Annotated in this window: 47 protein-coding genes and 1 pseudogene; 34 read left to right on the forward strand and 14 right to left on the reverse strand. The window is 74.1% G+C overall.

Annotated features, from left to right (window positions below; all coding sequences use genetic code 11):
* Nucleotides 1-77: 77 nt before the first annotated feature.
* The 11 genes and pseudogenes from JOE68_RS32495 to bioB all read left to right on the forward strand — a co-directional run.
* A pseudogene (locus JOE68_RS32495) lies at nucleotides 78-248 on the forward strand (helix-turn-helix domain-containing protein); the annotation flags it as partial.
* 129 nt (nucleotides 249-377) lie between these two features.
* The gene (locus JOE68_RS27625) at nucleotides 378-1,304 is read left to right on the forward strand and encodes a hypothetical protein (protein ID WP_204845305.1); all 927 of its coding nucleotides are present in this window, start codon (nucleotides 378-380) and stop codon (nucleotides 1,302-1,304) included.
* Between the two features lie 87 nt (nucleotides 1,305-1,391).
* On the forward strand, nucleotides 1,392-2,603 hold the full coding sequence (locus JOE68_RS32000; RefSeq protein ID WP_204845306.1) for a sensor histidine kinase: 1,212 nt from the start codon (nucleotides 1,392-1,394) through the stop codon (nucleotides 2,601-2,603).
* Nucleotides 2,604-2,606: 3 nt separating this feature from the next.
* Nucleotides 2,607-3,272 carry a response regulator gene (locus JOE68_RS27635; RefSeq protein WP_204845307.1) on the forward strand — a complete coding sequence of 222 codons (666 nt, stop codon included), beginning with the start codon at nucleotides 2,607-2,609 and terminating at the stop codon, nucleotides 3,270-3,272.
* 539 nt (nucleotides 3,273-3,811) lie between these two features.
* The gene (locus JOE68_RS32005) at nucleotides 3,812-4,060 is read left to right on the forward strand and encodes a hypothetical protein (protein ID WP_307819935.1); all 249 of its coding nucleotides are present in this window, start codon (nucleotides 3,812-3,814) and stop codon (nucleotides 4,058-4,060) included.
* Entirely contained in the window at nucleotides 4,057-5,523 is a 1,467-nt protein-coding gene (locus JOE68_RS27645; RefSeq protein ID WP_204845309.1) for a hypothetical protein, read from the forward strand. The genes JOE68_RS32005 and JOE68_RS27645 overlap by 4 nt, the downstream gene beginning before the upstream one ends.
* On the forward strand, nucleotides 5,520-5,762 hold the full coding sequence (gene adfB / locus JOE68_RS27650; protein WP_275584749.1) for an actinodefensin-associated protein B: 243 nt from the start codon (nucleotides 5,520-5,522) through the stop codon (nucleotides 5,760-5,762). The genes JOE68_RS27645 and adfB overlap by 4 nt, the downstream gene beginning before the upstream one ends.
* Nucleotides 5,763-5,806: 44 nt before the next feature.
* Nucleotides 5,807-6,574: a hypothetical protein gene (locus tag JOE68_RS27655; RefSeq protein ID WP_204845311.1), complete on the forward strand. Its 768-nt coding sequence runs from the start codon at nucleotides 5,807-5,809 to the stop codon at nucleotides 6,572-6,574.
* Between the two features lie 40 nt (nucleotides 6,575-6,614).
* Nucleotides 6,615-8,573, forward strand: coding sequence for an alpha/beta hydrolase family protein (locus tag JOE68_RS32320; protein ID WP_204845312.1), 1,959 nt, complete (start codon nucleotides 6,615-6,617; stop codon nucleotides 8,571-8,573).
* 1 nt (nucleotide 8,574) lies between these two features.
* Nucleotides 8,575-10,386 carry an ABC transporter ATP-binding protein gene (locus JOE68_RS32325; protein WP_204845313.1) on the forward strand — a complete coding sequence of 604 codons (1,812 nt, stop codon included), beginning with the start codon at nucleotides 8,575-8,577 and terminating at the stop codon, nucleotides 10,384-10,386.
* A gap of 464 nt (nucleotides 10,387-10,850) precedes the next feature.
* Complete coding sequence (gene bioB / locus JOE68_RS27670; RefSeq protein ID WP_204845314.1) at nucleotides 10,851-11,930, forward strand: biotin synthase BioB; 1,080 nt, start codon at nucleotides 10,851-10,853, stop codon at nucleotides 11,928-11,930.
* Between the two features lie 173 nt (nucleotides 11,931-12,103).
* Here the strand turns inward: bioB and JOE68_RS27675 are convergent, their stop codons facing one another.
* The 4 genes from JOE68_RS27675 to JOE68_RS27690 form a co-directional block, all read right to left on the reverse strand.
* Complete coding sequence (locus JOE68_RS27675; protein ID WP_307819936.1) at nucleotides 12,104-12,781, reverse strand: energy-coupling factor ABC transporter ATP-binding protein; 678 nt, start codon at nucleotides 12,779-12,781, stop codon at nucleotides 12,104-12,106.
* The gene (locus JOE68_RS27680; RefSeq protein WP_204845315.1) at nucleotides 12,778-13,338 is read right to left on the reverse strand and encodes a biotin transporter BioY; all 561 of its coding nucleotides are present in this window, start codon (nucleotides 13,336-13,338) and stop codon (nucleotides 12,778-12,780) included. Before JOE68_RS27680 ends, JOE68_RS27675 begins: the two co-directional genes overlap by 4 nt.
* A gap of 126 nt (nucleotides 13,339-13,464) precedes the next feature.
* Nucleotides 13,465-14,076, reverse strand: a complete 612-nt coding sequence (locus JOE68_RS27685; RefSeq protein ID WP_204845316.1) for an energy-coupling factor transporter transmembrane component T family protein — start codon at nucleotides 14,074-14,076, stop codon at nucleotides 13,465-13,467.
* Nucleotides 14,077-14,205: 129 nt separating this feature from the next.
* Nucleotides 14,206-14,730 (reverse strand): hypothetical protein, encoded by a 525-nt coding sequence (locus JOE68_RS27690; RefSeq protein WP_204845317.1) that lies wholly within the window; start codon nucleotides 14,728-14,730, stop codon nucleotides 14,206-14,208.
* 692 nt (nucleotides 14,731-15,422) lie between these two features.
* Here JOE68_RS27690 and JOE68_RS27695 point away from each other — a divergent pair.
* From JOE68_RS27695 to JOE68_RS27730, 8 genes are all read left to right on the forward strand, one after another.
* The gene (locus JOE68_RS27695; protein ID WP_204845318.1) at nucleotides 15,423-18,953 is read left to right on the forward strand and encodes a penicillin-binding transpeptidase domain-containing protein; all 3,531 of its coding nucleotides are present in this window, start codon (nucleotides 15,423-15,425) and stop codon (nucleotides 18,951-18,953) included.
* Nucleotides 18,950-21,007: a hypothetical protein gene (locus tag JOE68_RS27700; RefSeq protein ID WP_204845319.1), complete on the forward strand. Its 2,058-nt coding sequence runs from the start codon at nucleotides 18,950-18,952 to the stop codon at nucleotides 21,005-21,007. Before JOE68_RS27695 ends, JOE68_RS27700 begins: the two co-directional genes overlap by 4 nt.
* The gene (locus JOE68_RS27705; protein WP_204845320.1) at nucleotides 21,004-21,285 is read left to right on the forward strand and encodes a hypothetical protein; all 282 of its coding nucleotides are present in this window, start codon (nucleotides 21,004-21,006) and stop codon (nucleotides 21,283-21,285) included. The genes JOE68_RS27700 and JOE68_RS27705 overlap by 4 nt, the downstream gene beginning before the upstream one ends.
* A gap of 91 nt (nucleotides 21,286-21,376) precedes the next feature.
* Nucleotides 21,377-23,119 (forward strand): hypothetical protein, encoded by a 1,743-nt coding sequence (locus tag JOE68_RS27710; RefSeq protein ID WP_204845321.1) that lies wholly within the window; start codon nucleotides 21,377-21,379, stop codon nucleotides 23,117-23,119.
* The gene (locus JOE68_RS27715) at nucleotides 23,116-25,521 is read left to right on the forward strand and encodes a hypothetical protein (RefSeq protein ID WP_204845322.1); all 2,406 of its coding nucleotides are present in this window, start codon (nucleotides 23,116-23,118) and stop codon (nucleotides 25,519-25,521) included. Before JOE68_RS27710 ends, JOE68_RS27715 begins: the two co-directional genes overlap by 4 nt.
* Nucleotides 25,518-26,720 carry a coiled-coil domain-containing protein gene (locus tag JOE68_RS27720; protein WP_204845323.1) on the forward strand — a complete coding sequence of 401 codons (1,203 nt, stop codon included), beginning with the start codon at nucleotides 25,518-25,520 and terminating at the stop codon, nucleotides 26,718-26,720. The genes JOE68_RS27715 and JOE68_RS27720 overlap by 4 nt, the downstream gene beginning before the upstream one ends.
* Nucleotides 26,720-27,214 carry a hypothetical protein gene (locus JOE68_RS27725; protein ID WP_204845324.1) on the forward strand — a complete coding sequence of 165 codons (495 nt, stop codon included), beginning with the start codon at nucleotides 26,720-26,722 and terminating at the stop codon, nucleotides 27,212-27,214. Before JOE68_RS27720 ends, JOE68_RS27725 begins: the two co-directional genes overlap by 1 nt.
* On the forward strand, nucleotides 27,211-27,906 hold the full coding sequence (locus tag JOE68_RS27730) for a hypothetical protein (protein WP_204845325.1): 696 nt from the start codon (nucleotides 27,211-27,213) through the stop codon (nucleotides 27,904-27,906). The genes JOE68_RS27725 and JOE68_RS27730 overlap by 4 nt, the downstream gene beginning before the upstream one ends.
* Before the next feature lie 55 nt (nucleotides 27,907-27,961).
* On the opposite strand, the gene JOE68_RS27735 is transcribed toward JOE68_RS27730, so the two are convergent.
* The gene (locus JOE68_RS27735) at nucleotides 27,962-28,591 is read right to left on the reverse strand and encodes a hypothetical protein (protein WP_204845326.1); all 630 of its coding nucleotides are present in this window, start codon (nucleotides 28,589-28,591) and stop codon (nucleotides 27,962-27,964) included.
* 538 nt (nucleotides 28,592-29,129) lie between these two features.
* On the opposite strand from JOE68_RS27735, the gene JOE68_RS27740 reads away from it, so the two are divergent.
* Both JOE68_RS27740 and JOE68_RS27745 read left to right on the forward strand, forming a co-directional pair.
* Nucleotides 29,130-30,323, forward strand: coding sequence for a S1 family peptidase (locus JOE68_RS27740; RefSeq protein WP_204845327.1), 1,194 nt, complete (start codon nucleotides 29,130-29,132; stop codon nucleotides 30,321-30,323).
* 79 nt (nucleotides 30,324-30,402) lie between these two features.
* Nucleotides 30,403-31,329, forward strand: a complete 927-nt coding sequence (locus JOE68_RS27745; RefSeq protein WP_204845328.1) for a hypothetical protein — start codon at nucleotides 30,403-30,405, stop codon at nucleotides 31,327-31,329.
* 43 nt (nucleotides 31,330-31,372) lie between these two features.
* Here the strand turns inward: JOE68_RS27745 and JOE68_RS27750 are convergent, their stop codons facing one another.
* Complete coding sequence (locus tag JOE68_RS27750; RefSeq protein ID WP_204845329.1) at nucleotides 31,373-32,308, reverse strand: hypothetical protein; 936 nt, start codon at nucleotides 32,306-32,308, stop codon at nucleotides 31,373-31,375.
* Between the two features lie 505 nt (nucleotides 32,309-32,813).
* Between JOE68_RS27750 and JOE68_RS27755 the strand changes: the two genes are divergently transcribed.
* The 5 genes from JOE68_RS27755 (at nucleotide 32,814) to JOE68_RS27775 (ending at nucleotide 36,302) form a co-directional block, all read left to right on the forward strand.
* Nucleotides 32,814-33,266, forward strand: a complete 453-nt coding sequence (locus JOE68_RS27755) for an anti-sigma factor antagonist (RefSeq protein WP_204845330.1) — start codon at nucleotides 32,814-32,816, stop codon at nucleotides 33,264-33,266.
* Nucleotides 33,267-33,377: 111 nt separating this feature from the next.
* Complete coding sequence (locus tag JOE68_RS27760; protein WP_204845331.1) at nucleotides 33,378-33,614, forward strand: hypothetical protein; 237 nt, start codon at nucleotides 33,378-33,380, stop codon at nucleotides 33,612-33,614.
* Between the two features lie 706 nt (nucleotides 33,615-34,320).
* A complete protein-coding gene (locus JOE68_RS32330) occupies nucleotides 34,321-35,199 on the forward strand; it encodes a GNAT family N-acetyltransferase (RefSeq protein ID WP_307819937.1) in 879 nt (292 codons plus the stop codon).
* A 153-nt stretch (nucleotides 35,200-35,352) separates the two neighbouring features.
* Nucleotides 35,353-35,814, forward strand: a complete 462-nt coding sequence (locus JOE68_RS27770) for a hypothetical protein (RefSeq protein ID WP_204845332.1) — start codon at nucleotides 35,353-35,355, stop codon at nucleotides 35,812-35,814.
* 299 nt (nucleotides 35,815-36,113) lie between these two features.
* Nucleotides 36,114-36,302, forward strand: coding sequence for a hypothetical protein (locus JOE68_RS27775; protein ID WP_204845333.1), 189 nt, complete (start codon nucleotides 36,114-36,116; stop codon nucleotides 36,300-36,302).
* Nucleotides 36,303-36,424: 122 nt separating this feature from the next.
* On the opposite strand, the gene JOE68_RS27780 is transcribed toward JOE68_RS27775, so the two are convergent.
* Nucleotides 36,425-37,948 carry an NAD(P)/FAD-dependent oxidoreductase gene (locus tag JOE68_RS27780; RefSeq protein WP_204845334.1) on the reverse strand — a complete coding sequence of 508 codons (1,524 nt, stop codon included), beginning with the start codon at nucleotides 37,946-37,948 and terminating at the stop codon, nucleotides 36,425-36,427.
* 1,171 nt (nucleotides 37,949-39,119) lie between these two features.
* Between JOE68_RS27780 and JOE68_RS27785 the strand changes: the two genes are divergently transcribed.
* Nucleotides 39,120-40,019: a cytochrome P450 gene (locus JOE68_RS27785; RefSeq protein WP_204845335.1), complete on the forward strand. Its 900-nt coding sequence runs from the start codon at nucleotides 39,120-39,122 to the stop codon at nucleotides 40,017-40,019.
* A 248-nt stretch (nucleotides 40,020-40,267) separates the two neighbouring features.
* On the opposite strand, the gene JOE68_RS27790 is transcribed toward JOE68_RS27785, so the two are convergent.
* Nucleotides 40,268-40,582 carry a hypothetical protein gene (locus tag JOE68_RS27790; protein ID WP_204845336.1) on the reverse strand — a complete coding sequence of 105 codons (315 nt, stop codon included), beginning with the start codon at nucleotides 40,580-40,582 and terminating at the stop codon, nucleotides 40,268-40,270.
* 631 nt (nucleotides 40,583-41,213) lie between these two features.
* On the opposite strand from JOE68_RS27790, the gene JOE68_RS27795 reads away from it, so the two are divergent.
* Nucleotides 41,214-42,965 carry a Xaa-Pro dipeptidyl-peptidase gene (locus JOE68_RS27795; RefSeq protein ID WP_204845337.1) on the forward strand — a complete coding sequence of 584 codons (1,752 nt, stop codon included), beginning with the start codon at nucleotides 41,214-41,216 and terminating at the stop codon, nucleotides 42,963-42,965.
* A gap of 54 nt (nucleotides 42,966-43,019) precedes the next feature.
* Here JOE68_RS27795 and JOE68_RS27800 read toward each other — a convergent pair whose 3' ends face one another.
* Nucleotides 43,020-45,410, reverse strand: a complete 2,391-nt coding sequence (locus JOE68_RS27800) for a polysaccharide lyase 8 family protein (protein ID WP_204845338.1) — start codon at nucleotides 45,408-45,410, stop codon at nucleotides 43,020-43,022.
* A gap of 376 nt (nucleotides 45,411-45,786) precedes the next feature.
* Here JOE68_RS27800 and JOE68_RS27805 point away from each other — a divergent pair, with 376 nt between their 5' ends.
* The 3 genes from JOE68_RS27805 (at nucleotide 45,787) to JOE68_RS27815 (ending at nucleotide 49,375) form a co-directional block, all read left to right on the forward strand.
* The gene (locus JOE68_RS27805; protein ID WP_204845339.1) at nucleotides 45,787-47,751 is read left to right on the forward strand and encodes an NIDO-like domain-containing protein; all 1,965 of its coding nucleotides are present in this window, start codon (nucleotides 45,787-45,789) and stop codon (nucleotides 47,749-47,751) included.
* A 186-nt stretch (nucleotides 47,752-47,937) separates the two neighbouring features.
* Nucleotides 47,938-48,492 (forward strand): cysteine hydrolase family protein, encoded by a 555-nt coding sequence (locus tag JOE68_RS27810; RefSeq protein WP_204845340.1) that lies wholly within the window; start codon nucleotides 47,938-47,940, stop codon nucleotides 48,490-48,492.
* A gap of 313 nt (nucleotides 48,493-48,805) precedes the next feature.
* Complete coding sequence (locus JOE68_RS27815) at nucleotides 48,806-49,375, forward strand: dienelactone hydrolase family protein (RefSeq protein WP_204845341.1); 570 nt, start codon at nucleotides 48,806-48,808, stop codon at nucleotides 49,373-49,375.
* 119 nt (nucleotides 49,376-49,494) lie between these two features.
* On the opposite strand, the gene JOE68_RS27820 is transcribed toward JOE68_RS27815, so the two are convergent.
* Nucleotides 49,495-50,418: an alpha/beta hydrolase family protein gene (locus JOE68_RS27820; protein WP_204845342.1), complete on the reverse strand. Its 924-nt coding sequence runs from the start codon at nucleotides 50,416-50,418 to the stop codon at nucleotides 49,495-49,497.
* A 704-nt stretch (nucleotides 50,419-51,122) separates the two neighbouring features.
* Here JOE68_RS27820 and JOE68_RS27825 point away from each other — a divergent pair.
* Together JOE68_RS27825 and JOE68_RS27830 are read left to right on the forward strand one after the other, a co-directional pair.
* Complete coding sequence (locus tag JOE68_RS27825) at nucleotides 51,123-51,992, forward strand: AraC family transcriptional regulator (RefSeq protein ID WP_204845343.1); 870 nt, start codon at nucleotides 51,123-51,125, stop codon at nucleotides 51,990-51,992.
* A gap of 224 nt (nucleotides 51,993-52,216) precedes the next feature.
* Complete coding sequence (locus tag JOE68_RS27830) at nucleotides 52,217-52,969, forward strand: metal-dependent hydrolase (RefSeq protein WP_204845344.1); 753 nt, start codon at nucleotides 52,217-52,219, stop codon at nucleotides 52,967-52,969.
* Between the two features lie 17 nt (nucleotides 52,970-52,986).
* On the opposite strand, the gene JOE68_RS27835 is transcribed toward JOE68_RS27830, so the two are convergent.
* The 4 genes from JOE68_RS27835 to JOE68_RS27850 form a co-directional block, all read right to left on the reverse strand.
* Complete coding sequence (locus JOE68_RS27835; RefSeq protein ID WP_204845345.1) at nucleotides 52,987-53,835, reverse strand: hypothetical protein; 849 nt, start codon at nucleotides 53,833-53,835, stop codon at nucleotides 52,987-52,989.
* 10 nt (nucleotides 53,836-53,845) lie between these two features.
* Nucleotides 53,846-54,409 carry a papain-like cysteine protease family protein gene (locus tag JOE68_RS27840; protein WP_204845346.1) on the reverse strand — a complete coding sequence of 188 codons (564 nt, stop codon included), beginning with the start codon at nucleotides 54,407-54,409 and terminating at the stop codon, nucleotides 53,846-53,848.
* A gap of 166 nt (nucleotides 54,410-54,575) precedes the next feature.
* Complete coding sequence (locus tag JOE68_RS27845) at nucleotides 54,576-55,076, reverse strand: hypothetical protein (RefSeq protein ID WP_204845347.1); 501 nt, start codon at nucleotides 55,074-55,076, stop codon at nucleotides 54,576-54,578.
* Between the two features lie 207 nt (nucleotides 55,077-55,283).
* On the reverse strand, nucleotides 55,284-57,224 hold the full coding sequence (locus tag JOE68_RS27850) for an AfsR/SARP family transcriptional regulator (protein ID WP_204845348.1): 1,941 nt from the start codon (nucleotides 57,222-57,224) through the stop codon (nucleotides 55,284-55,286).
* Nucleotides 57,225-57,515: 291 nt separating this feature from the next.
* Here JOE68_RS27850 and JOE68_RS27855 point away from each other — a divergent pair, with 291 nt between their 5' ends.
* Nucleotides 57,516-57,644: a lasso RiPP family leader peptide-containing protein gene (locus tag JOE68_RS27855; RefSeq protein WP_204845349.1), complete on the forward strand. Its 129-nt coding sequence runs from the start codon at nucleotides 57,516-57,518 to the stop codon at nucleotides 57,642-57,644.
* The last annotated feature ends 27 nt before the right edge of the window (nucleotides 57,645-57,671 follow it).

The following is a 57,671-nucleotide window of genomic DNA, read 5'->3' on the forward strand; positions in this document are numbered from 1 at the left end:
TGTGACCGGTGTGGGGGTGCGAAATCAACGTGCAAGGAGCTCCATCACCAAGTGGCGCGCAGTCGACGCATGAATTCGTGCTTAGGTTGAAGCAGCTCAAGGATTGGACGGGACTGACCTTACGCCAGATCGAGAAGAACGCCCGGGACCACGGGAACGACGTCCCCCGGAGCACGCTCGCGGCCGTGCTCAACCGCACGGGGCTCCCCAAGGAGGAGTTGGTCGCCGCGGTCGTCAGGGCGTGCGGCGCCGACCCGGAGCCCTGGCTGCGAGCGCGAAGACGGCTCGCCGCATCGGGCTCAGGTGCCGGCGTGGCGGTCCCCGCCCGGGAGGGAGGTCCTTTCCGGATCGGCTCGCCTCCCCCGGCCGGCAGGCTCGTGGGGAGGGCTGCAGAGCTGTCGCGGCTGCGCCGCTCGCTCGCGGAGGACCGGAGCGATTTGCTGATCGTCCTCGAGGGGCAGGCGGGTGCCGGGAAGTCGGCGTTGGCGGTGCGCGCCGCGCGAGACGCGGCACGGCACTTCCCCGGCGGCTTGGTGTACGTCGACCTCCGCCACACGACCCCGGTGGTCGCGTCGCCGCCCGCGGGGAAGGGGCAGCTCTGGGTGCTGGACAACGCGACGTCCGCTGAACAGGTCGAACAGCGGCTGCCGTTCCTCGGCGGGAACGCCGCGCTCGTGACCTCGACGGGACCGCTCGGGTTGCCGGGCGACGTCCGCACCGTTCACGTGGGGCCGCTGTCGGAGGAGGACTCGGTCGCGCTGCTGGCCGAGCTGGCAGGTGAGAACCGGGTGCGGGCGGAGTCGGAACAGGTACGTCGGCTGGTCGAGCTGTGCGACCGGCTGCCGCTCGCCTTGCGGATCGCGGCTGCGAGGTTGGCCGCTCGCCCGGCGTGGCGAGTCGGCGCGCTGGTCGACCTGCTGGCGGACGAGCGGCGCTGCCTGGACGAACTGCGGGCGGACGCGCTGAACGTGCGGACGAGCCTCGCGGCGAGCTACGACGCCCTCCGGGACGACGGCGGTGAGGAGGCAGACGGCGCGATGCAGGCGTTCCACCGGCTGGGGGCGCTGGAGTCAGCGGGGTTGGACCGGCACGCCGCTGCCGACCTCCTGGGCATGACCCCCGAGAGGGCGGAACGCGTCCTGGAACGACTGGTGGACAGCCGTTTGGTCGAGAGCCAGGAGCCCGGTTCGTACCGCGTGCCGAACCTGGTGCGGTTGTTCGCCCGTGAGCGGGCGTCGGACTCGGAGCACGCGGAACGGCACCGGGGCGGGCGCGGTCGGCCCGGCGCGGTGCGCGTGTCCTGACGGAAGCGGGTCGAGATGTCGCGGGTGCCACGTGTGCCGGCTCCGACCGGTGCGGCTGTGATACGGCTCTTCTCATTCCTGCGGGTTGTGCGCGACTTCCTCGCCGTCGCCGGTTTCACCCTCGTGTCGTCGGGTCGATTGGAGCGGCCTCCGGTGTCGCTCGCCTGGCAACGGGTCCGGCTGGCGGTCATCGCCGGCATGGCGGCCTGGGTCGTCTTCCTCAACGTCGTCCCACCGAAGATGACACCCGGCGCCACCGTGCCGGCCACGTGGTTGCTCACCGCGGTCACGGTGCTGCCGGTCCTGCTGTGCCTCACCCGCCCGCTGTGGGCGTGGCGCGTGGCCGCGGTCCTGATCGCGGGCATGCCGCTCGTGCACGAGGGGCTCGCGGACCTGTGGGGGTGGCCCTGGACGGCCGGGCTGTTCCTGTCCACCGCCACCGTTCTCTACGTCGTGGCGGAGAACCACTGCCAGGCCGTCCTGGTGTGGGTGTTCCTGTTCACGGTGGCCTGCGCTTGGGCGCACCTCGAGGACTGGCGTGACCTCTTCCTGCTCGGCGCGATCACCGCAGGACTGCTGCTGCTCGGGAGCACGCGGAGGTTGCGGCGCATCGCCGAGGCCGATCGCGAGGAACAGCAACGTCGACGCGTGGTGGAGGAGGTCCGCGCCGCCACGCTGGAGGAGCGTGCCCTCATCGCGCGGGAGCTCCACGACGTCGTGGCGCACCACATGTCGGTGCTCGCGTTGCGGGCGGATTCCGCGCGCTACCGGTTCCCCCACCTGTCGGAGGAGCTGCGGGAGGAGTTCGCGGCGATGCAGGACACCGCGCGGGCGGGCATGACGGAGATGCGGCGCCTCCTGGGTGTGCTGCGCAACGCGGACGGGCGGGCGGAAACCGCCCCGCAACCCGGTGTCGGGCAGATAGCCGAACTGGTGGAACGGTTGCGGCACGCGGGTGTCGCGGTGTCGTTGCACGTGGACGTGGGCGCGGTGCCCGACGGTGTGGCGCTGTCCGCTTACCGGATCGTGCAGGAAGCCCTGAGCAACGCCGTCCGGCACGCGGCGGGAGCCGAGGTGGACGTGCGCTTGGACGCGGACGCGGAGAGCCTGCGGCTGATCGTGGCCAACACCGCGGGCACGGGCGCCGCGCCCGGGGTGAAGACCGAACGCGCCAGGCACGGCCTGCTCGGCATGCGCGAGCGGGTCGCCGCGCTGGGCGGCGCCTTCCGCGCCGGCACTTCCGAGCGAGGGGGGTTCACCGTGGAAGTCACTTTGCCGCTGGACGGCGTAGGAGGTTAGCCGGTGCGCACGACGGTGCTGATCGTCGACGACCAGACGATGGTGCGGCAGAGCTTCCGCGCCGTCCTGGCCGCTCAGCCCGACATCGAGGTGGTCGGTGAAGCGGGCAACGGCGCGGACGCGATGCGCGCGTGCGCCCAGCACCGCCCGGAGGTCGTGCTGATGGACGTCCGGATGCCCGTGATGGACGGCCTGGAGGCCACCAGGCGGATCCTGGGCGATCCGGAGGCGGTCGGCGCGACCCGGGTGCTGATGCTCACCACCTTCGACGTGGACGAGTACGTCTACGGCGCGTTGCGGGCCGGTGCGAGCGGCTTCCTGCTGAAGGACGCGCCGCTGGACGACCTGGTCAACGCGGTGCGCGTGGTGGCGGCGGGCAACGCCCTGTTCGCGCCGGCGGTCACCCGGCGGCTGGTCGCGGAGTTCGCGGCCCGGCGGCCGGACAGGGTCGCGCCCGATCGGGCGCACCGACTCACCCAGCAGGAGCGGAAGGTGTTGCGGCTCGTCGCGCGGGGCATGTCGAACACCGAGATCGCGGCAGCGCTGGTGATCGTCGAGCAGACGGCGAAGACGCACGTCAGCCGGGTCTTCGCCAAACTCGGCGTGCGCAGCCGGGCCCAAGCCGTCGTCGCCGCGTACGAAATGGGTCTCGTGGTGCCCGGGGAATGACTTCCGTCCCGGTCCGCGCCGACGCCCGGGACGGTCCGGGACGGTCCGGGACTTCCCGCCGGCATTGCTCGGCGCACTTTCCGGCCAATAGATTTCACCTCGTACCGGAGTCGGGCGGGTTTCCGTCCCGAGAGAAAGGTGAATCGAATGACCAGCACCCTCGTTGCCTCGCGGTTGGCCGGTGGCCACCTCCTGCAGCACCTGAACGACGAGCCCACCGCCGTGGCGGAGGGCTGCGTCCCCGCCGGTGGACCATGCCTTTCCGACAACCACTGCTGCGGTGGCTTGGTGTGTGACTGGTGGACCTGCGCCTGGGCGTGACGCTTGTGGGGCCCTGTCGGACGGTCGTCCGACAGGGCCCGGTGCCGGCCACTGTCAGAAGGCGTGATTGGAGAGCGGTGACAAGTCTGTTAAAGGCCGCGCGAAAAGCCCAGGAATTTCTTTCCTCGGTATCGCGCGAGAACGGTCGTCATTACTTTGAAAAATGGCCTGCCGTGCCCTCGGCGCGGACTTGCGGAGAGCGCCAGTTGGGTGCCGCGGTGGCGCGCCTGCGGATCGTCCAGCGGTTGACGGTGGGGTTCCTTAGTCCCGTCGAGGACGCGCTCTTCCTCGCCACGGGCCTGCGCCACCTCGGGTTCGACGCCTCCTTCCACCTCGGCAGGGAACTGGTCCCGGGCACCGGCGCCGCGGGCTACTACGCCTGGGTGTCGTGCGGTGAGCAGGTCGTCAGCACCTCGCTGCCCGTGGCCGACGAGTACGTCGAGGTGTTCCGGACGGCGGGACGATGAGCACCACGTTGGGCGTCGTTGACGTCATCGGGGACCGCGTGCGATCCGAAGGGCGAGACAGCGCCGCGGAGCTGCTCGGGGCCAGGATCGAGCGCTCGGCGTCGTCGTTCCGGTTGAGCTGGAAGCGCCCGGCGTCCCGCGCCCTGTACTACCGCGTGGGTCCAGGACGCTTGGAGTGGGACGGCGACCTGTCGGCGTTCCTTGTCGGCGCCCTGAGCCCTGAACCTGACCCAGGCATGATGCTGGCGCTCATGCAGGGTCACCCCAGGCCACCGGACGCCAGCGCGCTTCCTGGCGTGCACAGGCTGTGCGCCGGGACGGAGGTGCGGGTGGACCTCTCCGGAGTGACGGTCTCGAAGAAGCGGCCCGACCTGCCGCACCGATCCCCCGACCTCGAGCGGGCGGTGGGCGACGCGCTCGTCGCCCACGACTCGGATGCCGCGATCGCGTACAGCGGCGGCGTCGCGTCCGCCTTCGTCGCCGTGAGCGCCGTCTCGGCCGGTCTGCGCCCGCTGCTGGTGCACGCGGACCTTGACCTGCCGCTGCGACGGCCGCCCGCCCGGATCCCAGGGTTGACGGTGCGGCGGGTGGATGTGGACGTGGCGAGCCTGCTGGAGTGGGATTCCATCTCCGGCGAGGAGGTGTGCCCACCCCTCCCGGACACCGCCGTGCCGGCGCGCTTGGCCGACCACCTGTCGGTCGAGGTGGGCCAGCACCTCGTCGGGGGCAACCTGCTCGAAGACCTCGTGTCGGCGAAGCTGCCCGATGCCGACACCGGGTTCAAGGACTGGCGACTGCTGACCTGCGAGCCGTTCCACGTCACGGGCACCCTGCCCGGTCTGGCCAGGGCCAGGGAACTGCTCGGCAAGCGGATCGCGCACGCCCATCCGCAGGGTGGTGAGCCGCTCGCTGCGCCACCGGCCGCGCGGCCCGGCGCCGCTGTTCTCCCATGGTTGACCGCTCGCGGTCGCTCGGAATTGGAGACGGCAAGCGGCGGCGTGCTCGCGGTGTGGCGGGAACATGTCGAGTTCCTGCCCCCGGTGCTTGCGCGGTTGACGGCGGGCATGGAGGAGCGCGGTGGCATGGCGTTCCGGACACCCGCGGTCGACCCAGGGGTTCTCGCCGCCGCGTCCGCACTGTCCCCCGATCGTTCCGGTCGCATCAGGAAGGGGTTGTTCCGCAACCACCTCCCGCTGCGGCGCGCGCTGACCGCGGCGGGTGTGGGAGGCGTCCTCACGGCTGCCTCCGGGCACTGGCTGCGGACCGCGGCAGCCATCCACCTACACCGTGCGCGCAAGGGGGTCGTCGAGGAGCTGAAGCGCGGGTTCGCGTTGGCCGACTCGGGGTTGGTGGACCCGCAGGCCGTCGTGCAGGTGCTCGGTGACGGGCGTGCCATCGCCGAGCACGCGATGCCCCTGCTGCGCCTGTTGTGGCTCGACCGGTGGTTGCGGGGGCGAGGATGACCGCCCTCCGCATCGCACCCCACGTCACTGTGACCCAGTTGCCCTACGGCGGAGCCGTGCTGGTCGACGGGGTGACGCTCGCCGTCGCCGAGTGCGAGGACCGGGAAGCCGAATTCCTGGACCTGCTGCTGTCGCGGGGCGCTCTGCCCGAGGGAGCCAGCCCCGCGACCCGGCGGTTCGCCGAGCAGCTGGTGGGCGCCGGGTGGTTCCTCGCCGTCGACGACGAACGGAGTTCGTGATCATGTCCAGCTGGCTCACGTCTGTCGTCGACTCGTGGCCGGACGTGCTGGCGGGCGTGCTCGCCGGACCGCTCCTCCTCGCCGGGGTCGCCAAGCTGTCGACCCCGGCGGCGAAACTGCCCTGGCCGGTGCGGACCGGCCCGCTCCGCGCGCCGCACGGACCTCGGTCGGTAGGTGCGGCGGAGGTGGTCGCCGCCGCCTTGGTCGTCCTCCTGCCCGGTGTGCTGGCGGCTGCTGTCGCCGCAGTCGGCTACGGCCTCCTGACCGGGGTCGCCTGGGCGTTCAAGGGCAGTCAGTGCGGTTGCTTCGGCTTCGCCGCGCTCGCGGACGTAGGCAACGGGCACGTCGGTGCGAACGCCTCCGCCGTCGCCTTCGCCACGGTGCTCGTCTTCGTTCCCCCTGGGAGTGGCAGCGCCGTCCGCGCCGGCGCGGCGGTCGTGGCCGCCCTCGTCACTGCTGCGGTGCTGCTAGCCGCCCGACGAGCGCGCGACGAGCAGACAACCACGTCCACCTGCGATGAGCAAGTGAGCGGTGTGGTGCTCTACGTGTCCGATGGTTGTCCGTCGTGCCGGTCGCTCAAGCACCTGCTGGAGACCACCGTGGAGCAGGTCCGCCGTGACGCGGTGACCATGGTGGCGATCACCGACCAAGGGGAGGTGCCCGAGGACATGCGCAGGCTTGGGGTGCCCAGCGCGGTCGGCACGGACGCCGACGGACGCCCGGTGTGCCCGCCCGTCAGCGGTGTCGGCCCGGTGAAAGCCCTGGTGGACAGAATCACCGTCGGTGCCGGGGCGGTTCCCCGTGAGTGCTGAGGACATCCACTTGCAAAGATTGCGCCGCCTGCGGAGCTGGGTGGACCGGTCACCTGACCCGCACGTGTGGGCGGTCGTCAGCGCGCCGGTCCACCCGTCGATCGCCGACAACAACGCGGCTGCGGTGTCGTGGCGCGGGGTGCGCCTCGACCCGGACCTGGCGGGTGTGCCGCCGTCGCCGCTCCGCATCGCGCGGGTCGAGATCACTCACCCCGGCGGCGACACACCCTGGGCGGTGCAGGTCGAGTCGATCCTCGGCACCGGTTTGGCCTGGCACCCTGAATTGCCGCTGGTGGCGGGGTTGGCCGTTCGCGACCGACGCGCCTACCCGTGGGTGGCCGATTACCGGGCGGGCACCGTGCGGCGCCACCCGCACATGCGCTCGGCCCTGTCGCTGACGGCACTGGGCGAGCACCGGCTGCCGCCGATCGCGTGGTGCGGCGCGGACCTCCTGGCCGTACTGCTGCCCGCCGGGGCGGCCGAGCAGCCGGCCGGGACCGCTCCACCCACCCGGCCCCCCATCGTCCACGAGGCCACCGGCCCCGGCTACGTCGTGTTCGACGAGGCTCCGGCGGAATTGGTGGCGATGGCGTCGGCCAGGGTGGCGGTCGCAGACCCGCGCACCGGTGAAGTCGCGCCGCTGAGCGATCCACTGCTCGTCCGGGAGCTCTCGCCCGCCCCTAGCGGTGCCTTCCTGTTGGTCGACCACGTCCTGGACCGCGCGTCCGGGCGAGCTCACCCGGACGGGATGAGCCGGGCGACCTCCCTGTGGGAAGTCCCCGCTCCGGGGCGGGAGGGGACGCGCGCGGAGTCGCTGCCCGCCGGTGCCCGCTGGGCGCTCGGGAGGTGCGACGCGCTGAGCTGGCCGGCCTCCGAGGGCAGCGGCAGCCGGGTCCGCATCGGTCCGGCGCGCGGAGACGGCCAGTGGTTCCGACTGCCGCACGGGTCGCCCCGCGACTCGGCCTGGTGGCCGATCCGACACCGCGGGGCTGCTCACGTCCTCGTGGACAGCGGGGGTTCCCTGTGGTTGGTCGGTGAGCGCGAGGAGATTCGGTTGACCAGACCGGATGCCGGCTTCCGCCTCGTCAGAGCGCATCCGTCGGCCCGGACCGGGTCGACCGGCGAGTTCGCGTTCGACTGCGCCTTCGCTGACGACCGCCGCGGTGTGGCCGTCTTAGACCTCGCCGGGCGGTCGGTGACCGCGATCCCGGCGGGCCACCCGCCACCGCCGACCGGCCACCGGCCCGCACCGGCCACCCGCGAATCGCCCGGTGCCCGGCTCACGTACCTGCCTGGGGAGGGAACGCTGCTGCTGTGGTTACGGGGCTTCGACGCCGGGTCGGGGCTGCCGCAACGGCCGACCACCCCTCTGGTGCCGGGCGAGTGGCCCGGCGCCGTGCTGGACCTGGTGATGCGCTGGCCTACGGTGGGCGGTCCGGAAGCGGTGCACGACGACGTCGTCACATCGGTCAGGAACGCGTTGAACGTGCTCGCGCAGGAGCACGGGCATGAGTACAACGGCAGCGTCGTGGTCGGCGGTCACAGCTTCGGCGCCACCCTCGCCCTCCACGCGCTCGCGCACGTTCCTGGCTTCTCGGCGGCGATCGTGCACAGCGGGTGCTACAACCGCACGCGTACGCCGACCGGGTTCCAGTTCGAGCGGCGTTCCCTGTGGGAGGCACCTTCAGTCTACGACGCGTTCAGCGCGCTGCGCACCGCCGACCGCCTGGACCGCCCGGTGCTGATCGTGCACGGGCTGGCCGACACCAATCCGGCGACACCACCCGACCAAGCCGTGGAGCTGTACCGGGGCATCGTTGCGAACGGGGGTACCGCGCGGATGGTGCTGATCCCGGACGAGGAGCACAACCTGCGCCACTTCGAGACGCAGCGGACGCTGCTCCAAGAACACCGGCAATGGCTCATGCGGTGGGGGAGCCCATCAGGAGGTGATGGGCGTGGAGCGCGCACCGGCTCCCGGGACCGCTGGTCTGCGTGAGGTGATCACCACCTTCGCCTTCGCGGTACGCCTGGCTCGGCAGGCCGATGTCCGCCTGCTGGCACAGGTGCTGGCGATCCAGTTCACCACCGCGATCGGTCTGGGTCTCGCGATGCTGGCCCTGTACCGCGTGCTTGGCGCCGTCATCCCTACCGCGGGGGGAACCCCGAATGCGGAGAGCATGGTGCCCGCCGTCGCGGGCGGGATCCTGCTGGGCACCGCCGGAGGAGTCCTCCGAGCTGTGCGGGCCGCGCGCGAGCGCCTGCTGGCGGTCGAGGTCGACCGGTACGTTGTCGGCATCGTGCTGAGGTCGGCGGCTGAGGCCGAACTGCTGGACTTCGAGGACGCGGACTTCCACGACCGACTACACCGCGCGGTGGTCGCCTCGCGCAACCAGCCGGCCGCGATGGTCACGACGGCCATGAGCGTGCTGCAAGCCCTGCTGACTGTCATCGCCGTCACCGGTGCGACGGTGATGACGGCGTGGTGGCTGCTGCCATTCGTGGTGCTCGCCGCCGCACCGGTGTTCCGAGCGGCTGGCAAGGAGCGCAGCGCGGGCTACCGGATGCACCACGACCTCGCGGAGGACCGGCGGCACCGGGCCTACCTGGAACAGTTGCTCACCGGTCGTGACGAAGCCAAGGAGGTGCGTTCGCTGAACCTGGGCGCCGTGCTGCGCGCGCGCTGGCAGGCCCGTTACGACCTGGAGGTCGAGCGGACCAGGCGGCTGTACCGCAAGTACATGTGGCGCAAGGTGGTCGCGCGGTGCTCGGGCGACGCGGTGGTCCTCGGAGTCGTCGTCGCCGCGTGGTTCGCGGTGCGTGCCGACATTGGGCGTCTGTCCGCCGCCCTGACGGCGCTGCCCGCGTTGTGGCTGATCTCGACGCGGGTGCAGTCGATCGGTGACCTGTTGGGCGGCCTGAGCGAGTCCGTGCTGCACCTCAGGGACCTCCGTGAGTTCGTTACGCCCCCTGCGGGGGACCGGCTTCTCGGCTCCGCCGCGGATCGACGGCCGTTCAGGACCCTGCGCGCCACCGCGGTCGGCTTCACCTACCCGGGGCAGGCCCTCCCGGCGCTCCGCGACGTCGACATCACGATCCGCGCAGGTCAGGTGGTGGCGCTCGTCGGCGCCAACGGATCGGGCAAGACGACCCTGGCCAAGATTCTCGCCGGATTGTACCCACACGATGCCGGCACGCTCCACGTGGACGGTGAGCCCGTGATGGACCTGCGTGAACTGCGTGAGCGGACCGCGGTGCTCTTCCAGGACTTCCTGCGCTACAAGCTCCCGGTGCTGGATAACATCGCGTTCGGGCGGGCCGAGGAGGAAGTCGACTGGGAACGAGCCGTCGAGGCGGGCGTCCGAGCCGACGCGCACGACTACCTCCAGCGGTTGCCTGAAGGCTACGCCACCGTGTTGGGCAAGGAATTCGCCGGTGGCGCAGACTTATCGCTCGGCCAGTGGCAGCGCTTGGCGGTGGCCCGGGCGTTCTACCGGGACGCGCCGTTCATCGTCTTCGACGAGCCCACGGCGTCATTGGACCCCCAGGCGGAAGCCGACTTCTTCGAGCGCGTTCGCGACCTGTTCGCCAGGCGCGCGGTCCTGCTCATCTCCCATCGCTTCGCCAGCGTCCGCAACGCGGACCGGATTTACGTGCTGGACGGCGGCCGAGTGGTCGAAGAGGGGACGCACACCGAACTTATGGAGGCGGACGGCACCTACGCCCGTCTCTTCCGCCTGCAAGCGGAATCTTTCCGGGACGCGCTTCCCGGAGCTCTCGGTGTGGAGCCGGGGCACCGCGTTCGCCGCTGACAGGGCTTCGCCAGGTGTCACCGGTCCGGCGACGCCGCTGATTGGTAGCCGGTCGGCGGTGGGTCGGCTCGTCGCCGAACTCGCCCCGCCACTCGGGCAGTGGTTTGCGGTGAGCTTGGTCTGATAAGGAGCCTCGTGTAGAGAGGAGTCCATTATGGACCACCCCTACCGTTGTGGCCGGCTTGGTGCTGGGACTGGTAGCGGCGCTGTGAGGCACCTCGTCCGCTCCGAACCCGGCGGTGACGAAGAGCAGGTCGCGGCGCGCTTCGCGCTCGCAGTGGTCGTGTCGGCGGCCGTGCCGGCTGAGCGTGCGCCGAGTGCGTCCCGTGCCGGTCCTCGCCGGTCACGGGACGTCCACGCGCCGACCCTGAGCTGCGTCGATGCCGGCCGTCGACAACATCCCGGGCAGTTGTTTGTCCGAGGCAACCTTGCGCGCCACCCAGGGGCTCTCCACGATGGCCGACATGACGCAAACCACTCTCGCCGGCATCCTGGACTCGGTGACGTCGAAGGCACTGGCGGGCGGCCGGCCCACGCGCGACGAGCTGCTGGCGGTGCTGCGGTCGGCCGACGAGGACGTGCTGGAGGTGATCGCCGCCGCCTCGCGCGTCCGGCGGCACTTCTTCGGGACCCGGGTCAAACTGAACTTCCTGGTCAACCTCAAGAGCGGGATGTGCCCGGAGGACTGCGGCTACTGCTCCCAGCGGCTGGGGTCGGAGTCGCAGATCCTGAAGTACTCCTGGATCGGGACCGACGAGGCGGTGGGCAACGCCGAGCGCGCCATCGCGGCGGGGGCGAAGCGGGTGTGCCTGGTGGCCAGCGGGCGCGGGCCCGGTGACCGGGACATCGACCGGATCTCCGACGTGGTGGGCGCCATCAAGGGCGCGACCCCGGACGTCGAGGTGTGCGTCTGCCTCGGGCTGCTCAAGTCCGGCCAGGCCGAGCGGCTGCGGGCCTGCGGCGCCGACGCCTACAACCACAACCTCAACACCAGCGAGGAGAACTACCGCGACATCTGCACGACGCACACCTTCGCCGACCGGGTGGGCACCGTCGAGCAGGCCAGGCACGCGGGCCTCTCGCCCTGCTCCGGTGCGATCTTCGGCATGGGCGAGTCCGACGAGGACGTGCTGGACGTGGTCGAAGCCCTGCGGGCGCTGGACCCGGACTCGGTGCCGGTGAACTTCCTGATCCCGTTCGAGGGCACGCCGATGGCCGGCCGGTGGGAGCTGACGCCGCAGCGCTGCCTGCGCGTCCTGGCGGTGTTCCGGTTCGCGTTCCCCGACGTCGAGGTGCGCCTGGCGGGCGGGCGGGAGATCCACCTGCGGTCGTTGCAGCCGCTGGCCCTGCACGTGGCCAACTCGATGTTCCTGGGCGACTACCTGACCAGCGAGGGGCAGCCCGGCGAGGAGGATCTGAGGATGATCGCCGACGCGGGCTTCACGGTGGAGGGCGCCGCCGAGCGGACCCTGCCCGAGGCGCGGCACGAGCTGGTGGTGCTGCGCAAGCGCGGCGCCGGTTCGGAGCTGCCCGCCAACACCTGACCGGGCGCCGTCCGGCACGGAGTCCTGATCGGACGGACGCAGTGGACGGTCGTGAACGGGTGGCGGCTCGGACCCGTCGTGAACGCGCAGGCCCGCGACCCGGGGGTGGCCTCCGCGGAACCGGCCGGGACCGGGTCGCGCGGGTCCGCCCCGGGAGGGCGGACCCGCGGCCCTCACGGGTTCATGGCCACGTAGGTCGCGATGCTCTCCCGCGCCGGCCCGTCGGCGACCACCCGGCCGTTGTCGAAGACGATGACGCGTTCGAAGTCCGCCAGCAGTTCGAGGTCGTGCGACACCACGACGACCTTCTGGGGCAACTCGTGGACCAGCTCGGAGATCCGCCGCTTGTTGCGCAGGTCGAGCAGCGTGGTCGGCTCGTCGAACACCACGTGCTCGGGCTCCGTCACGAGCACGGCGGCGATCGCCAGCAGCTGCTTCTGGCCGCCGCTGAGCAGGTGCGCGGGGTGGTCGCGGAACTCGGCGAGGCCGTAGTCGGCGAGCGTGCGCTCCACCCGCCGGCCGATCTCGTCCCGCCCGACGCCCTGGTGCTTCAGCCCGAACGCCAGGTCCTCGGCCACGGTGGGCATGACGATCTGCACGTCCGGGTCCTGGAACACGAACCCGACCCGGCGGCGGACCTCCCGGCCCTGCTTGCGGGTGTCCAGGCCGTCCACCCGGACCCGGCCCCCGGTGGGCACCAGCAGGCCGTTGAGCAGCCGGGCGAACGTGCTCTTGCCCGACCCGTTGGCGCCGATCACGGCGACCCGCCGCTGGTCGATCCGCAGGTCGACGTCGGAGAGCACCTGCCGGTCGCCGAACCGGTGCGAGACGCCCTCGACCTCGATCGTCACCGGGCGGCCTCGCCGCGCGGCTCGACCAGCGGGTACGCCCGGCGCACGGCCACCGCGGCGAAGGAGGCGACGACGACCTTGATCGCGTCACCGGGCAGGAACACCACCGACCCGGTGACCGCGGCGCCCAGCTCCAGGCCGCCGGCCACCGCCATCCAGGGGATGCCGACGGCGTACAGGACCAGCGCTCCGCCGACCGCGTTGGCCAGCAGCGCCGCGCCCAGGTTGTACCGCCGCCACAGCCGCTCGGTCAGCAGGCCGACCACGAACGCGCCGATCGGGTAGGCGATGATGAAACCGCCCGTCGGCCCGAGGATGACGCCCAGGCCGCCGCGCCCGCCGGGCAGCACCGGCAGGCCGATGGCGACCAGCAGCGCGAACAGCAGGATCGCCAGGCCGCCGCGCCGGGCGCCGAGGATCGAGCCGGCCAGCATCACGCCGAGCGTCTGCGACGTGAACGGCGCGGGCACCAGCGGCAGTTCGATCAGCGGGAAGAACCCGAGCACCACCATGATGGCGGCGAACAACGCGATCAGCGCCAAGTCCTTGGTGCGCACACCGCCCCCTCGTCCGTGAGTTCCGGGAAACCGGTGAGTCATCATAGGGCGGGACCGGCCCGGATCCGTCCACATGGGATCGGCCCGGGGGTCCGGTCGCGCTCGTGACAGCGCGCGACCGCGCTCTCACCGGCGGTGCCGGTGCTCGGAGCCCACGCCCCGGGCGTCCAGAGCCTCGCCCAGGCCGTCGGCCAGGCGGAGGGTCTTGACCAGCAGCGGGGTCAGGTAGGCGAAGCTGCGCTCGACGCCGCGCGCCCGCTGCGCGGCGCGCACCTGGTCCGCCTGCTCCTTGATCACCGGGATGAACCGGATGGTCAGCGCCACGAGCAGGCCGATCCGCTCCGGTCGCACGCCCAGGGGCCGCAGCGGGCGCAGCGCCGCCTCCACCGCGTCGATCATGGCGGACGTGCGGGTGGTGAGCGTGACGAGGTTCGCCAGCAGCACCAGCGTGACGATCCGCTCGCCCACCAGCACCGCCGTCCGCCAGTCGGTCAGCACCAGCTGCGCGGCGACGATCAGCACGGCGAACGGCAGCACCGGCCGGAACTGCCGCCACGCCGTGCCGGGTGGGACGCGCGCCACGGCGTAGCAGGCGAGCGCCACGCCGAAGGCGAGGGCCGACCAGGGGATGGACCGCACGAAGAACAGTCCCGTGCCGGTCACCACGAGGGCGAGCAGCTTCGCCCCGGCGGGCAGCGCGTGCACCGGCGAGTCGGCGTGGTGGTAGAGGCTGAGCACACCCCTGTTCCTACCCGCCCGCGCGCCGGACCGGGGTGGCGACCCCCGGCCCGCTCGCCGCGCCGAGCGCGGTGGACCGGGGTCCGCCGAGGCGTGGCCGCGACGGACCCCGGTCCTCCCGCCGCGGGGTCAGAGCACGGCGGTGAAGGTGGTGGCGCCGCTGACGCCGGTCAGGCCCTGCGGGGTCAGGCAGGCGGTCAGGTCGGTGGCGGGCAGGACCTTGGTCTGCACGACGGTCGCGCCCTCGAACAGCCCCGACACCACGGTGCCGGTCAGGACCAGCACGGTGGTGCCGCCGGGCTTGAGGTTGATCTCGAAGCCGCCCTCGACGGTGCTGCTCTGGCCGGTGTTCCAGTGGTAGGTGGAGGTGTTGGAGGTGGAGCCGGACAGGCAGCTGAACGTGCCGGTGGCCAGCGTCGTGAACGTCGCGCCGGTGATCTCGGGGTGGGCCGGGGAGAGGCAGCCGCCCAGCGTGCCGGTGGCGGTGAAGTCGATGTGCCGCGGCAGCAGCGTCATCCCGGGGTAGTAGGTGCCGTCCTGCGTGCCCAGCGGGCAGTTGACGTCCACCACCGACGCCGACGCGGGGGACAGGGACGAACCGACGACGCTCGACAACACGACCACCGCGGCGACGAACAGCGAACGCAGGCGCATCAGGATTCCCGTTCCTTGTGAGGTGATGGGGAGTTCGAGTGTCACGTTCGCGGCACGCGCCCTCAATCGGCTGAACGGCTTGTGGCGCGACACCGTGCGTGGGTGGCGCGCCCGCAAAATGCGGAAGCCGCACTTCCGGCGCGCATTCGTCGCCAGGGGCTTCGCGAGGGCCCTCGCCGACCGGGCCCGACGGGGAGCCGATACCGGATACCCGAGAGCCGGGACGACGCGGTCGCGGGCCGGTGGAGGGAGCGGCCGTCGGTGGAACCGGAAGCGCGTGACGGGAGTCCGAGTGGTGACGAGGGCTCGACAGGCGGGGGAGCGGCGGGCGCCAGGGGCACGGGCGCCGGGCGACGATCGGGTCGCGGAAAGTGACGCGACGCGTCGGTAGCACTACCGGGGGCGATTATTCTGCGGATCGGGTGGAAATGGCCGGGTTTCGGCCGTGAACGCGAGCAGGGGCGCCGGCGCCCGCGGGGGAGGCGCGGGCGCGGAAAGAGGTCGAGCATTGCTCGGTTTCGGCTCGTCGGCGATTAACCGACCACCGCGACTATTACCCCGCCCCACCGCGTCCGTACTGTTGACCACACCCGACCGGGGTAACGCTGCCCGGCGTTCCCGCGATCAGGCCGGTTGCCGGGCGGCGGAAACGCGCGTCCGGTGTGAATGACTCCAGGGAGGAACGGGCGCTGATGGGGGACGACATCGTCGCGGTCGCGGCGTTGTTCTTCGGCGGGCCGACGGCGTGGAGCAGGCTCCTGCTGCTCACGGGCCTGGTGCTGGCGCTGGTCAACGGGTTCCGGTTCCTCGTGGGGCGGCCGAAGGCGGCGATGGCCGCCGACGGCGCGCCGCCGGCCCCGCGCCCGGAGGGCCCCACGGCGTTCCTGCGCGGCCCCGACGCCGCGATCTGGACGCCGCCCGCGCTGGTGCTGCTGGGCGCGTGCGTCGGCGTCTTCCGCCTCACGCCGTGGTTCCTGCTGTGCGCGGCGCCGCCGGCCGCGCTCGTCGTGATCGCGGTGAGGCGGTTGCGCGCCGAGCACGGGCGGCGCGGCGAGGACGTGGTGGCCGGCCCGGCGCTCGCGGTCGTGCTGGTCACCGCGACGCTCGTGCTGCTCGGCGTCGTGCTGACCGTGCGGCTGGTCGTCGCGCCCGACCCCGAGGTGGGGTTCAAGCCCTCCTTCACGACCGGGTCGCTGACCGAGGTCGCGATGTCGGTCGGGGTGCCGCTGGCGGTGCTGGTCGCGCTGCTGTTCGCCGAGCGCCTGCCCGACGCGGTCCGGGAGCGGGTCGGCAAGCGCAGGCCGACCACCCTCTACGCCCTCGGCGTGGCCGGGGTCGCGGCGCTGTTCCTCGCGCCGCTGGTCGACCCGCTCGGCTCGTCCGACAAGCTCACCTTCCTGCGCTTCGCCACCGCCGAGTACGGCAAGGTCCTCTACGTCTGGGTCCTGTCGGTGGTCCTGGCCCGCTACGCCATCGGCTTCCAGGTGCGGCCCGGCAGGCTGTTCGCCCACCCGGGCACCTGGTCGGTGGAGCGCACCCGGCGGGCCCTGGGCAAGAGCAAGCACGTCGCGTACACGTTCCTGCTGTTCGGCCTGGTCGGCGTCGCGGGCCTGGTGAAGGGCGACATCGGCCCGACGATCCCGCTGTTCCTCGCCACGGTCGCCATCGTGGTCTTCCTGCTGCGCCTGCAGGTCCGCTCCGGCGCGCGCCTGGTCGACACGCTCGACGCGAGCCGCTCGCTCTGGCTGGCCCTCGGCCTGGTCGGCCTGGTCGCCCTCGGCGTGCTGCAGCTGGACTACGTGCGGACCCGCCAGGACGCCTGGCGCGACCCGTGGTCGTTCAACTGGTCCAGCGGGTGCACCGCGCCGCCGGAGGGCGTCCGGCCGCCGCAGGACGTCCCGCCCGGCTGGGTGGCCTGCCTGAAGTCGCTGGACGCGGACGCGGCGGGCAAGCGGTCGCAGGTGGCGCAGTCGATGGCGGCGATCGCGGACGGCGGCGCCTGGGGCCGGGGCCTGGCCGACACCCGGGTCGGCCACGTGCCCGCCGGCAGCACGGACTTCGTGCTCGCGGTGCTGTGGAACAAGCTCGGCGGGCTGGCGGTCGTGCTGGTCACGCTGCTGCTCGCGCTGCTGGCGGCGGCGCTGGCGCGGGTCCGCGCGCACCTGGAGCGCTTCCGCGAGGCGCGCGCCGAGCACCTCGGCGGCGCGGCCGAGCGGCAGGCGCGGGCGGCCCGGCTGTTCGCCGTCGGCGTGGCCGGGATGCTGCTGGGCCAGCACCTGTTCGTCTTCCTCGCCACGCTCAACGTCCTGCCGCACTCCGGCATCACCGCGCCGCTGCTGTCCCGGGGCGGCCAGTCCACGCTCGCGCTGGCGGGGGCCGTGCTGATCGCGGTGTGGCTGCTCTACCGGGCGGACCGGCCGCTCGCGCCGGTGCCCCCGGCCGCCGCGCGCGCCCGGGCCGACCGCGCGCCCGCGCTGACCGGCGTGCGGTTCCCGCGCACGCGCCGCGTCGTCCCGCTGGCGTTCGGCGCGGTGGCCGTGGTGGCCGCGCTGTTCGCCACGACGATCACGATCGCGCCCTACGGCCGGCTGCCCGAATCCCGCCGCTTCTGCCTCACCCAGGAGGCCCGGGTCGACCCCGAGCGGTGCTCGACCGACCGGACGGCCAACCGCCGCACCTCGGTCGAGCTGCGCGCGGGCGGTCAGGTCCTCTACACCCGCGACCGCGCCCGCCAGGAGTGGGTCGCCGACGGCACGCCGCCGCTGTCCCTGTCCGACCTCGCCGGGCTGATCCGCCTCGACGGCCACGGCGGCACGCTCAACACCAGCCTCGACGGGCTGATCGACGGCGGCTCGGGCACGTCGCTGCGCGAGCGCGTGCTGCCCTCGGTGGACGGCCCGGAGCCCGGCTACCTCGACCTCACGGTCGTGCCGCGGCTGCAGCGGGCGATGACGGGCGCGCTGCGCTCCGACGCCGAGGGCGGCGGTCCGCTCGCGGGCGGCCTCGTGGTCATGGACGCCGGCACCGGGCACGTGCTCGCCGCGTCCAGCGCGCCCAGCGCGCTGGACTGGCCCGGGCAGCCCGAGGTCGAGCAGGGCGGCAGCGAGGACTTCACCGCCAACCACCCCCACTACGGCACGATCGAGAACGGCGTGGTCGACGAGTCCGGGCAGGGCTGCGAGAGCACGGACTGGGACGAGCGGTGCTGGCGCTGGTCGTTGGACCCGCGGCCGGCAACGCCGAACCCGGCCGCGCTCGCCGAGCGCGAGCGGTACGCGCCGGGCACGCCGGACGAGGTGCTGCCGTCGCTGGACGAGAACCGCGCCCTGGAGCGCCGGTACGGGCTCGGCTCGACGTTCAAGGTCGTGGTCGCGGCGGCGTTCCTCAAGCAGCCCGGCCGCACCGCGCGGTCGCTGCTGCCCTCACCCGCGCGGATCACGCCCCCGCACGGCAAGCCGATCGAGAACCACGAACGCGGTGCGCCCTGCGCCGGCACGGTCGACGGCGCGATCACCCTCAAGCAGGCGCTGACCGTGTCGTGCAACACCGCGTTCGTCGCCGCCGCGCTGGAGCTGGGCTGGCCGGCGATCCGGGACACCGCGATCGAGCTGGGGTTCACCGACCCGACCGCGCGGGGCACGGACGACGCGTGGCTCGCCGGGCCGCCCGCCGGCGTCGCCTCCCACGTGCCGCCCGCGGTCGACGTCGAGGGCATGGACAGCCTGGGCAACAACACGCTGGGCGGCGGCCGGGTCGAGGGCACGCCGCTGGCGCTGGCCACCGCGATGACCGCCGTCGCGAACGGGGGCAGGGTGGTGCAGCCCACGATCGTGGCCGAGACCTGCGACCCGCTGGGGCGCGACCGCCGCGCCTACGCCGGTGAGCAGCGGCAGGTGCTCACGCCCGCGCAGGCGCGCGAGCTGGACGACGCGCTCAGCGGCGTGGCGGAGGACGACAACGGCACCGCGCACCGGCTGGAGGCGCAACCGAACCGGGCGCTGCGCGTCAAGACCGGTACCCACGAGATCCACGGCGAGGAGGAGACGCCCCCGGACGGCCGGTTCGCGAAGCAGGTCGCGTGGGTCGTCGGCGCGCTGCGCACGGCCGCCGGCCCCGTCACGTTCGCGGTCGCGGTGGAGACCAGGGACGAGGGCGCCGGCTCCCGCCGCGCGCAGTGGTTGGCCCAGCAGGTGATCGACGAGGTTGTGGAGGTTCGGGGATGAGCGAGGAGCAGCGGGCGCAGGACGTCCGCCGCGCCGCGATCACCAGGGTGCACGAGGTGCTGTCCGGCCTGGGCGGCGGGCTGACCGACGAGCAGGTGCCGCAGGTGCTGGTGCGGACCGCGCTGTCGCTGCCCGGCGGCGCGCAGGCCGACATCCGGGCCGGGGTGCGGGAGGTGCGGTCGACGTTCGGCGACGGCGACGGCCGGGTGCGGGTGGAGTTCGACACGGCGGCCGACGCGGCCGACCCGTGCGACGTCGAGGTGGTCCTGCCCGCGCCGCCGACCGCCGTCGTCGAGGACGGGCAGGACCGGCCGCCGCTGCCCGGCGGTGAGCCCCGGCTGCTGGTGCTGGGCTTCGACGGCATCGAGTTCCACTTCCTGCTGGAGCCCGGCCACGACTGGCTGCCGCTGCTGCGCCCGCACGCCGGGTACGACGGCCTGGGCCTGCTGCTGCCCGAGACGCTGTCGGACGTGCCGCACGGCCACCTGGTCGACCTGTCGTACGCCGACGGCGTGCTGCGGGCGCGGCGGGCCGCGGAACGGCCGGACTACGCGGTGTCGGTCAACGGCGTGCCGCTGGACGGCGCCGGCGTCGCGGTGGCCGAGCACGGCGAGGTCCTGTTCGACAGCCGCACCGGCGCCGGCAGCCGCGCGCTGGCCTACGAGCTGGTCGACTGGACCGACGAGGTCCCGAGCGCGGGCGCGGGCGCGGACGTGCTGGACGGCGCGCCGCACCCCACCGAGTCGGCCGACCCGGCGAACCCCGGCGGTCTGCTGGTCGCGCCGCCCCGGCCGGGCGCGAAGGCGGGCCTGCGCCGGTTCCCGCTGCCCACCGGCCGCGCGGACGTGCGGGTGCGCGACGTGCACGTGCAGGTCCTGCACACGACCGCGACGCACGTCGGCTCCGCCGAGCGCTCGCACGTGAAGATCTACCGCTGCGCGACGCCGCAGCACGCCGCCTACCTGCGCCGGCACCTGGCGACGCAGGCCGGCCTGGTGCGGCAGGCGAACGCGGTCGCGGGCCGGCCGGGGGAGCGGGCGTGGGCGGTCGCGCCGATCCAGCTCGTCGCGGCGACCCCGCCGCCCGAGGTGCTCACCACCCGGGCCGACCCGGCGGCGCTGCGCGGCGCGGCCGAGCACCGGCTCTCGGCGTGGTTCGGCGTGCCCGACCAGCCGCAGCCGGACTGCTTCGTGATCGTGGCGAGCCCGCTGCTGGAGCCGGTCGGCTGGGCCGGCTACGAGCAGCTGGGCAAGGCGCCCAGCGGCGGTCAGCTCGACGCGCTGGCGCCGCTGGCGGCGGGGGTGGACCGGCTGCACTTCCTGGGCGTCGCGCACTGCGACATCAAGCCGCAGAACGTGTGCCACCACCTCGACGCGCAGGGCCGCAGCGGGTACGTGCTGGTCGACGGCGACGCGATCACCCGGTCCGGCGGCCCGGTGGCGGAGCTGCGGTTCACCCCCGAGTACGCCTCGGCGGAGGTCATCCGGGCGGCCCGCCGGGTGCGCGCGCCCGGCCGGGACTCGATCGACGTGCGCGAGCACGACCGGTTCGGGTTCGTGCTGGTGGTGCTGACCGCGCTGATCGGCGTCGACAAGGTCGACGCGCTGCTGCGCGGCGGCGCGGACGGCCGGCGGCCGGTCGACTCGGTGGCGATCGTGGAGGACACCCTGGCGAGCGCCTGGGACCCGGAGTGGTCCCGGTTCGTGGCGGAGCTGGTCGGGCCGTTCCGGCCGGGCGCGCTGCTGGACGACGGGTGGTCGGCGAAGGCGTGGCTGGAGCGGCTGTCGGCGCTGTGGAGCCCGCAGGAGCGCGAGCGCGTCGCGGACCCGGACCGCGTCGCGGCCGGGCGCTACGGGCGCGAGGTGACCGCGCTGCGGGCGGACCTGCGGGCCCTGGCGTGGGCGGAGTGGCGCGAGGAGCTGGTGGCGCGCACGCGCGCGGCGCAGCTGGTGGTCGCGCGGCGGGAGTACCGGAACTGGTTGTGGGCGGGCCGGATCGCCTTCCTGGTCTCGGTGCTGCTGCTCGTCGCGACCGTGGCGGGGGGGACGGGATGATCGACAGGTACCTGCGGACCGGGCCCGGTGCGCTGACCGCGGCGGTTCGCGAGCTGCCGCTGGGCAAGCGCCACGAGGACGGGATCGACCACCGCGTCGTCGACTGGGCGCAGGGCGGGCTGCCCGAGCCCGCGGCCCTGGAGGTCGAGGCGAAGCTGCACGGCTACCTCCAGGAGGCCGCCGCGCTCGGCCGCGACCTGGCCCGGCGGCAGTGCGCGCTGTGGCTGCTGGCCTCCGCCCTGGTGCTCGCCGTCCTCGTCGCCTACCTCGCCGCCTGACCCCCGCCCGATCCCCCCGCCCGATCCCCCGCCTGATCCCCAGCAGCCCCACCCACCCCGATCGGCGCCCGCCGCGCGGAACGGAGCCCCCATGGCCAAGAACCTCGACCGGCTGCGCCGGTGCCCCGCCTGCTACGCCGACCTCGGCGTGCCCCCCGCGCTGGACGAGGAGGGCTACCCGCGCCCGCCCAGCCTGTGGCTGCAGGTGCACGGCAGCCAGCCCGGCGACATGCAGTGGCGCGTCGGGCTGTTCGGCGTCGACCGCTCCTGGGCCTCCGCCGAGTTCCAGGAGCGCCGGATCCGCTGGACCTACCGGATCTGCGGCGACGGCCACGTGTTCCTCGACCACATCCGCACCACCGGCGCCCGCTACGACCACGAGTGGACGGTGAACCGGTTCGACGTGGCCGCCGCGATCGGCGGCACCGCCGCGGGCAAGAGCTACCTGGTGCTGCGCACGCTCAGCCAGCAGCTCACCCCGACCGGCCTGGACGCGGTCGACTGGACCGCGGGCGCGACGCAGATCCACCCGCAGACCTCGGACGTGCTGGAGGAGCACCCGCTCAACGTGCTCGTCGGCCACTACGCCCGCACCGAGGAGGAGGGCCGGCCGATGAACGCCACGCAGCTGGGCGAGATGATGCCGGTGACCTTCCTCAACGACACGGTGTCCGCCGACCTGGTGGACAAGATCGACGAGATCCAGGAGGCGCACGCGGCGGGCAACGAGTGGGGCAAGCGGATCCGCCAGCCGATCGTGCGCCGCTACCAGATCGGCGACGAGCGCGTGCTCACCGCCGTGGCCGACCTGCCCGGCGAGCTGTTCGACCAGCGCACCATGCTCGCCGACGACCGCCAGCGGCTGCTGCGCAACTACGGCACGCTGATGTGGGTGGTCGACCCGGTGGTCACCAACGAGTTCGCCGGGCTGCTGCCCGGCGACGAGGCGCGCCGGGTGATGCTCGGCAGCATGCGCCCGGCCACCGACGTGCACACCGACCACGACCGGGTGCGGCGCAAGCGCAACACCGTGCAGGACCGGCTGGCCCGGCAGCTGGCCGAGCTGTCCGGCACGCTGGCCGTGGACCTCGGCGGCACGCAGCAGGTGCTGGTGTGCGTGACGAAGGCCGACCTGGTCCGGCTCGCGCTGGACAACGGCGCGTCGCTGCTGGACCTGGGCCGCGACCCGGACGCCGACGAGTACTCCGGCGACGGGCCGGGCGAGGTGGTCAAGGGCGTCGCCCGCTACCTGATCGAGGTGGCCCGGCGCAGCTCGGCCGCGCGGCTCGTGGTCGACGCGGGCGCGCAGGCGGTGGTCGACCGGGTCGTGCAGAACCGGTACGACCACACCGTGCGCACGCAGGCCGCGCTCCAGCTGGCCGAGTCGCTGGTCAAGCACTACGACAACCCCCGCGCGCTGTGGAACCTGGTGCACCTGGGCCACCGGGACACCGTCAAGATCGAGGCCGGGCAGCCGTCGGCGATGTTCCCGCCGGGCCAGATCCCGGTGCCGTCGCTGGACCGGCACCTCACCGAGTCGCTCGTCGTCGGGCAGGCCCGGGTGCTGCGCACGCGCGACCTGGTGATGTCCGCGCTGACCTGCGGCATCGCCTACGGGCTCGGCTTCGGCGAGCAGATCCAGCAGATGCTCGACCAGGAGTGGCGCGAGCTGCGGTTCTTCCTGTGCTCGCCGCTGGGCGCCGTGCCGGTCGCGCCGACCGAGGACGCGGTGCTGTTCCAGCCGCTGGGCAAGGGGCACTTCACCGACCTGACCGCGCGGTCCGCTGCGCTGTCCCAACTCCTGCTGTGCGTGCTGGGGAGGCTGCGGCCATGAGCGACTACGTCCTTGTCGAGTACGGCGACCTGGAGGGCGGCGGGTTCGTCCCGTACGTCGCCGAGGGGCGGCCGGAGCCGCCCGCCCCGTTCACCGCCGCCGCGACCCGGCTGGTGCAGAACAACGTGCCGCAGCCGCCCGAGCCCGACGACGACGGCCACCGCCACCCGCTGTGGAGCCTGCGGGTGGTCGACGTGGAGGCCGAGCGGCACTGGTGCTTCGCCGTGCAGGGCCGCGGCGGGGCGTTCGGCCAGGCGGGCATGTGCCAGTTCCTGTTCGCGCCGGTGACCGCGCACCCCGGCGACCTGTGGCACGACGCGGTGGGGCTGGTCCGCCCGGACGGCCGGCTGGCGCACCCCGGGGCCGGCCCGGGGACCGGGCACTGGCGCCGGCCGCGCGAGGCCGACCGGGTGCGGGCCGGGCTCGCCGGGCTGTTCGCGGGCGAGGCGAAGGTCGTGCTGGACGGCGAGCCGCTGGACGTGGCGGCGACCGTCGGCGCGCTGCTGTCGGTGGTGCCGGCGGCCGTGGCGCGCGAGCGCGTGTGGTCGACCTGCCTGGTGCGGCGGCCCACCCAGGACAACCGCCCGATCGTGACCGGCCACTGGCCGGACGCGCTGCCGGGCGGGAACGAGGGGCTGCGGTCGTGGCTCAAGCGCCCGGCCGAGCGGGGCGCGCCCGTGGCACACGCCCGCGCCGAGCAGGTCGTGGACTGGCTCGCGCACCGGGGCGCGCTGGGCGAGCGGCTGCCCGACCACCTGGCGGAGCTGCCCGACCTCGACGCGCTGACCGCGGCCGTGGTGCGCACCGAGCTGGACTTCGAGCTGCCCGACGTGGGCGGGATGCTCGCGCTGCACGACCAGCGGCTGCTCCTCGGGCGCGGGCTCGAACTGCTCGGCGAGTGGGTCTCGCACAACCCGCTCCAGGCGGTGCGGCACCTGGTCGACCCGCTGCCGGCCGCGCACGAGCACGCCGTGTTCGACGCGCTGCTGGACGAGCACGTCCAGGCCGCGCCGGGCGCGAACCCGGCGCTGTTCCCGCCCGCGGCGAGCGTGGTGCCGGGGTGGGCGGAGAAGCTGGTGCCGCTGCTGAAGGGGCGGTTCACCCACGGGCAGCTGGTGGACTTCGTGCGCGACTACCTGATCGCGCCGGGCCGGCCGCTGCACGGGGCGGACGCGTACCTGGCGCACGAGGGGTGGTTGACGTCGCTGGGCGTGCCGCCCGGCGACCCGTCGCTGGGCATCTACGAGGTGCCGACCCGGCTGATCGCCGAGGAGCTGGGGCGGACCGGGCAGCTGAGCGCGACCGGCCGGCGGTTCCTGCTCGGCGCGGTGGACCCGGTGGGCGAGGCGAAGCGGGTCGTGGACCAGCACGCGACGGCGCCGCCGGCGGTCGTGGCGGAGCTGATCGGGTTGTTCGACGACCGGGCCCGGATCGCGGCCGTGCTGGACCACGCGCTGGACCGGGGGCTGCCGGGCGGCGGGCACCGGTGGGCGGAGGAGTGGCTGGCCGAGGTGCACGCGCTGGCCGACCGGTCGCGCAAGCCGGCCGTGCTGTCCGCGGCGCTGGGCTCCTTCCGGCGGGAGGGCCTGCCGCCACCGCCGCCGCTGCTGGTGCTGGGGTTGCGCGCGGCGGCCAACCGGAACGACCCGTCGTCGGAGGCTTACTGGGTGCTGACGCAGGCGGCGGCGGCGCTGGAGGAGGCGCCCGGGCGGCGGTCGGCCAGGTCCGCGCCGTCGTGGTCGGACGGCTCCCGGGCCGCACCGGCTCCGGAGGTCCGGGCCGCCTGGTCCTCGACGCCCGCCGGCGCCGCGCCCGCGCCGACCGCCGCCGCGGTGGGGGAGAAGCCGCGCAAGTCGCGGGGGTTCTTCCGGCGCAAGAAGCAGGAGGGCGGCGCGTTAGCGGTCAAGTCCTCTGTGGACGGTCGGTCGTCCGGCCCGGGTCACCTCGCCCACGCCCAGGGGCAGCACCAGGGCGCCCAGTCGGCCGTGGGGCAGCACCAGGGCGTCGTCGGCTCGCACCAGCCTGCCGCCCCGGCGACGGGCTGGCCCTCGACCGCCCCGTCCACCGCGGCCTCGCACTCGGCTGCTTCGCACTCGGCTGCTTCGCACTCGGCTGCTTCGCACTCTGCTGCTTCGCACCAGGCCGCACCGCCCTCGGCCGACCGGGACGACGACCGGTTCGCCAAGCCCGTCGAGCGATCCGCCGGCACGTCCACCGCGGGCGGGCCGGGCGCCGACGGCAAGCGGCCCTGGCGGTCGGCCGGCGCCCGGCCGGTCCGCCGCGCGGTCCTGCCCGGCCTGTCCGCGCACTGGCCGCTGATCGGCCGGCTGGTCGGCGTGCTGCTCGTGATCGCCCTGCTGGTCGGCCTGTTCCTCGTCGTCGACTACATGATGCACCGATGACCACCGGAGTCCCGATGACCACCGCCCCGTCCGCGCCCGTGCCGGAGTCCGCCGCCGACCAGGTGGGCCGACTGGTGGACAAGGCCCTGGCCGACCTCGACCGGATCACCGGCTCGGCGCCCGCGACCCGACCGGCGCACCTCGCGCAGCTCGACGCCGTGCTGCGCGAGGGCGTGCAGCAGGCCCGCCAGTTGGAGGGCGGCTCGACCGCCGTCGACCGCGACTCCGACCTGTGGCGGCTGCGCGAACCCGGCTACCTGCGGGGCATCTGCGACCACCCGGTCGACCGGGCGGGCAGCACGCTGCCGCTGTGGCCGGTCGTGCTGACGTGGGGCGCGCTGGCCTACGCGGAGTGGAACTTCCTGCAGGACCACCGGGCCACGCCGGTCGCCCAGCGGCCGTCGTTCTTCGCCGACTGGATGTCCCAGCCGCTGCTGCGCGGCCCGTTCGGGCTGTCCCTGGCGATCGTGGTGACGGTGCTGATCATCATGGTCCGCTACCGCAAGCCCGCGCGGGCGCAGTCCGTCGCCGACGAGGTCGACCGGATCGCGCACCGGCTGGAGGTGGACCTGCTCCGGCCGCTGACCGTGCTGCGCGCCCGGCTCGGCCCGGTGCGGGTCGAGGAGCACGCCCGGCAGGCCGCGGTCGAGCTGGCCGCGTCCGCCCGGCTGTTCACCACCGCGACCGCGAAGCTGGCCGACTCCACCGCCGTCGTCGACCGGCTGGTGTCCGCGGTGGAGCGCATGGTCGCGGCGCTGCCCGACCTGGGCGAGCAGTCCGGGAAGCTGGACGAGGTGCGCGCCCGGCTCGACCGCACCGCGCAGGTGATCACCACCCAGCTCGACCCGCTCGCGTCCGTGGTCTCGGACGTGACCGACGCCGCCGAGTCCGCCAGGACCGCCGTCGACCGCTCGGCGGAGGTCCTGCTGCGCGCCGAGGGCGGGTTGGCCGAGGCCCGCGAGGTCGCCGACCGGCACGACGGCCACCGGCAGGCGCTGGCGCAGGCGCAGCAGCCGTTCGCCGACGTGGCGGAGGTCGTGTCGGCGGCGGCGGGCAGGCTCGGCGACACGGCGTCGCTGCTGCAGGAGACCGTGACGCAGCTGCGGGCGACCGTGGACGGGGTCAACTGGCTGGCGATGGTCTCCGACGGCCTGCGCGACGCCGAGGAGCGCCACGGCGGCAACGGGGCGGTGCGCTGATGCGCAGGCGGCGGCGCGTCGTCGAGGCGGGTCCGCTGGGCGCGGCGGGCTGGCTGTTCGCGGAGCTGGCGCTGCTGCTCGTGGTGGTCGTGGCCGGCTCTGAGGCCCCGCCGGTCGCGGCCCCGACGACCGCGGCGCCGCCCCCGACCACCCCGGGCGGCCCGCCCCCGACCGAGGGCCTGTCGCTGACCACGGTCAAGTTCGTCATGCCCGTCGTGCCGGACGCCGAGGCGGCGCAGCGGTTCAGCGCGCTGATGACCGAGCGCATCGGCCCGGACGGCAAGGTGGGCCTGGTGCTGCTGTTCGGCATCTCGCCGACCGGCAACCTGTCCGACGGCGCGCGGGTGTCGGGGCACCTCAAGGGCCTCATCGAGGCCGTGGACATCCCGCAGCTGCGCACCCGCAACGACATCCGCGCCTACATCGGCAGCGGCAACGACGGCCTGGGCGGCGAGACGCTGGTCGAGCTGTTCCTGCTGAACGGGCCGTCGTGATCCGGTTCCTCCGCCGCCGCAGGCGCCCCGCGCCCCTCATCCCGCCGCCGCCCCCGCGGGAACCGGTGGTCCGCACCGGCGTGGTGATCGTCGACGGCACCCCGCACGACGTCGCCCCGGCGCTGCGCGCCGCCCTGCTGCCCACCGGCCTGCCCACCGAGGTCATCGACCCCGGGGACCTGGACACCGGGGCCGACGTGGTGGTCCTCCTGCTCCCCGTGCGGTCCAGGCGACCCCTGTCGCCGACGGCGACCGACGCCCTCTCCCTCCTCGGCGGCTTCGCCGCCACCCCCGGGACCTCGTTCCGCAGCCGCATCGTCGTGGCGTGGCACCTCCGCGCCGAGGCCCGCCGCGAGCTGTCCGCCCCGCGCACCGACGGCCGCCTCTGGAACGCCGGCGACCTCCTGCTCGGCACGTCGTGGAGCCGCGAGCTGGCCCACCACCGCGGCGACGAGCCCGAGGCCGTCCGCTGCCGCAGCGGGCGCGTGGAGCGCATGGTGACCTCGCCGACCCACCACCGCCTGGGCCTGACCGTGGCGGGCGAGGTCCTGCGCACCCTGCGCGCCCTGGACCCCCACCTCCTGCACACCCTCTGCGTCGAGGTCCCCGACCACTCCGCCACCCCCACCCTCACCTGGACCGGGGCCCCCGCCGTGGCCGCCACCGTCCGCACCCGCCTGGCCGCCCCCTGACCCCGCCGGACCACTCGGTGGGGGGCGAGGGCGACCTCGACGTCCTGCCGGGCGTTCAGGCCGACGTGCGGGCGCCCCCCGACGGCCGCTCCTCCAGCGCCGGCAGCACGCGCAGGCGTTCCAGGAGGGCGAGCAGCGCCGTCCGGTGGGTGCTCAGGTCCGGGTACTTCAGGTGGGCGGCTCGGAGCTGCGCGCAGAGCTCGCCCGGGATCCCCGGCCCCAGCCCTCCCCGGACGACCTCGACCAGCACGTGCACGGTCGCCCGGGACATCTCCTCCGCTGCTTCCCGGACCTCCTCCAGCACCTGGCGCGTCGGTGCGTCGCAGAGGGGTTCGAGGGTGTACACGGCCACCTCGAACTCGGTTTCCTTGGTCTGGAAGCGGTCCAGGGCTTCCGCGTAGGTCGACCCGAAGAACTGCTGCACCTGCTCGAACGGCATCCCGCGCGCGAGCCCGAAGTGCTGGCGCGTGTCGTACAGGTCGTTCAGCAGGTTCTTCGTCGCGGCGTAACAGGTCAGGAAACGACTGGTCCGCAGCGCCTCGACGGAATCGCCCATCGCGAGCGAGTCGATCGAGTGGGATTGCACGACATTGCGGAACGTGCCACCGGAAATGGTGTTGAACGTCGCTTCGCGTGCCGCGCCCGCCAGGGGGCGGGGCGGGTTGCCGTCGTGCTCGAGGGTCATCAAGGGCTCCTGGCGCTCTTCAGCCGATGGGGGAGGTGGACATGCGGTCGGGCCACCCCGGCGGGACGTCACTTTGCGGCGTCCGCGGAGAGTGGACCTCGTTGTTCCGGGAACGTTGTCGCGGTTCTGCGACCGTATCGGGAATTCGGTGCGGCGCTGTCCGCAAAAATGCCTTGACTTCGGGTTCGACGGATGGCGGTGTTGGAACGCGGCCCCGGAGGACCCGGCTGGTCGCGGGGAGGGCGGCGCCGGCGACTCGGGACCCCGCCCGGCGGGCTCCCGCACCGCGCACCCGGCCGTTCCCTCCGGCGCCCCGGCCGGGGCCCGGACCGGTCGGGGTATTTCGTTTTCAAGGTCGGGGCAATCCGCCTGTGAAACGCGCGTCGTTGCCCCGGCCGACCCGCGCGGGGCAGAGTTGTCGGCACGGCGGGAGGAATCCCGTCGGCCGGGGACGGGTCATCGATTGCTGGCAGGCGATTCTTTTCGCGTGCCCAATCCCCCTTGCCGTGGCCCGCCCCGGTTGCGAAAGGTTGTCACCGTGTTCCGAAACCGTGTGCTCGGCGCCGCGGCCATTTCCTGCCTGGTCCCGCTGTCCCTGCTGGCCGGCGGTGCGACGGCGTCGGCCGCCGGCTCCGACTACCAGCCCGAGATGGTCGCCGCGCTGGCCCGCACCCTGGGCGTCAGCGACACCGCCGCCGTGCAGCGGCTCGACAGCGAGGCCGCCCAGCAGCGCAAGCTCTCCGACCTGGTGGGCAGCGGTGTGCGCGTCGACGGGGCGTTCTTCGACCAGTCCGGCACGCTGACCGTGAACGCCGACCGGGCGGGCGCGGCGAAGGCCCGCTCGGCGGGGCTGGCGGCCCGCACGCCCGCCCGCGGCGAGAAGGCGCTGAACGACGTGCAGGCCGACCTTGACCGGCTCGCCACCCGGCAGGCGCCCGCCGGGGTCGCCTCGTGGGGCGTCGACGTGGCGTCCGACGTGGTCACGATCCAGGTCACCGACCCGACCGCGGCGCCCGCGCGGTCGTTCCTCGCCGAGGCCGCCAAGCACGGCCCCGCGGTCCGCGTCGAGCGGGTCGCGCAGCCGCTGAGCACCCAGGCGGCGATCTACCCGGGCAGCAAGATGACGATCAACGGCGGCTCGGGCTACTGCTCGGTCGGGTTCGGCGCGCGGTCCGGCTCCGGCGCGCAGTACCTGGTCACCGCCGGGCACTGCGTCACGGGCCTGCCCACGCTGCACTACGACGGCGCCCGCTTCGCCAAGGGCGCCGCCACCCGCTACGCGCTGGGGCGCGACAGCGTCGACATGGGCGTGGCGAGGATCGACTCCGGGAACTCCATCACCACCAAGGTGGGCACCTGGGGCGCGGCCGGCCTGATCACCGTCAAGGGCGGCTCGCGCGGCGCGGTCGGCGCGTCGCTGTGCAAGTCCGGCGCCACGAGCGGCTGGACCTGCGGTTCCATCACCGGTTACAACCAGACCGTCACCTACGTCGACCCGAACGGCGGTCCCTCGACCGTGGTTCGCGGTCTCGGCAAGTCGTCCGTCTGCACCATGGGCGGCGACAGCGGCGGCGCCTACATCTCGGGCAACCAGGCCCAGGGCATGACCTCCGGCGGGCCCACCGGCCAGCAGTGCGCCTTCAACGGAGGCGCGCAGGGCGGGAAGTCCTCGTACTTCCAGCCGCTCGGCGACACCCTGTCCCACTACGGGCTGACCCTGAACGTGGGATGACCTCTGAGTGACGACATGAACACCGATACCTCCGAAAGGGGGTATCGGTGTTCACCACTTCGGATGATAATGGTTGCTCGTGGCAGCTCCTCAGCAACGACCCGGCCCCGAGCAGGTGCTCAGCCAGGAGAAGTTCGCCGACGCCCTGCGGGCCGCGATCGCCCGGCGCGACCTCACCCTCGACCGCATCCGCGCGCGGCTCGCCGACCGGGGCGTGGAGATCAGCCTGGCCACGCTGAGCTACTGGCAGCAGGGCCGCAGCCGCCCCGAGCGGCCGAACTCGCTGCGCGCGCTGCGCGAGCTGGAGGCGATCCTCGAACTGCCCGGGGGCACCCTGTTCGACTTCCTCGAACCCCGCCGGCCCCGCGGCCGGTGGCTCGGCGACGGCGGCCTGAGCTTCGGCGCCCTCTACGGCGAGGACTCGCCGGTCCAGGGGGTCCTGGGCGAGGGGTTCGTCAACCCCAACCCCGACGTGGCCGTCCTGTCGACCGCGGAGCAGTGCCTGGTCGACGCCCGCCGGTCGCTGCGCGCGATCACGATCAGGCAGGTGCTGCGGGCGGTGAACAACGGCTGCGACCGGCTGCTCGTGGTGCACGGGGTGGACGAGGGCGACGTGATGCCGCACGACCTGGTGGTGCGCGGCGGCGCGGTGGCCGAGCTGCGCGCGGACGCCGAGGCGGGCTACGTCGCCGCGGACCTCCGCCTGGGCCGGGCGCTGGACAAGAACGAGACCGCGGTCCTGGAGTACGAGTGGCGCATGGGCGAGAGCGACCTGCCCTCCCGCCACCACGAGCGGCTGATGCGCACCGCCAACAGCAGCTACCTGCTGCAGGTCTGCTTCGACCGGGTCACCGTGCCCGCGCGCTGCTACGAGTACCGGCGGGCGAGGGCCGACGCGCCGACGGAGAACCGCCGCCGCCTGCCGATCGACCCGGCGCCGTCGGTCCACCTGTTCCAGGCCAAGAGCCGCCCCGGTGTGCACGGCATCTCCTGGGAGTGGGCGTGACGGCGGCCCGCGGCCGACCGGCGCGGCGCCGGGCGAGCGGGTGTCAGTGGTCCTGGAACAGCGCGATCCCGATGGGGATGTACTCGGAGGGGTAGGTGTCGATCAGCCGCTGGACGAAGTCCTGCACCTGGCGGTCGGTCTCGGCCTGGGCGCCCTCGTAGGCCCGGTGGAAGTTGCTCTTCCCGTCGACGACGACCTTGCCGCGCTTGCTGCCACCGGTGTCCTTGGCGAGGTCGTGGTCGTGCTTGACGCGGCCCTTGCAGTTCTGCCGCACGCCGTCCACGTAGTCGTCGGGGTGGCAGCCGGTGATCAGCTCCTCCGGCAGCCACTTCTCGACGTCCGAGGGCTCGAAGTACTGCCGGAGCAGGACCTCCCACATCGTGAACCGGTCGTCGGGCCCGCGACCGAGGCCGTAGGGGTTGCGCCGGGTGACGGGCTCACCCGGCACCGAGAAGTCGGCCCAGTTGCCGTGGGCGTAGAAGTCCTGGACGGTGTGCAGGGCGCGGCCGACGTCGCGGATCACGGCGCACTTCGGCCGGGATTCGGTCTTCTCCGGGTTGAACTCGCAGTCCCGGGACATGTCGGTCTTGACGGGTTTCCCGTCCTGCTGCAACTCCCACGCCCGGACGATGGCCTCGTAGAAGTTGTTCCGGGCGTACATGCCGCACATGTGGAACAGCTTGACCCGCCAGGCGTTGTCCTTCGGGTAGGTCTCCCCGTTGTTGTAGCGCGGCGGGACGTGGTCGGCGGAATCGCAGTGGGACTCGGTGCGGTGCCATTCGTACCTGTCCTGGTAGACCGCGGCCTCCCGGAACTGCCTGACCGTCCACCGGGCGGTCGAGGTGCCGGTGTCCTTGAGGGCTTTCTCGGTGATGTCCATGTGGTAGCCGCCGTAGAACGCCGCCGCCGACGGCGCGAAGACCGCCGTTCCCGCCGCGACGACGGCGCCCGCCACCACGACACCGCACAGGCGCGTCACCCCTGAAGTCCGGATCCTGCTTGAAAAGCGCACCACGATCCCCTTCCCGGCCGCGGCGGACGACGCCGCGGCACCGGTCACCCGCCTGTCCGCGGTCAACGGTCATGGCAGCGGGCGGACACAGTGTCGGGTCCGCCCACCGGTTCCGCCGGACCGCGCTCGCCCGCCGATCCCGCGCCCGAGCACTCACGGCGACCGGTGACCGGTGTGCCCGCGGCGCCCCACCCCCGCGGACCACCGATCCCGTGACCGCGGATCGCGCCCGTGGTCACGACCTGTCCACCACGTCACACCTCGGGCGCGGCGGGTCGGCGCGCCACCCGGGAAAACGGTGGTCGACGGCGGGATCGGCCGTCGGGCCGGTTGCTCCCGACGCGGGAGCGCCCCCGCCCGCGGGGCTGGGCCGAGTGGCGCATCGGGCTCCGGGAACCGACCATGGTGGGACGGCACGGCCGGACCCCCGGTCGTGGGATGCCGGACGAGCGTTACACCGGAGGGAGGCGCCGTGCACGTCCCGACGCAACCCTGCTCGCCGCCGCCGTTCGCCGCCACGGTGCTGCGCCGCCCCGGCGCGGTGGTGGTGGCGGTGCAGGGCGAGCTGGACCCGCTGACCGCGCCGACCCTCCGCGAGGTGCTCGACGAGAGCCTGGAGGAGCAGCCGGGCGCGGTCGTCGTGGACCTCCGGGGGCTCACCCTGCTGGCCTCGGCGGGGCTGGCGGCCCTCATCGCGGCCCACGACCGGGCCGTCCCGCAGTCCCGGCTGCGGATCGTGGCGTCCGACATCACCCCCGCCATGCGGACGATCCACCTCACCAGCCTGCACGACGTGCTGAGCGTGCACGCCACCGTGGAGGACGCGCTGGCCGCCTACGGCGAGTACGTCGACGAGCGCCCCCCGCAGGTCCTCCGGCAGGACTCCGGTGTCGTGCGCGAGGACGGTGTCAAGAGCGACGGGTGAGAGGCCGCCGGAGGTGCGGCGGCGCCCGAACCCCTTGGCCGCAGAGGGCGTGGTTCGCGGTCAACCGAACAGGGGAGTGCGCCCGGCGCTGTCGTCGGGTGAGGTGGTGGTATGCGCCGAACACTGGTTGCCGCGGGTTTCGCCGCGCTGCTCGCCCTGTCCGGGACGCCGACCGCCACCGCCGCGCCCGACTGCTGCTGGAACGGGCCCTTCGCCGACGTGGAGCAGTGCCGGGCGGACGCTGCCGCGTGGCGCGAGCTCGGCGGGGGCGCCGGGCAGTGCTCCTACAAGACGGACTGGGTCAACGGCTGGGACGGCTGGTACTACCGGGCCACCCCGTTGCCGTGAGCGCGCCTCCGGGCGCGGGGAGGGGGCCGGCGCGGCGTCACGCGCGTGATCGTCGCCCGGCCTGACCGGCGGGGGATCCACCGCCTGCTCCGGTCGTCGGGCGCGGTCGCGCCGGTCGGCCCGGATTCGCGGTGGCGGTGATTGCCCGCCACCGGTCGCCGGATGAGCGCCCGTTCACCGCGTTGACGCCGGTCGAGGCGGGCGCGGTCACGGTGTGGTGCGCCGGGTCCGCACCGCGAATTCTTCGTGGCACTCGTCCGGAGCAACAGTCTCGAATGGCCCGATTTCCCGACGTCGCACCCGATCGAGGAGCGTATCGGCCCTGGTGGGGTGAATGCGCGGATCCTGCTCATCACTGAAGAGGACAAGGCGTTCGGCCAGGGGGTGGACCGGAAGCGCCAGGAACCCTCGGACGGCGTAGTAATTCCATTCCCGCGCTTTCCGCTTGCGGAATCAATCAGCTTTCTATACTCTCGCATCGAGGCCGTTCGGCGGTCTCGGGGAATCCCGGCCGGAACCACTCCGGGATTCCTCGGCATCGCGGGCGCGCAAACCCCCGGACAACTCCGCATGGGGGTGATTTCGCGCGCCCGGCGCACTCCGACGGCGGGGTGCGCGCAACTCCCGCGATCCGGCAGCGGGCGTCGTCGCGCACACCGCGCGCGTTCCGGCCGGTCCCAGGGCTCGTGAACCGGGAGGACCACTCGTGACCACGACGGACGTGAACCAGCACCACGACCTCGAAGACTTCACCGTCGACACCGCCACGGTGGACGACTGGCGGCAGATCACCGCGTGGGGCAACCAGGAGGGGTGGAACATCGGGTTCCACGACGCGGAGTGCTTCTTCGCCGCCGACCCGGGCGGCTTCTTCATCGGCCGCGTCGGCGGTCGCCCGGTCTCGGCCGTGTCGATGGTGAACTACTCCGACGAGTTCTCGGCGTGGGGCCACTACCTGGTCGACCCGCGGCTGCGCGGCCGGGGCTACGGCCAGGGCGTGTGGGAGGTCGCCGTCCGGCACGCGGGGTCCCGGGCGGCCTCCGGCGACGCGATGCCGGGCGTGGTGGGCTTCTACCGGCGCGAGGGCATGGTCCCGGTGCACCACACCGTGCACTGGGCGGGCCGCCTGGCGCGCGCGGGCCGCGAGGTCGACGGCGTGGAGCCGGTCCGGCCGGAGCAGCTGGGCGCCGTGGCCGACTACGACGGCGAGTGCTTCCCCGCCCACCGGCCCGGGTTCCTCGGCCGGTGGCTGTTCGCGCCCGGGCACGTGGCCCGCGCCCGCTGGGCCGGGGGCCGCGTCACCGGCTACGGCGTGCTGCGCCCGGCCCCGGCCGGATACCGGATCGGCCCGCTGGTGGCCGACACCCCGCGGATCGCCGCCGAGGTGTTCGACGCGCTGACCGCGCACCTGCGGCCCGGCGCCGAGGTGTCGGCGTTCTCCCCCGAGGTGCAGGAGGCGGCGGCCCCGCTGCTCTCGGCGGGCGGCCTGGCCGAGCGGTTCCGGCTGGTGCGCGTGCACCGCGGCGCGCCGCCCGCGCACCGCGCCCGGAACGTCTACGCGATCGCCAGCCTGGAGCTGGGCTGACCGCGAGCACGGCCCGGCGGGTCCGTCGGTGACGGGCCGGTGTCGACGGCGGACCGCCGATGCCGCCCCCGGCGCTCTCCGCGGAAACCTTCCGGACCGACCGGTTCGCCGAACACGTGTCACTCACGGACGAGCTCACGGAAAGGACGGGTAATGGATCACGAGGGCACACCGGCAGGCTCAGGGGCGGCCGAGCGCGACGAGGCCGCCGCTGCTGCCCGGGACGCAGCCGACCCCTTCGAACTGGAGATCGTCCCCGGCGGGGAGATCAAACCCTACCCGGCCACCTCGAAAGCGATAATCAACGACACCAAGGTTTTGACCAGCAAGATCGACTATGGTGACCTCTGGGGCCGGGGGCAAAGCAACGTCAAGAGGTACCAATCCGTTCGCTTCGACCGGCAGGATCCGTCGAAAGACCACCAGAACTGCCAGATCCAGATCAACGAACGCCCGAGCCCCTCGACGGTCGCGGGCATCCTGGTCAGCCTCGAACTCGAGATCACGAAGCTCAAGCCGGGGCAGAAGGACTACGTCCAGCGCAAAGCGCGGGACGCCATGCTGAGGAGCCTCGACCAGAAGACCATGATGATCCTGCGGAAGAAGAAAGCCTGATCGACCGCGTGCCCGGCAGGCTCGGCCTCGATCGGCAGGCCCCGCCGGACATCGCGGTCGCGCGGGTCGGCCGGCCGGGCGTCACGACTTTCCGAAGACCGCAACCGGCCGCGCACCGGTGTCCCGCGGGCGCGCCCGCGCTGCCCTGCCGGCGCTGTCGCGTTACCGTGGCGCACACGCCGCACGCGGCCCTCCCCGGCCGCACGGCCTCTCGCCGTCCCCGCTGGTGTCCGGTGTTCGCTCACGGTGGTGGCCGCCGACAGGAGCCAGGCCCACCACCCTGTCCAGAGGAGACACGCATGTCCGTCAGGCGTACCACCACGCGCGTCGGTATCCCGCTCGTCCTGGCCACCACCCTGGCCCTGGCCACCTCCGGCACCGCCGGCGCCCAGGCCCTCGACCTCACCGACAACGTCGTCGGCGCCGTCTCCAGCCTCCTCGGCGGAGGCGGCGACGCCCTCAACGCCGTCGCCGACGCCATCGACTGAGACACCCGACGGCACCCCCGCGCCGGTCACCGGCGCGCCCGAATACGGTCGGGTGCGATGTGGGGCGGTGCGCGCTGGGAGGCCGGGCGGCGGCCGGGGGTGGGTCGGCCGTGCGTACGGGTTCAACGCGCACCGCGGTGTCGAGCCGTGTCGGGGTTGTCCGCCCCGGTGGTCGGCGCGGGGTGCGGGTGGTGGGCGTGGGCGGCGCGCAGGTAGTCGCGCAGGAAGGTTTCCCGGGTCGGGTCCACCGTGGCGCGCAGGACGCGGACCACTTCCGGGAGCAGTGCGGTGCCGAGGTTGTCGTAGAGCCGCCGCACGCGCTGGTGGACGGCTGTGCGCAGTTGGTCCTCGTCGAGCCAGTAGGGCAGGGCGAGGCCGGTTTCGTGAGCGGCGTCGGTGTCGTGGTCGGTGGCTTCGGCGATGGCCTGTCGCAGGGTCGTCGGTTCGATGGGTGGTCGTTCGGGGGTGAACCAGCCGAACCTGTCGTCGGAGGCGCCGGCGCCGAGCACGGTGTCGGTGAGGTGGGTGGCGATGACCGGTGAGCAGTGGAAGCCGTCGCGGTTGGTGCCGGTGGCGAACAGCAGGCCCTCGACCGAGCAGCCGCCGATGAGGGGGAAGCCGTCGACGCTGACCGGGCGCACCCCGTGCAGCCAGCGGTGGACGTGGCGAGCGGCGAGGTGGTGGTCGAGCTGTTCGCACAGCATGCGCATGAGGCTGTGGCTGGAGGCGATGTCGGGCCCCGGTGTCGGGTCGGGGGTGACGATGTTGGTGGCCCCGGCGTACAGCGTCCCGGACGCGCGTTGGGGTACCAGGTGCAGTCCGCACGACCCGGCGCGGTTGGGGGTGCGCAGGACGTGGCGCGGGCCGGGTCGGGGTGGCTCGACCAGCAGCGCGAAGCCGGTGCCGTGCAGCACGGGAGGGAACGCGCCCGCGGGCAGCACGGCCTGGGCCAGCGCGCTGCCCGCGCTGCCCGCGGCGAGCACCACCGTGCCGGTGTCGACGGTGTCGCCTCCGGTCAGGCGCACGCCGCGCACCCGGTGCGCGTCGACCACCAGCCGCTCCGCGGTGGCGTCGACCAGGTCGACGCCGAGCCGCCGGGCCGCCGCCGCCAGCGCCGCCATCACCGCACGGGCGTCGACGCCGCCCTCGCGCGGCAGGTACAGCACCCGCGACGGGCGGGCGGGGAACTCCGGTGACAACCCCGCCACGTCCTCGGCGGCGAGCGCCTCGTGCGGCTCGCCGTGCTCGGCCAGCGCGGCCCCGATCGCGGCGAAGTTGTCGGTGGCCACCTGACCCAACCTCGCGCTGAGCACCACCACGGTGCCCTCCACGCAGCTCGCGCGCAGCCCTGCGGCCTCGGGGCCGGCCAGCTCGGCCAGGAAGTCCAGCCAGTCCGGCCACTCCTCCAGCGCCTGACGGGCGATCGAGAACCGCGCCCGGGCCGCGGGATGCCCACTGCTGTGCGCGGTGACCTCGCCGAAGCAGTTCAGCATCGCCCCGGCCGCCGCCGACGCCCCGCGCTCCCGCGCCGCCGGACCCACCACCGCCACCCGCGCCCGCGGTTCCCGGTACGCCAGCCGCACCGCGGTCGACAACCCGAGCACCCCGTTGCCCACGATCACCACATCAGCGCTTCCCGGTGACATCACGCCCTCCAGCACGAGCGGGCACCCGGCCCGTGGGCCCGGATCGACGAGGACACGGTTCGCAAGTGGCACCTGGGCTTCTGGTCGGGTGAGGGCGACCGGTGGCGCAGTGGGCGTCCCCCGGAGCGTCCCGGCTGTGGTCGTGCACGGGGTTCCCGCCCGGCCACCCCACGGTGTCCGGCCGGCCGGTATTCACCCGATCGAGAGCGGCGCCGCCTCCGCTCCGGCCAGGTGCCCGCACACCCGTCTCCCGCCGCAAGCCGCTCCGACGAGGGCTTTCGATACCGACAGGCATCAGGACCGGGGCCCGCTTCGCACCGGCGGTGCGGCCGCCTGCGAGGCGTCGCTTCGTCGCCCTGAGAGTCGTCATCGGTCGGTCGTCATCGGTTGTCAGCAGGTGGACGTCATTGGTTGCCGGAATCGGGACGGCTGGTGCTGTCGAGGGTGTCGAGCCGGTGCTGGACGCGTTCGGTGTCGGCCGTGCGGCCTTGTCCCCGGTGCAGCTCCAGCGCTTCCCGCCACACCTCGCGGGCCTGCTCGTGGTGTCCGGGCGCGGCGTGGGGTGGCCCGCGTGGTCGAGGGCCACCCGGGTGCGCGTGCCCCGCCCATGCCCGGGTCGGCTTGGTGGCGGCACCCTCGTGCAACTGCTCGCCGCGCAGTCACAGACAGCACCTCCTCACCCGTGCGAGGGACGTCCTGGTAGCTGAAACGAGTGACTGGGGCGTGGAGGCGGTATCGCCCGCATCGGCGTGGGAAGCCGGGGAGAGACCCTTCGGCAACGCGCTGTGCCACCGGGGTGAAAGCACGTGGACCGCCGTCCGGGTCCGACCAGCGTCCGACAGGTTGCCAGTACGGCGGCCGACCACGGCGGTGACCGCGATCGGAGGTTGGAGGTACCAGTGATCAAGGCGCCGGTCCATGACCCGATCAACGACCTGATCACGCCGCGGGCGTTGCGCGACCCGGCTTCGGCGTGGGGGCCGTTCCGGCACCGCGAGGGTCTGTGGTGGAGCGGCACCCTCGACTCCTGGGTGGCGACCTCGCTGAGTGACTGCTCGACGGTGCTGGCGGATGCCGACCGGTTCTGCTCGGACTGGCGGCGGCTGGGGGAGGACATCCCGGCCTCCGCGCTGAGCGTGCAGGCCCTCGACCCGCCCGAGCACACGGGGCGGTGCGGGCCCTGCTGGTCCACGCCTTCCACGCCCTGGACTGGGACCACGTGCGGCAACGGGCGGCCGAGGACGTCGAGCGCAGGCTCGCGGCGCTGGCCGACCGCCCGTCGTTCGACTTCATGGGCGAGTTCGCCGGGCCGCTGGCGCTGGCGGCCATCACCGACGTCCTCGGTGTCGCCCTGCCCGATCAGGGCCGGTTCACCGCGATCTCGGCCGACATCGTCGACTCGATGGACTACGCGCTGCGCCCGGACACCGTCGAGCCGGGGCGCGCCGCGCGCGCCGCCCTGGCCGAACTGGCCGGCCGGTGGCTCGACGAGCACACCTCCGGGCCCGGTGTGGTCGGCTACCTGGCCGCCCACCGCGCCACCGCCGACGTCCCCGGGACCGTCCTGCGCAACTCGTTGCGCGTCATCCTGCACTCCGGTTACGAATCGGCGAGCAGGCTGCTGGGCAACGCCCTGCTCGCCTGCCTGGACACCCCCGGCGCACTGGACGCCCTGGCCGACGGCGTGACCGACACCGCGTTGCAGGAACTGGTGCGCTGCGCCGGACCGGTCCAGGCCGAAGCCCGCGGCTGCGTGCGCGACACCGAGGTCGACGGGCACCCCGTCCGCCGCGGCGAGATCGTCACCGTCCTGATCGCCGCGGCCAACCGGGACGAGCGCGTCTTCGACGACCCCGACACCCTGCGCCTGGACCGCCGGCCCAACCCGCACCTGGGCTTCGGCCGCGGCTCCCACGCCTGCCTCGGCGCGCCGCTGGCCCTGCTGCTGGCCCGCACCGCGCTCGGCGCCCTGGCCCGCCACCACCGACCACCCCGACCGCTGGGCGAACCGGTCTTCCGCCGCAACGCCACGCTGCGCGGCCTGCGCCGGTTCGACCTGGGTTGGGGCTGACACCGAACCGCAGACCCCACCGAGGAGAGGAGGAGGCCATGCGTCACCTTCACTGACCCCACGCCCCAGCACGGTGCCCGGGTCCGGATGCCCGGGCACCGTGCCCGTCCTGCCACCGCCGACCCTATCCTCCGGGCTCAAGGACCTCGGCGGTCACCACGGCGGCCCTGCGGCGGGCACGCCGCCGTGCGAACCACCCAAGCCGATCACCAGCTCGTCGTCACAGGCCACCCCGCAGTCGACGGGGATCAGGAAACCAAGTTGCAGCCGGGCGGGTCGGCAGCTTCGGGGATGTAGATCGTCAGGATGTCGACGTCTTTGACGACGCAGGCGGCCTTGGGCGCCTCCGCGTCGAGTTCCTGCGCCCCGCGGTCGTCGACGAAGCGCGCCGCGGCGCTGCTGCCCGTCTCGTCGGGGGACGGGACGGCGACCACGGCACAGTCGCCACCGGGGGTTTCGTTCGGCCACAGCACCTCTGCGGTCACCTTCTGGGTCGGGGGCGTGCCCGTGGTGCAGAACTGCACCCGCAGCCCTTCGAGGACCTCGGGCTCGTCGGTGCGCAACAACACGACCCCGTCGGGGGCCGCGGGTCCGGCCGCGGCCGGCATGCCCGACCCCGCCACGACAGCGGCGACACCGGCGGCGACCGCGAGTGCTCGACAACGCCTCATCAGTTCGTCCTTCCTGCTCCGCCCCCTCACACCCCCGGGATCCCCTTGCGGCGCCGAACCATGCCCGACGGGCGTGGACTCCTCCTATCGGGGTCGGGTGCCGCGTACCGGCCCCACCAGGGCGCTCGCCGCAGACGGGATTCCGACGGCGGCGGGTGCTCGCCGCGCCGATCGGCTCAACAGGCGACCACTCGGCCCGACGGCGTGTGGTGTCGGCTGCCGGTATTTGGCGCCGTTGCCACACCGACTCGACCTGCCGGGTGTGGCTGTCCGAGAACGCGCGAGTGCAAGCCGGCCGGCGACAGCGCGTGAGCCTTGGCCGATCGACACGCTGACTCGGCGGGGAACGGCGCCCCGGCGGGTCGTGCCCGCCGCCCCGTCGTGGCGCGCGCCGGTGGAGCGTGAACGTTCCAGTCCCCCAGGACCTGCCTTCGCGTCGGCGCCTTCCCCCAGACTGGTCGGGCCGCCACACCTCCCCACCCGCGTGCCCTGCCGCACGCGCGCCCTGTGAAGGAGAACCGCGATGGCACCACCCCCTGCACGCCGCCGCCGGCCGAACTCCCTGCTCGGCGTCGGCACGGCGGTCCTGATGGCCGTCACGGCCACCACGGCCGCCACGGGCGCTCCCGAGGCGCTCGCCGCACCGCCACCGTCGGTGGCCGTCGAACAGCGGGTCTACGTGGAGTCTGCGGTCGACAGCGACCGCGACGGGCGGCCCGACCGCATCGCCCTGGACATCTCCCGCCCGGCCGGCGCGGGCCGCTACCCGGTCGTCTTCGAGCACAGCCCGTACCGGACGGGTCTCAACACGGTCCCCATGCACTGGGTGGATGTCGACCGCCTGCCGCAGGAGGACCTGTTCGGCGTCACGGCCGGCCGCCACCCGGTGCGCGCGGCGTCGCCGAACCTGCCCGGCTGGCTGGACGACTACTTCGTGCCGCGCGGCTACGCCGTCGTGCTGGGGCACAGCATCGGCACCGGCGCGTCCGAGGGCTGCCCGACGACCGGCGACCAGCAGGAGGCGTTGGCGGGCAAGGCGGTCGTGGACTGGCTCAACGGCCGCGCCCGCGGGTTCGACGCCTCCGGCCGGGAGGTCACGGCCTCGTGGAGCAGCGGCAGCGTCGGCATGACCGGCGTCTCCTACAACGGCGCGCTGCCGAACATGGTCGCGACCACCGGTGTGGCGGGCCTGAAGACGATCGTGCCCGTCGCCGCGCCGACCAACTGGTACGACTACTACCGCGCGAACGGGCTCGTCGTCGCGCCCGGCGGGTACCAGGGCGAGGACGCCGACGTGCTGGCCAAGGCCGTCGTCACCCGCGCCGGGTGCGCCGACGAGATCGCCGCGCTCACCCAGCGGCAGGACCGGGTCTCCGGCGACTACAGCGCTTTCTGGGACGAGCGCAACTACGTCCGCCTGGCCGGGCAGGTGAAGGCGAGCGTCTTCGTCGTGCACGGCCACGGTGACTGGAACGTCAAGGGGACGCACTACGCGCAGTGGTGGGAAGCCCTGCGCCGCAACGACGTCCCGCGCAGGATCTGGCTCCACCGCGGCGGTCACGGCGAACCGGCGCGGTCCGACTACCGGCCGGCCCTGCTGCGCTGGTTCGACTACTGGCTCAAGGGCGTCGACAACGGCGTCCTGCGCGAGCCGGTCGCCGAGGTCGAGCACACCACCGGCTGGCGCAGGCTCGCCGACTGGCCCGACCCGGCCGCGAAACCCACCGCGCTGCACCTGACCGCCACGTCGGCCACCGCGCCCGGCGTGCTCGCCCCGGAGGCGGGAACCGGTGTGGCGCAGTCGTTCGAGGACAGGGGCCGCACGCGGACCGCGGCACAGCTGGTCGCCCGGCCCGACACCGCCGACCCGAACCGGCTGGTCTTCCGCTCGGCCCCGCTGGCCGCGGCGTCCCGCCTGTCCGGCGTCACCACCGTCGCGCTGAAGGTGGCGCTGGAGAACCGGGACGACGCCAACGTGACCGCGCTGCTGGTCGACTACGGCCCGGCGGGCAGCACGGCCGCGCCCGTGGTCGTGACCAGGGGGTGGATCGACCCGCAGAACCGCGACTCGGCCGGCGCGGGCGCGAAGGTGGTGCGCGGGCAGGAGTACGAGCTGCGGTTCCCGCTGGAGCCCAAGGAGCACGTGTTCGCGGCCGGTCGGCGGATCGGGCTGGTCGTGATCTCCACCGACCACGACCACACCCTGCGCCCACCGGCCGGGGCCAGGCTGCGGCTGGGGCACGGCAGCACGGTGACGGTGCCGCTGGCCACCTGACCCGGCACGCCGTTGCGGACGGCCCCGCGGGGCCGACCGGAACGGCGTCGCGGGTCAGAGGCGGACGCGGAGGACCTGGGTGGCGCCGGCGGTGCCGCTCAGGTCGCCGAAGTCGACCGAGAGGCTCTGGCCGGTGCGGGTCGCGACGACCGTCGGCGGGGCGGACAGGACGGCGGCGACGGGGCGGCGCCAGGTGACGGTGAGGGAGCGGACGTCGCGGGTGGGTGCGGCGACGCAGAGGGCGGCGGTGCCGTCGGAGCAGATGCGGGCGAGCACGGAGCAGGGTGCGGTGGCGGTCAGCGGGGCGGTGGCGCCGGCGGTCCAGAAGTTCACCGCGGTCACGCCGATCTCCGGCAGGGCGACGCCCTGGACCTGCTCGGTGTTGTCCAGGACGGTCAGCCAGTCGGCCAGGTCGGCCGCGCGGGCGCGGGTGCGCTCGGCGGTGGCGCCGGGGAGCAGGACGTAGCGGTAGGCGTCCTTGGCCTGGGTGGCGCCGTGGTCGAACCACAGGGTCTGGTAGCGGCGGGTCACGGGTTCGGTCGAGCCGTTGACGTTGATGTCGCGCCAGCGCCCGGTGCGCTCCTCGCGCTGGGCGCGCACGGTCTTGTCGTCGGGGAACAGGTAGCCGCCGTGGCCGTGGAGGTGGGCCCACCGGGGGTTGGTCAGGCTCGCCGCCCACGGGAACCCCGCGGGCTGGGCGACGCCGTCGACGGTGAGCACGGCCACGCCCCGTTCACCGAGGTTGCGGTTGTCGACCACGGTCCGCACGGTCGTGCCGTCCTTGCAGTGGACGCCCGCGCCGAGGCAGACGACCGCGTCCTCGGCGAAGAACCAGGACTTGCGGGCGGTCAGGCTGGAGGACAGGCCGTGCAGGTGCTGCCCGACGGCGGCGAAGACGCCGTCGGTCGTCCCGCCCACCCAGTCCGCGGGCGGGACCGGCAGCGCGTAGTCGCCGCCCTCGCCGTCGGCCAGCGGCTTGGTGGAGGCGGTGGTGCCGGGCAGGAGGTAGGGGTCGACGGTGGGCCAGAACCCGTCGGAGTACTGGCCGCGGTCGCCCCACCAGCACAGCATCCCGGCCCCGGTGTGCCAGCCGCGGAAGTTCTCGCCGTTGCCGTACTCGTAGTGCGCGATCCGCCGGGAGGCCATGCTGACGACCGCGGCCCACCCCGGGCCGCGGTGCACGGCCCGGTCGGTCCAGGGGAACAGCCGGTGCCCGGCCGGTTCGGGCAGCGCGGTGACGGCCGGGTCGGCGGCGATGGCGGCGAGCCGGGTCAGGCCGGCGAAGTCGACCGAGCGGTCGGTGAGCACCGGCCAGCGGGTGTCGCGCTGGACCCAGCCCTTGACCAGGCCGTGCCAGTGGTCCCGCTCGGTCGGGGGCGCCCCCTTCGCCAGCAGGGCGATCCCGGCGATCAGGGCGTGCCCGCGGGCGTGGTCGTCCTCTTGGATGGCGCCCGGTCCCGCCCCCGCCCGCAGCCCGCGGCTGATCGCGCGCCCGGACACGGCGTCGAACACCAGGCCGTCGAAGATCAGCGGCGCCCAGGTGCGCCGCACCGAGCCGAGCACCACCTCCCGGTCGGGGTGGGTGATCTGCCAGGTGGAGCCGGCCAGCAGGGCGAACAGCAGCCCGAGACCGGTCAGGTAGTCCACGCCGTAGGCGCCGGCGTAGGGCAGCCTCTCGTGCTGGATGAACGACCCGTCGGGGTGGATGCCGTCCCCGCTGGTCACCTGCGCCATCGCCGCGCTGAGCGCGTCCCTGGCCAGCGCCACCTTCACCGCGTCCTGGCCGAGGACCCCGCGCAGCGCCAGCACCTGGCAGTGGTTGACCCGGTTGGAGCCCAGGCTCACGCCGGGGCGGTCCTCGACCTCGCGGTCCGGCACGAAGTGGTCGACCGCGGCCAGGTAGCGGGCCAGGCTCTCGGCCGGGACGTGCTCGTAGAGCAGCACGCAGGCGTCCTGCATCGCCTGCGGGGCGCCGATCCGCCAGTGGTACCAGTTGCCGTAGGTCTCCCGGCCCGCGCGGTACACCTCCGCGTTCATGTGCTCCAGCCCGCGGAGGGTGCACTTGAGCAGCTCCGGGTCGTGGGTGTGCCCGGTGTTGGGCTGGTTGTAGGCGAAGGCCATGGTGCGCAACCGCTCGTAGCTGTCGCGGATCCTGCCGGAGCGCACGACGGCCTCCGCGTCGTCACCCGGCGCCGGGGCGGTGAACACCGCGTCCGGCCACAGCGACCCCGGTGCTATGCGCATGTCCTTGCGCAACCGCGTGGTGGTCGCGCCCAGGCCGGCCAACCGCGAGCTGAACGGCTCCACGGTCGGGTTGAAGCCCGTGCCCAGCAACAGGTCCCGCCACCGCACCCGCAGCCCCGCGAACTCACTGGCCGCGGCGGTGCCCGCCCCCGCGAGCATCCCCCCGCCGACCGCCGCGGCCAGGAACAACCGCCTCGACACCGGACTCATCCGGACCCCCGACCATCGCTGGAGTGACGCTCCCGGGCCGACCGTAACCAGCGGGGCGCTCCCGCCGCACACCGCGCCACCGCCCGCTGTTCGGGCTCCCGCACAGCGGGGCGGGGATTCCCCACCGGGGCGACTGCGCGGGCGCCGTCGCTTCCCCGGTATTCCGGTTGCCGTGGACTCCAACGGGGTCTGCGTGCCGCTGCGACGACCCCGGGGTGAGCCGGCGTCCGGTCAGGGCCATCGGCGTGAACGCCGCGTGGCCGTGCGCAGCAGGGTGTCCAGCCGGGCAGACCAACTTCCTTGTGGTACGGGACCGGAGCAGCCACGGTGGGGCGGTCGGTACCCTCTCCACGGCTGGGAGTGCGCGATGCGCAGAGCGTCCGCCGTCCTGATCCTGCTCATCGCCCTCGTGACCGCGCCCGAGGCGGTGGCGGCCGAGAACCCCTACACCGCCACCGCGACACCATCGTCCTATGTGGAGGGTGACGAGGTCCTGGACCTGACCGGCGACGGCGTCGACCGGTTCGTCGTCCTGCCCTTCAGCATGATGTTCCACGGCACGGCGTACCCCTCGATGAAGGTCGCCGACGACGGCTACCTGGCCTTCGGCCGGCTGCCGGACGGGCCCGCGCCGGCGCCCGGACCGCTGCCGTCGGCGGCGGAGCCCAACGGGGCCGTCTACGCGTTCTGGGACGACCTGGTCATCGACGCCGAGGCGGCCGTGCGGACCAAGGTGGACGGTGTCGAACCCGCGCGGCGATTCGTGGTGGAGTGGCACAACGTCCGGCGCAAGGCCGAACCCGACAGCCGGTTGAGCGCCGAGGTCGTCCTGCACGAGGGCGGGCAGATCGTGCTGCAGTACAAGGGGATCGACACGCCCGCCGAAGCCGGTGCGCACGCCGTGGTCGGTATCGAGGACGCCACCGGGTCGTCGGCGCTCACCTGGTCCATGCGGCAGCCGAAGCTGTCCGACGCCACCGCGGTCCGGTTCCGGGTGCCGGGCACGATGCTGGTGCGCGGGGTGGTCCGCAACGCCAACGACGGCGCACCGATCCCGCTGGCCGACCTGAAGACCGTGGTGAACGGCCGACCGGTCGCGATGTACACGGTCTGGGACGGGGCCTACCGGTTCGAGGTGTCGACGCGGGGCGCGGTGATCGACGTGACCGCCGAGGGCTACCCGGACACGCGGGTGGAGGTGCCCGCGGGCGCGGACAACACCGTCGTGGTCCGGGACGTGCCGCTCGCCGCGCCTGCGCTGGCCGTCGGGTCGGGGCCCGTGGAGATCGCGGTCCCGGCCGGGCAGAAGCGGACCACGACGGCCACGGTGCGCAACACGGGCGGCCTGCCCGGCACGTGGGACGCCGTGCACGAGATCGAGGGCGGCACGACGCTGCCGCAGCCGGACAAGCCGGGCGCGGTGCTCAGGTCGTGGAACCCGGTCGCCTCGGGGGTGCCGCGGGGGTACGGGATCGCGGAGCTGGACGGGCACGTGTACATCTCCAGCCGGGCCGACGGGGCGCTGTCCCGCCTGACCCCCGACGGCGTCCTGCTGGGGACCCGGCGGTTCGACGAGCCGGTCGGCGACCTGGCCGTGCTGCGCGACCAGGGCCTGCTCTGCTACGTCGCCGGCGGTCCGACGATCAAGTGCGTCCGCCCGCTGACCGGCGAGGTCGTGCACTCGGTCACCGGGGCGGACTGGCACGCCGACGGGGGCGGCCTCGCGCACCGACCGGGCACCGACACGTTCTTCGTGGTGGACGGCAGGACCATCACCCAGGTCAAGGGGCCGTCGCACGCCGACGCGGGCGCCGTGGTCGGGCGGTGCGGGCTGAGCCGGTACGACCAGAGCGCGCGCATCGCCGGGATCGCCTTCGTCGCCACCGACCCCACCGGGGGTGAGTTGTGGATCTACCTGGTCTCGGCGGGGTACGGGCGGGTCGGGTACCTGTCGCGGGTCTCCCCCGAGGGGTGCGGCAGCCGGGACCTGATGGCCGACCCGATGCCGGGCGCGTACACCGGCGCCGGGCTGGAAGCCGACCCGGCCGGCAACCTGTGGGTGTTCTCCAACCCGCCGTACGCCTACCCGGGTCCCACCGACCAGCCGCCGAAGGTCTCCTACCTCCAGACCGGGTCCCCGGTGCACACGCCGCTGCCGTGGCTGGGGGGAGGGGCGCCGGTCGTCGTGCCGGCCGGGCAGTCGCGCGCCGTGGAGGTCACCGTGGACGCGACGTCGTTGCGGCCCGGCGTGCACCTGGCCGCGCTGGAGCTGGTGACCACCGGCCCCGGCCGGCCGCGGCTCGGCATCCAGGTCCGGGTGGTGGTCGGGTAGCCGCCGACGCCCCATGCCCGCACCCGGCTAGACTCCCGCCCGAAGCCGGTTGATCACCGCGGTGCGGCGGAACCCGGGCCACCGGGCCGGGATCGGCGGCTTCGCCCGCCGCCGAGATCACCTGGCCGCCGGACCGGTCGCCCCGCCCACCGCGGGCGCCGGGGGAGCGGCCGGACGGGAGCCCCCATGACCACCGCGCTGATCGTCGGCGACGTCCAGCGGGGCATCACGGCCGGCTACCCGTTCGCCGGGCGGGTCGTGCCGCCGCTCACCGACCTGCTCCCGCGCGCCCGCGCGGCCGGCGCCCTGGTCGTGTTCGTGCGCTTCGCCTTCCGGGACAACGGGGCCGACGTGCCGCCGGGCAGCGCGCTGCTCCGGTCGTTCTACGAGGCCGGGGACGCCTTCCACGAGGGATCGGCCGGCACCGGGGTCGACCTGCCGGTCGCCGAGGAGGACGTCGTCGTGCTCAAGCGCCGCGCCGGGGCGTTCGCCGGCACGGACCTCGACCTCGTGCTCCGCGCCCGCGGCGTGGACCACCTCGCGGTCGCCGGGGTCGCGACCAGCGCCATGGTCGCCGCGACGTGCTACGACGCGGCCGACCGCGGCTACCGGGTGACCGTGCTGCGGGACGGCTGCGCCGACGGCGACCAGGCGGTGCACGACTTCTTCATGGACGCCGTCTTCCCGGGCCGGGGGTTCGAGGTCGTGCCCTGCGCCGACTGGGTGGTGCCGGCCCCCTGAAGGGGATCTCCGGCTGAAGGGGATCTCCGGCCGAAGGGGATCCCTGGCTGAAGGAAATCTCCGGCCGTGTCCGGTGCGGGAAGCCCGCCGGTGGTCGTCGTGAGCCGCTCGCCGGCGATCCCGCCCGGGACGGCGTGCATACTCCCGCCCGCACCGGGTACCCGGCGTTCGCCGTCGTGCGGTCGTGCCCCCCGAAGCCGTCCGCACGGCAGGCTGGGCCGGGACGACCGTTGAACAGCCAGCGGTCGTCCCGGGCCGGCTTCGCCGTACCCGGTGAACCGACCACCCGCGCGCGTGGCGGAGAGGACCTGACGTGGCCGAAGTGCTGCTGTTCCACCACGCGCACGGGTTGACCCCCGGTGTCGCGGCCTTCGCCGAGCGGTTGGCGGCGGCCGGGCACACCGTGCACGTGCCGGACCTGTACGAGGGGCGGGTGTTCGTCGACCTCGGCGCGGGCCTGGACTACGCGCAGGAGGTCGGGTACGGGGTGATCGCCGAGCGCGGCCTCCAGGCGGCCGAGGGGCTGCCCGGCGACGTCGTCTACGCGGGGTTTTCCCTCGGCGTGCTGCCGGCGCAGATGCTGGCCCAGACCAAGCCGGGCGCCGCGGGCGCGCTGCTGGTCAACGCGTGCGTGCCGGTGTCGGAGTTCGGCCGGCCGTGGCCCGCGCGCGTGCCGGTCCAGGTCCACGCGATGGCCGACGACGAGCTGTTCGTGGCCGACGGGGACCTCGACGCGGCCCGCGACCTGGTCGCGGCGGCGGGCGACGGCGAGCTGTTCCTCTACCCCGGCGACCGGCACCTGTTCGCCGATGAGAGCCTGTCGTCGTACGACGAGACCGCCGCCGCGCTGCTGATGGAGCGCGTGCTGGCGTTCCTGAACTAGTGCCCCGCCCCGGGGCGTCGGTCCGGTGATCGGTCCGGTGGTCCGGGCCGGTCCTCCCCGGTCGAGCGGGAGGCGGTCGCGGGCTGTCGTCCGGAGGTGCTCGCCCCCCGCGAGCGGGTTCAGGCGCCCCGGCCGCCGGTCCGGTCGGTGATCCACCGGGTCAGGGCGTCGAGGTAGCCGGGAGCCAGGTGGGCGCCGCCACCGACCCGGACGCGGTGGTCGGCGCCGGGGAACACCTCGACGGTCAACGTCGCCCGGCGGTCGCGGTGGCGGTGGCAGGCGGCGGTGGTGAACAGGCGGATGCTGTCGGCGACCGGGACCAGTTCGTCGTCGGCGCCGAAGATCGCCAGGTGCGGGCAGCGCAGGCGCACCGCGTCCGGGATGGGGTCGTGGTCCTGCTTGCGCTTGAGGAACTCCCAGAGGCGCTCGTCCACCTCGGCCGCGTGCTCGGTGAACGCGGTCGGCGGGGAGTGGGCGAGTCGGGTCGCCTCGGCGAAGTCGGCGTCGCGCCGACCGGCCTCGATGACGCGGTCGTAGGCGGCCAGCGCGGCGTCGACCTCGTCGTCGGTGATCCCCCCGGTCCGCCGCAGGGCGGTGGCCAGCGCGTAGCGGTCCTGCACGGCGGGTGTCGTGCCGGGACCGCCGTTGGTGACGACCCACGGCACGTCCTCCCGCAGCGTGGTGGTGCGCAGGACGACCCAGGCGCCTTCGCTGTGCCCGAACAACCCGACGGCCTCGCTCCGCACCTCCGGCCGCGCACGCAGGAAGTCCAGCGCGGCGGCCGCGTCGGACGCCAGGTCGTCCACCGTCGCGTCGAGCCAGTCGCCGGACGACCCGCCCACGCCGCGCTTGTCGTAGGACAGCACGGCGATCCCGGCGCCCGCCAGGTGCCGCCGGATCGCCGGGAAGTGCGTGTCGTTGTCCCGGTCCGACGGCCCCGATCCACCGACCATGACCACACCCGGCACCGGTGCGCCGCGCTCGGGCAGGGCCAGCGAACCGGCCAGCACCACCCCCGCGCCGGCGAAAGTGACGTTCTCCAACAGGACTCCCCCGAGTTGACGCTGATCACAGCGTAGCCCCGGCACCCAAACGATTTGAGCCGTCGGCCCGCCACACCGGTTCCGGAGCAACGGCTCTGCTCGTGGTTTCAGCTGTTCGACGCGGTTTTGGCCCGGGCCTGCGGTGTGCCGGCCGGATGGGTTCGGCGGGGCGTTCCCGCTGACCCGCGTCAACGACACGCCTCCGGCACCGGCTCCCGCGTCGTGGCGTGGCGTGGCGTGGCGTGGCGTGGCGTGGCGTGGAAGTCTGCCTCCGCCGGGCTGCGGCTCCACGTCGGCGTCAACGACCGCGAACTCGTCCGGACCCGGCTGTCGAACCTGTCCCACGGGTCGAAGTCATCGGTGTCGACTCGGTGGGCACGCGACGCCCCGATCACCGGTGGAACCGCCCGCCCCCACGGTCTCCAGCCGCGCCGGCCCGAAGGTCGGGGCTTCGCGGGACGCACCGATCCGGTCGTGCGCGGATCGGTGAGCAGGACGATCCCGCCGTGCACTCCTTCGGACGAGCACCGGATCGGACCATTCAGGGCCGCCGCGCCGACGGTGGCGGGGGTGTTCCGCCGGCCACCGGGGACCCGCGAAGCGCCCCACCGGGCGGCGCGCGTGGTCGAATTGATCGGATCGGACCGCGGAGGTCGGGCGCGGCAGGGGCGCCTTCCGACAGGCTCGATGTCGAAGGAGGTCCCGTGATCACGGCACTCAACCGGCTCGTCGCCGTCGTCGAGGAGCACCTGACCGAGGAGGTCGACGTCGGCGGGCTGGCCGGTGCGCTCGGCACGACCGAGTACCACCTGCGCCGGATGTTCTCGTCGCTGGCCGGGATGCCGCTGTCGGAGTACGTGCGCCGACGCCGCATGACCGTCGCCGCCGCCGACGTCGTCCGGGGCGAGGACGACCTGCTGGGCATCGCCGTCCGGCACGGGTACGGCTCGACCGAGGCGTTCGGGCGGGCGTTCCGGGCGGTCCACGGCGCAGGGCCCGGCGAGGTCCGCCGGAACGGGGGGCCCCTTCGCGCACAACCGCAACTCAGGTTCCGCCTGACCGTCGAAGGGAGCCACCCCGTGGACACCCGCATCGCCGACCGCCCCGCGTTCCGGCTCGTCGGGCACGCAGCCCGCGTCCCGCTCATCCACCAGGGCGTCAACCCGCACATCCGGCAGCACATCGCCGCGCTGCCGCAGCAGGAGCACGGCCGGCTCAAGGAGCTCGGCGACACCGAACCGGGAGGTCTGCTCCAGGTCTGCGACGACCTCGACCCCGACAGCGCGGAGGGCAGCGAGCTGACCTACCTGCACGGGGTCGCGACCTCCCCGGCCACGCCGGTCCCGGACGACCTCGACGCCATCGAGGTGCCGGCCGGCAGGTGGGCGGTCTTCCGCACGGCGGGCCCCTACCCGCAGGCCCTGCAGGACACGTGGGCCGCGACCGCGACCGAGTGGTTCCCCGCGAACCCGTGGCGCCTGCGGCCGGGTCCCTCGATCGTCGCGGTCCTCGACCGCGCCGAGGACTTCAGCACCGCGACCTGCGAGCTGTGGCTGCCCGTCGAACCGGCGTGACGAGCGCGCCCGGACCCGCGAGCGCGAGCGGGTCCGGGCCCGCCGCGGCGATCTCCCGGTGTGGACGCCGCGGCGGTGGGGAAGTCCTGTCCCGGCCACGAGCGGTTCGTGGGCCGGCGGCCGGTGGTCGCCGGCGGGGGAGCGTCGTCCCGAGGGGGAGTGGTGGGAGTGGTCGGTGCCGGTGGGGTCCCGGGGAGCGGTCGGCCGCCGGCCGGGGGAGCCTGATGCTCGGCAGGACCCACGCCGCCACCGGCTGGTGCGCCGGGCTCGCCCTCGCCCCCGCGCTGGGCGCCCACACCCTCCCGCAGGCCGTCGTGGTCGCCGTCGTCACCGCGGGCTCGGCCCTGCTCCCGGACCTGGACCACGCCGGCTCCCGCGCCTCCCGCCTCCTCGCCCCCGTCACCAACCTGCTCTCGACCGTGGTGCAGTTCCTGTCCCGCGGCCTCTACCAGGCCACCAAGGGCCCTCGGGACGAGGACGTCTCCGGGGAGCACCGGCACGCCACGCACACCGTCGCCTTCGCCGCGCTGCTCGGCTGGTGGGTGGGCTGGTGGACCGGCGCGATGGGTCGGTGGGCGGTGCTGGTGGTGCTCGGCGTGGCGCTGCTGCTGGCGGTGGCCGCGCTCGGGGACTGGCTGCTGCTCGTGGCCGCCGGGGCGGTGCTGCTGTGGATCGGCGGCGGCGGGGGCTTCGACGGGGTGGGCGGCCTGGGCGGCTGGCTGGGGTGGGCGGTCGGCGTGGGCTGCGTCGTGCACTGCCTGGGCGACGCCCTGACCCTGTCGGGCTGCCCGTTCCTGTGGCCGATCCCGATCCGCGGGGAGACCTGGTACGAGATCCGCCCGCCCCGCCTGCTCCGGTTCCGGACCGGTGGGCCCGGCGAGCTGCTGGTGGTGTGGCCGGTGTGCGTGGTGGCCGGGGTGCTGCTGCTGCCCGGGGTGTGGCCGCTGGTGTCCGGGTTGTGGTCCTCGGCCGGCTAGCGCCGGCGCGCCCGGCCTCAGCCGGTGGCGCCGCGCCGGCGGCGGTGGACGAGGAGGGCGACGACCGCGAGCGCGAGCACCGCGCCCGAACCGCCGGCGAGCAGCGGCGCCGGGGACGACGCCTCCTGCGGGGCGCCGTAGCCGCTGGACATGCCCGCCGCGTCGTACTCCGAGCCGGGCAGCTTGTCGGCGTAGCGGCCCTTGACCAGCTTCTGGTACTCGCCCAGCGACAGCGACGCCCGCCCGCCCAGGCCCTGCCGCGCCTGGTCGTTGAGCGGTTCGACCGTGAGGAGCGTGAGCTGGTACCAGCCGCGGATCTGCGGTTCGCTGAACACCAGGCTGCCCGGACCGGCCTTGCCGGCGTACGCGGCGTCGCTGTCGCCCTCGCGCACCGCCGCGAGGCGCCAGCCGCCGCCCTCGGTGCGGGAGAGCAGGACGGTGGCCTGGCGGCCGTCGACGGCGGCGCTCAGCGAGGCCACCAGGTGGCTCAGCCCGACCGCCTCGGCCGCGACCGGCTTGGCCGTGCCGGCGACGAAGCCCGGCGTGATCTCGTTGACTGCCAACGGGTCCTCGACCGTGAAGGCCGGCATCCCCTCGCACGGCCGGGCCTTGTCCGGGATCGTCAGCGGCGCCTCGGAGCCGCCCGCGGGCAGCGGCGTGCCGAGGAAGCGGCAGACGGCGTCGCGGACGGCGGTCGACCTGACCGCGTCGAGGGCGGACTGGTAGTCGGGGATCTCCGGCAGCTGGTCCTCGGCCGCGTGGGCCGGGCCGGCGGACAGCAGCGCGGACGCGCTCAGCGCCAGGGCGGTGGTCAGGAGGGAGAGGCGCGGGGCCACCCGCTCGCCGGACGTTCGTGTTGTGCGCATGTCGCCTGCCTTAACCGGAGACGCCGATCCGGGAGTGGGTCCACTTCGACGAGCTGTTGCTGACGTAGTCGTTGTAGTTCCACCACGTGTAGGTGGTGGTGTCCGGCCACGGGTCGGCCACGGCGATGGTGTTGTTCGAGGTGTCGAAGCCGTAGATGACGTTCATGTGGCCGCCGCCCGAGGACCACCCGATGCGCGCGCCGATCGGGCGGGCGGCCTTGACCTCGGTGTGGACCTGGTTGAACGAGGCCGCGCTGCCCAGGCCCGAGCCGGGGTGCGCCATGCCGAGGCTGCTCCAGGCCCTGGCCATGTCGTCCAGCGTCGCGGGCTGGTTGTCGCAGCCGTAGCGGGGCTGGGCCCGGGTGCAGAAGTCCGCCTGCGTGCTGCCGCGGCCGTGGTACTTGGCGATCGTGAGGCCGGAGGCCACCCAGCACCACTGGGTCTTCTCCTGCTTGTACATGGCGATGTCGTCGTACGCCGCTTCCGCCCCGGCCGTGCCCCCGGTGGTCGCGAACAACCCCGAGGCCGTCAGCGCGACGGCCGCCGCCGCGGTCGCGAACCTGAATCCGCCCATCTCCCCGCCTTCCCGTGCGCGATGAGTTCGGTCCGGCAGGGACATGACAGCGCGAAAACCCTTGTCGCACAGGGTCGGAGCAGGAAATACGCCCACAAGGGTGAGCCACCGCGGGCGCGGGGAGGGGTGACGTGAGGGGCGTTCCCCCTCGCCGGTCGAGGCGTGGTCAGCCTCGGGGGTCGAGACCGGTCGCGCCCCGGCGGTCAGCGGAGGAGTCCACTTCGGACAGCCGGTGCCGCTCCAGCGTGGCCTGCCGGGAGCGGCGGATGCGTTCGCGCTGCCGCAGGCCGAGGGGCAGGACGGCGAACAGCAGCACCAGCGAGAGGACCACGTGCGGCACCCCACCGCCCAGTCCCGCGACCCCCTCGGCGAGGAACCCGGTCACCCCCAGGGCCAGCCCGAGCAGGCCCGGTAACGCGAACACCACCCGCATCGCCTTCACCGGGAACGGCGTGGCCAGCACCGCGTCGGCCTGGTCCACCAGCGGCCGGGCGAGCCGGGGGTCCTCGACCGGTTCGCCCCGCCGCAGCGCGCGCGAGACGGCTCGGCGCTGCCGGAAGCCCAAGCCGCGCAACGCGGTGGAACCCCACACCCGCCGCATCACCACGGCCATGACGAGGCCGAACACCGCGCCCGAGACCAGGCCGGAACCCAGGCTGTCCTGCATCAACCCCTGGTAGACCCCGAAAACCCCACCGACGAGCAACCCGACCAGAACGGTCCTGCCGTACGAGTACCGCCGTGCCACCGAATCCTCCCCCGAGTCGTCTCCCGGCGGCGTACCCCGGCGGGTTCCCGCCCAACCGCACCGCCCGCCCGCGGCGCGGTGGGCGACCGGCCCGGTGCGGCGTCCCGCAGGGGGGCGGTCGCGCCGTCAGCGGGCGACCGCGGCGCCGGCCGGGGAGAGCCGCGCCGGCTGGTCCGCCCGGCGCCCCCTCGGCAGGGCCTGGATCGCCCGGGCGAGGGCGCCGGCGGCGGACTCCCTGGCCACGGCGCGGTGCAGGTCGTCGAGGTGGTAGCGGTGCGGGCCGGGTTGGGTCAGGACGTTCGCCAGGACCAGGCGGCCCAGGGCCAGGCGGAGCACGGCGGTGTCGCCGCCGGTGAGCCGGGCGGCGGTGGCCAGGTCGAACTCGCGGTCGGCGGCGAGGGAGAGCCGGTGCAGCAGGTCGGCCTCGGCCGGGCGCAGCAGGCGCTGCGGGCGGCCCAGCGCCGTGCGCACGCTGGCTTCGTCGTCGTCGCCGGTCTCCAGCAGGTCCAGCCGGGTGTGGTCGGCGCGCAGCTCCTCGACCAGCGCGGCCAGGGTGAGGCCGGGCACCCGGGAGACCTTCTCCACCGCGATGCGCAGCGCCAGGGGCAGGCCCGCGCACAGCTCCACCAGTTCGGCCACCGCCGCCGGGTCGGCGCGCACCGGCTCGGGACCCGCGGCGGCGGCGACCAGCTCGCGGCCCTCCTCCACCGACAGCCGCCCGACGCTGAGCCGGTCCGCCCCGTCGCGCGCCACGAGCCCCCGCAGCTGCGACTGGCTGGTGACGAGGGTGAGCGCGGCCGGGCCGGGCAGCAGGGGGCGCACCTGCCGCACGTCGTGCGCGTTGTCCAGCACCACCACCATCGGCCGCCGGGCGACCGCCTCGCGCAACGCCGCCGCGCGGGCCCCGGTGTCCTCGGGCACCCCGTCCTCGCCGACGCCCGCGCCCAGGAGCAGCGCGCCGAGGGCCTCGTGCGGGGTGAGCGGCGGGGCCGGGTGCACGCCGCGCAGGTCCACCGCCACGTGGCCGCCGGGGAACCGCCGCCCGACCCGGCTCGCCCACCGCAGGGCCAGCGCGGTCTTGCCGGTCCCGGCGGGCCCGTCGACCACCACGATCCGCGCGCCGGCGTCCCGGGCGGCGAACCGGTCCAGCGCCGCCAGGTGCCGGCGCCGGCCGACGAGGCCGAGGGGCTCGGCCACCTCGACCGGGGACCGCCGCGCGGCCGGGCCGCCGGCGCCGGTCCCGCCGCGGGCGCCGGGGCGCGTGGTGGCGCGGGGGTCGGCGGGCGGGGAGGTCGGCGCGGAGGCCGGGGAGGTCGGCGCGGCGGGCGGGGGCTCCTCCTCCGCCAGGATCCGCCGGTGCAGCTCGCGCAGCGGCCCGGACGGCGCGACGCCGAGCCGGTCGGCCAGCAGCCGCCGCACCTTCTCGTAGGCGAGCAGCGCCTCCGCGCCGCGCCCGTCGCGGTGCATCGCCCGGATCAGCCTGCACCACAGGGATTCCCGCAGCGGGTGGTCGGCCAGCGCCGACCGCAGCGCCACCTCCGCGGTGTCCGCCGACCGGGTCTCGACCAGCAGGTCGCTGTGCCTCTCCAGCACCTGCAACCACTCCTCGGTCAACCCCGCCGCCGCCTCGTCGACCCAGCGCGCGGGCTCCAGCCCGTCGAGCGGCCGGTCCCGCCACAGCCGCAACGCCGAACCGAGTGCGGCCAGCTCCGCGCGGGGGTCGGCCGACCCCCGCGCCTCGCGGACCACCCGGCGGAACCGGTGCACGTCGACCTCGTCCTCGCCCGCGACCAGCCGGTAGCCGCCGGCCGCCGACTCGATCACCTGCCGCCCGCCGGCGCCGCGCAGCCGCGTGCGCAACCGCTTGACGTAACCGCGCAGCGTGGTGCGCGCCGACGGCGGCGAGCCGTCCTCCCACAGCAGTCCGACCAGCGCGTCCGCGCCCACCGCCTCGCCCCGGCGCAGGGCCAGCGCCGTCAGCAGCAGCCGCTGCTTGCCGCGGGGCACCGCCACCCGGCGTCCGTCGACCCGGACCTGCATGTCCCCCAGCACCTTCACGAAGAGCACAACCACCCCCGGCGGACGTCGGCGTGCGGACCGGGCCGACGCTAAACCCGTCCCGCCGCCCGTGCTGTGGTGCGTTCGTCCGACACCGCGGTTTTCCCTTCGGGGCAGGCAATTCCCCGTCACGTGTACGCGCCGCTGGTCAGGCCGTCGTGGCGCTCGCGTGGTCGGTCGTGGCGCGGGGGAACCACCTGCGGCCACGGTCGCGCCACGCCGGTGCCATGCCGTGCTGCGACGGTGGTCGGGCGGCGGTCGGCGCCGCGACCGGTGAAACGACGAGAGGAGTTGGTCCCCGTGACCGACGAGACGACCGTGTACGAGCCGCCCGCCTTCGTCGAGGTCGGCGACTTCGAGAAGGTCACCCTCGGCCCGCGCGGCTGGGGCTTCGAGTTCGACGTCCGCTGCCTCGTCTGGTGCGACTGACCGCTCCCGGTCGGCCCACCCCCCGAC

The organism is Saccharothrix algeriensis (assembly GCF_016907655.1).
In the GTDB taxonomy this organism is placed as follows: Bacteria; Actinomycetota; Actinomycetes; order Mycobacteriales; family Pseudonocardiaceae; genus Actinosynnema; species Actinosynnema algeriense.

What these genes read in the sequence shown, in the direction of transcription:
- JOE68_RS27775 (WP_204845333.1), top strand. Translation starts at nt 36,114, where the DNA reads ATGTCCGTCAGGCGTACCACCACGCGCGTCGGTATCCCGCTCGTCCTG.
- JOE68_RS27840 (WP_204845346.1), bottom strand. Translation starts at nt 54,409, where the DNA reads ATGGGCGGATTCAGGTTCGCGACCGCGGCGGCGGCCGTCGCGCTGACG.
- JOE68_RS27810 (WP_204845340.1), top strand. Translation starts at nt 47,938, where the DNA reads ATGACCACCGCGCTGATCGTCGGCGACGTCCAGCGGGGCATCACGGCC.
- JOE68_RS27695 (WP_204845318.1), top strand. Translation starts at nt 15,423, where the DNA reads ATGGGGGACGACATCGTCGCGGTCGCGGCGTTGTTCTTCGGCGGGCCG.
- JOE68_RS27705 (WP_204845320.1), top strand. Translation starts at nt 21,004, where the DNA reads ATGATCGACAGGTACCTGCGGACCGGGCCCGGTGCGCTGACCGCGGCG.
- JOE68_RS27735 (WP_204845326.1), bottom strand. Translation starts at nt 28,591, where the DNA reads ATGACCCTCGAGCACGACGGCAACCCGCCCCGCCCCCTGGCGGGCGCG.
- JOE68_RS27760 (WP_204845331.1), top strand. Translation starts at nt 33,378, where the DNA reads ATGCGCCGAACACTGGTTGCCGCGGGTTTCGCCGCGCTGCTCGCCCTG.
- JOE68_RS27700 (WP_204845319.1), top strand. Translation starts at nt 18,950, where the DNA reads ATGAGCGAGGAGCAGCGGGCGCAGGACGTCCGCCGCGCCGCGATCACC.
- JOE68_RS27690 (WP_204845317.1), bottom strand. Translation starts at nt 14,730, where the DNA reads ATGCGCCTGCGTTCGCTGTTCGTCGCCGCGGTGGTCGTGTTGTCGAGC.
- JOE68_RS27720 (WP_204845323.1), top strand. Translation starts at nt 25,518, where the DNA reads ATGACCACCGGAGTCCCGATGACCACCGCCCCGTCCGCGCCCGTGCCG.
- JOE68_RS27795 (WP_204845337.1), top strand. Translation starts at nt 41,214, where the DNA reads ATGGCACCACCCCCTGCACGCCGCCGCCGGCCGAACTCCCTGCTCGGC.
- JOE68_RS27715 (WP_204845322.1), top strand. Translation starts at nt 23,116, where the DNA reads ATGAGCGACTACGTCCTTGTCGAGTACGGCGACCTGGAGGGCGGCGGG.
- adfB (WP_275584749.1), top strand. Translation starts at nt 5,520, where the DNA reads ATGACCGCCCTCCGCATCGCACCCCACGTCACTGTGACCCAGTTGCCC.
- JOE68_RS27725 (WP_204845324.1), top strand. Translation starts at nt 26,720, where the DNA reads ATGCGCAGGCGGCGGCGCGTCGTCGAGGCGGGTCCGCTGGGCGCGGCG.
- JOE68_RS27835 (WP_204845345.1), bottom strand. Translation starts at nt 53,835, where the DNA reads ATGCGCACAACACGAACGTCCGGCGAGCGGGTGGCCCCGCGCCTCTCC.
- JOE68_RS27805 (WP_204845339.1), top strand. Translation starts at nt 45,787, where the DNA reads ATGCGCAGAGCGTCCGCCGTCCTGATCCTGCTCATCGCCCTCGTGACC.
- JOE68_RS27845 (WP_204845347.1), bottom strand. Translation starts at nt 55,076, where the DNA reads ATGCAGGACAGCCTGGGTTCCGGCCTGGTCTCGGGCGCGGTGTTCGGC.
- JOE68_RS27780 (WP_204845334.1), bottom strand. Translation starts at nt 37,948, where the DNA reads ATGTCACCGGGAAGCGCTGATGTGGTGATCGTGGGCAACGGGGTGCTC.
- JOE68_RS27830 (WP_204845344.1), top strand. Translation starts at nt 52,217, where the DNA reads ATGCTCGGCAGGACCCACGCCGCCACCGGCTGGTGCGCCGGGCTCGCC.
- JOE68_RS27645 (WP_204845309.1), top strand. Translation starts at nt 4,057, where the DNA reads ATGAGCACCACGTTGGGCGTCGTTGACGTCATCGGGGACCGCGTGCGA.
- JOE68_RS27710 (WP_204845321.1), top strand. Translation starts at nt 21,377, where the DNA reads ATGGCCAAGAACCTCGACCGGCTGCGCCGGTGCCCCGCCTGCTACGCC.
- JOE68_RS27770 (WP_204845332.1), top strand. Translation starts at nt 35,353, where the DNA reads ATGGATCACGAGGGCACACCGGCAGGCTCAGGGGCGGCCGAGCGCGAC.
- bioB (WP_204845314.1), top strand. Translation starts at nt 10,851, where the DNA reads ATGACGCAAACCACTCTCGCCGGCATCCTGGACTCGGTGACGTCGAAG.